This is a genomic window from Paenibacillus sp. cl123, assembly GCF_900101595.1.
Taxonomy (GTDB): domain Bacteria; phylum Bacillota; class Bacilli; order Paenibacillales; family NBRC-103111; genus Paenibacillus_G.
Genome location: NZ_FMYY01000029.1, coordinates 1 through 57,671 on the forward strand (window position 1 = coordinate 1; position 57,671 = coordinate 57,671).

A 57,671-nucleotide genomic window follows, 5' to 3' on the forward strand; every position below is an offset into this window, starting at 1 on the left:
TCGGTTGGTGGCTCGGTTGGTGGCTCGGTTGGTGGCTCGGTTGGTGGCTCGGTTGGTGGCTCGGTTGGTGGCTAGCGATTCTGTTGAAGCTTCTGTCGATTTTCCGGCTGATTCTGCCGTCGATTTTCTAACCCGTCCTCCAGGCGCTTCTGCCGATGCCTATCCCTTAACCGCCCCCATCACGATACCCTTGACGAAGTGCTTCTGCAGAAACGGATAGACCAGTACGATCGGGATCGTGGCGAAAATGATTGCCGCCGCCTGTACGTTGGCAGGTTCAATTTTCAAGCTCTCCGTTTCCGCCCCGGCCAGCGTCGTAAAATTGCCGTCGAACACGATGGCCTTCAACAGCACTTGAAGCGGCCATTTGCGGGAATCCGTGATGTAGAAAATACCCTTGAAAAATTCATTCCAGTGGCCGACGCCGTAAAATAAACCGATGGTCGCAATCGCCGGCAGCGAGAGCGGAATAAGAATTTTGAGAATGATCGCAAATTCCTTGCACCCGTCAATCCTCGCCGATTCCTCGATTTCCTCCGGCAGATCCATGAAGAAATTGCGCATCAAAATCAGGTTGAAGGCGCTGACTAGCCCGGGAATGATCATCGCCCAGATGCTGTTCAGCAGACCGAGGCTCTTCACGTTCAAGTAGCCCGGGATCAGTCCCGCGTGAAAGTTCATGACGATAATAATCAGGATCATAAAATACCGCAGTCCCGGCAACTGCCGCTTGGACAACGCATAGGCCGCGCTGACGGTGAATACCAGGTTCAGAAACGTGCCTACGACCGTAATGGTTACCGTAATCAGAAACGCCCGAATCAACGCCGGCGTAGCGAAAATATACTCGTAAGCGCCGAAGGTCAGCTGCTTCGGATACAGCATAATCGTCGAGGTATGGATCGCTGTCGGATCGCTGAGCGACGAAGAGAGCACATGCAGGACGGGCAGCAGCGTTATGACACAGCTGAGCGTCAGGATGAAGTAGATGACAGCGTCCGTTTTCGTAAATCGGTTAACCATGGATACTCCTCCTTCTACCAGATAGACCGTTGATCCAGCTTGCGCAGCAAAGCGTTCGCGCTGACGATCAGCACGAAGCCGATCACGCCCTTGAACAGACCCACCGCCGTCGCCAGGCTGAACTGTCCGCGCTCCAATCCCATGCGGTACACGTACGTGTCGATAATATCTCCGACCTCATAAACGGTAGGATTCATCAGCACGAAGATTTGCTCGAAGCCCGCATCGAGAATATGGCTCAAATTCATGATGAGCATCAGCGAGATCGTCGGCAGGATGCCGGGCAGCGTCACGCTCCACATTTGCTGCAAGCGGTTCGCCCCATCCACCTTGGCCGCTTGATACAGCTCCTGATTTACGCCGGCCAGCGCAGCGAGATAGATGATCGCGCTCCAGCCGAAATCCTTCAGAATCGCCGTGACGACGAGCATCGGGCGGAAGAAGTCCTTGTCGATCAGAAAGTTGATCGGGGCCATGTCGAATGCCTTCAGCACCCCATTGACGACGCCGCTCGGTGTAAGAAATGTAACGACAATGCCGCCATACACCACCCAGGACAAGAAATGCGGGAAATAAGTGATCGTCTGTACGGACCGCTTGAACAGCGTGTGCCTGACTTCATTGAGCAGCAGCGCGAAAATAATCGGCACCGGAAACCCGAAGATCAGCTTGTACATGTGGATCAGCACCGTATTGGACAGCAGCCGGTAAAAGTCCGGATTGACGAAGATACGCTCAAAATGCTTCAAACCGACCCACTTGCTGTCCGCTATTCCGATAAACGGCGAGAAATCCTTGAACGCGATGCTCAGCCCGTAATAGGGAACAATATTAAAGACAAAGAAGTAAAGGATGGACGGGAACAGCAGCACATAGAGCAGACCGTGCCGCTTTACCTTTCTCCATCTTCGGCTCCTTTCGGTTGCGTGGCCGGGCAGGCGCACCGCTGCTTGCTGTTGTTTGAACATGACAGGCCTCCTTGGCGATAGTAGCCTCATCTTACCGAATACGGCGCCTCGTGAGCAGAGGACTGAATTAAAGTTTCACAGGGTTTAGATAGGGTGGTGATGGCGGGCTTGCGCGCATTCGCCGGACCGTTTTTCCGCGACATTCGGACATTCATACACGCCAGGCCCCCCATGTTCCTGCACGTCAAAAAAGTCTGCCTCTTAGCCGAATTTCCGACTAAAGAGCAGACTTTCTCCTCAAACAAGCTTCCGGCTCTTCCGCCAACGTCCCCGTCCCGCCCGGCCGGAACGGACTGCGAGCATCGCTCACAGCCACTTCTCCGTGATATATTTGCCCAGCAAATAGTACTTGCGATCCGGGTACCACAGCACCGTCCGGCCTTCCCACTCCGTCAAGGACGGGTACGTCGCGATCTCATTCGTACCCTTCGGTCCGATCGTCAGACCGTCCGTATCTGCGAACTGCTTCGGCGGTGCGAAGCGGATCGGCTGGCGCGACTGCGGCGCGTATGTGCCTGCGCTGAGATACGCCGGCCTGCGGTTATACAGCGCATGCTGCGGGCCGTAAGGGCCTATATGTCCGTCATTGTTGTGGAAAACCAGCACGAACCGGCCGTCCGCCAGCGGATAAAGCGGGCAGGACGCGATCGGCTGCTTGACCGGCTCCCCTCCATCCTCGTACAGAAGCGGTTCGGGCTTGGTCCAAGTCGCCCCGTCGTCCGCCGACAGCGAATACCAGATGCAGCCGGTATAGGTGCGCATCACGCAGAACAGCCGGCCGTCCGGCAGAAGCGCCAGACTCGGCTCCTGAGCCACCGACAGCTCCGGTTGGCCCGGATACGGAACTTCCAGCCCGTCGCCGACCTCGGGCAGCCATGTGATCGCAAGCTGCGAAGGGTCCGGCCCTTCGTCAATATTTTCGAAGCGCATGAAAAGCGACCGCGAATCCTTGCTGTACCAGCCGGCGGGAGGCCCCGCGTAGGTCGCCAGGCTGCTCCACTGCGTATAGCCGGTCAGCCATCGCCCCTTGCTGTCGCGGATCGGCTTCTGCCAAGCTATCCAGCTGCGCGGAACGTGCGGATCGGGGTGATCGTACCTGTTGCGCGGCATCGGGATATCCGCTTCGGAGGCGGTCCAGGAGAAGCCGTCATCGTCCGAGTAGATACAGCCCATCGTCCCGGTCGTCTGCGAGTCCACATCGTAGATGCCGATATCCTTCGTGTAGAAAATATAGATACGCCCGCTGTCCGCAACGACAGGAAAACCCCAGCTTGCCTGCTTGCCCTTCTCGCCGGGCTTCGAGCCGATAAGGTACGCGGGCTCCGACCAATTCAGCTGATCCCGGCTGCGCGCCAGCACCAGATGGTTGTCGCCATGGCCCTCCACCGAGCTCTGCGTCCATAGCGCCAGCCATTCTCCCTTCGGGCTTTGAAAAACCAGAAAATGCTCGTTATCTCCCGTATATATATCCTGCTTCGGCAAATACACTTGAATATCCGGCTCGCTCCGCTTCCATTCCTCCGTTAACGATCGGGCGGTTTCCATGCTTGGCTGCCTCTCCTTTTTGTCCGGCCCAGCTAAGGCTTGCTCATATACGAATAGCTGGGCTGCGATTTGTCTTGCTGCAGGCGGTTGATCTCGGCGGTCACCTCGTCGCCGCCCTGCCGGCTCCATTTGGCGGCAAGCGCAGCGAAGGCTTGATCCGGATCGGTCCGCGCATCCAGCAGCATACTGATGAGCCCATCCTCAAGCAGTTGGTTCAGCTGCGTCCATTTCTCCTGATACACAGGCAGCGCGACATCCGGACGCAAATAGTCGTATAAAATATGCCGCTCATAAACATCCAGCTTCCCCATCATATACTCGGCCATCGGCCTCGGTACAAATTTCGTGTACTTCTCCGGATCACGGAACAGCCATTCCGGCTGCACCAGCTCCAATCCTACATTCGTGTTGTAGCGCGGGTCCTTGTCCGCTTGCGGAAACGGAATTTTGACGCCCTCCTGGATGCGATACGTTTTACCTTCCATGCCGTACTGAATGTAATCATAGCCTTCGGTCACCTGGTACTCCAGATAACGCAAGGCGGCTCGCGGATCGTTCGTTTGGCTGGATATTTGGTTGGTGCGGCTGATCGGCGTCGCGGGCTGAAGCAGACTCCAATAATGTCCTTCATGCACAATCGGATCGAGCAGCTCCGCCTTCAAGTCGGGCCGTACCGCTATCTGCCGGAAATCGTTGATGTTCATCATCAGCACCCCGACCTTGCCCGACAAAAACTTGTCCACCCCAAGCGTCTTGCCGACGAACAAATCCGGGTCCAGTAACCCCTGCAGCCGGTATGTCCGTAGCAGCTTCAGCGCATCCTTGGCGCCGGGCTGCACCCAGCCATACTCCAGGCGTCCCCCGTCATTCCCCGGATGCCAGCCCGGATTGACTCCGAATAAGGTCAGGACCGATGAGATATTCCAGATCTGATGGTCCTTGAAGGTGAGCGGGATCGTATCCTTCAGCCCATTGCCGTCCGGGTCCCGGTCGCGGAAAGCAATCAGAGTCTGCGTCAGCTCCTCCAGCGTCTTCGGCGGCTTCAGACCAAGACGCTCCAGCCAGTCGCTGCGGATAATGATGCCTTGCCCCCCGCGGTCGCGCATCCAGGGCACTCCGTAAATTTTCCCGTCCTTCCGACTTCGCATGTAATTCCAGGTCGCTTCGCTGAACGATTGCCGCAGCTTCGGAAATTCGGGCAACAGATCGTCAAGCGCCAGGAATACTCCTTGATCAATCAGCGCGTTATGCTCGGGATCATGCGGACTGTACGTATTCACGATATCCGGAATTTCGCCGCCGGCGATGCGCAGCGCAAGCTTTGCCCGGTATTCGTTGAACAGCGGCGTCTCATACACCGCCTCTACGCCGGTAGCCGCCTCCACCAGCTTCTCCAGCTCCGAGTCGGGATAATAGATATGACCCGGAAACAGCGGCTTCATAATCTTCAAGACAGCTCTCTGCGCTTCTCCCTCCTTCCCGATCGCAGCCGCCGGTCCGGGAGCTTCATCGCAGCCGCTCAGCACTGATAGCAGCGCGGCAGCCGACAGCCAGATGCCAGCTTTAAGCTTTCCCATCGGATGAACCTCCCATCTTCATAATAAGGTCCGGTTCGTCGCCGCCGGAACAGGACTCCTTTAAGCTTTCACCATGTTTTGTTAAGGCGGGCGAGTTCTTCAGCCGAGGACATGTCATGATCCAGCACCGGGTGAAGCAGCCTGGCCCGGCAGCCCCCTTCGTCCCGGCGTTCCAGCGTAATGCCGTAAGCGGGACCGAATCTCAGCTTCAGCCGCCGGTCCACGTTGTACAACCCGACGCCGCCGGATGCTCCCCCGCCTCCCTGCTGCTCCAGAGCGGCGAAATGCGCGCGCAGGTCAATATCCGCCCCCGGCCCGTTGTCCTCTACGCTGCAGACGATTCCTTCGCCGGTGCGGGACAAGGAAATGAGCATCTTGCCCGAAGCTTCGCCCGGCAGCTTTTTCATCGCATGCTTGACGGCATTTTCCACCATCGGCTGGAGGGTCAGCTTCATGAAAGGAAGCTGCAGCAGATTCGGCTGCACCTGTACGAAAACGGAGAAAGAATCCTGATGGCGCATCTGCTCGATGCTCAGATAGCTGCGGACATGCTCCAGCTCACGCTCCACGGTCGTCAGCTCCTCGCCGTTATTGATGCTGAAGCGCAGCAGATTGGATAAAGCCGTCACCATAGCGACAATAGCGGGTACGCCTGCCCGGTCGGCCTTCCACTTGATCGTATCCATCGTGTTATACAGAAAATGAGGATTGATCTGATGAATAAGCGTCCGCATCTCCAGGCGGCTTTTCTCCTCCTCGAATTGTCGCGTGCGTTCCAGATGCTCGATCATCCCGGTAATCATCGTATTGTAGCCGCGGACGAGCTGGCCGATCTCATCGTTTCGCCGCTCGTAGCCTTGGAAATAAGCCAGTTCACCGAGTAAAATTTTCCGCATATGCCGCACCAGCAGCTTGATCGGCACCGTCACCTTGCGGACGATCAGCAGCAGCAGCAGACTCATCACGGCAAGCCCAGAGACAACCAGCAGCCACGTAAATTCCTTGATGCTGCGCACCGGCCCCATCAGCTCGGCTGCCGGCACAGCGGCCGCCAGCCGCCAGCCTCGAATCGCAAGCGGTTGATCCGCTTCGTAGCAGCCGGCCCCGTCAGCCGACAAACGACTGGCCGAGCGGCCGTCTGTCTGTCCGCGAAGGAGCGGACATGCGGCTCTGTCGCCGTTGGCCTTGGAGGCGATGATCCCGCCTGTCTCATGGATCAGACTGAATCCCAGCTTGTCCACACGCTCGGGAATCATCAGCTCCTGCGTGAACAAGTAGCCGGGCGCCCGCAGCGTAAGCACCCCCAGCGGCTGCAGCAGCGGAAAGTCGCGAATAGCCCGGACATACAGCACCTCGGACGGCTTGCCGTCCGCCGTCTCCGGCTCGAGCAGCTTCCAGAAGCCTCGGCCCTCCATAACCAGCGCCTGCCGGAACCAGTCCTCGTCCCCCTTGACCGCTTCCGCATAATTCGGATAGCGAAGCGGCTCCTTCGGATAAATTTGAAGCTCGTATTCGCCGCTGAGCTGACTGACAAGCGGATTGATCTGACGGATAAAATCGAACTCGCTAAGCAGGCCGTCGGGCGGCGGGGATTTGAGCAGCAGCTTCAGCTCATCGGATTGAAGCACCTTCTCCGACTGCAGCTGGATATCCGACATGAGCGCATCGATCCGCAGCGCGTTATGCCGGAGATTATCCGCCAGGAAAGCTTCCGTCACCGTCTGAATCTGCTCGCTCGACTTGAAGAACGACAAGTAGCCGAGGAAGACGGTCGGCACCGAGACGGCGGCCAGCAGCAGCAAACTGATGCGGGCGTACAGATTGAGCCTCAGCCTGTTTTTCATTTGCAGCAGCATGGTCAGCTTCCTCCCGTCATTTGCCATACCGATATTCCTTGGGCGACAAGCCCGTTCGTTTCTTGAATAGCTTGCCGAAATATTGCAGGTCTTGATAGCCAATCATGGAAGCGATTTCATAAATTTTATAAGGCGTTTCACGCAGCAAAGCCTTGGATTTCTCGATGCGCAGATCGATCATATAGTCGGAGAAGGTTTGCCCTGTTTCTTTCTTGAACAAATGGCTCAACCAGACCGGATGAATCGCCAGCTTCGCCGCCAGCTCCTGCTGGGTGATGTCGAAGCGGTCTCCGTCCGCGATCAAGGCCTTCGCCTGCTCGATAATGGCGTTGCCCATTCCCGGCGCCTGTGAAGATATTTGCGCCGACAGCGCCTTGAAAAATTCGTATAAATCCCGCTTGACCGAATCGATCGTCTCGTACCGCTCCAGCCGCTCCCAGAGCGACAGCGGGATATGGTCCAGTTGAAGGCCGGTCTTGGCATGCACCACCGTTTGTACGGAAGTGATCCAATCGAGACAGCTCTGGGCCAACAGCTTTCGCTGAGGCAGATGCGTAAACCGGACAAGCCCGTCCACCTTGTGCCCGATCACCTCCCGCAGATGATCCGGATCGCCGCCGATCAGCGCCGCCGCGCACTGCTCGTCCAGATTGCGGGCGTCGGCCTCCTGCCCCAGCTCGGCGAGATCGCTGTAGCACAACTGCTCCAACCGGTTGACCGCCGCCCAGCGCAGCGCCTGATTGGCCTGCTCATAAGCCTCCGACAGCGACTGAAAGGCATGCATCCGCTCACTGACGCCGCAGTTCAGCTCCAGCCGCTGATAGCGCCGCACATTGTCGCGGATCGCCTCCAGCAGCCGGTCGGCATCCGGGTAAGCGGAGATGACGATCCAGCGGTTGTGCACATTTTTCAGCAAATACGAAGGTGCAAAGTCCCCCAGCGTCTCCTCGGCAATATTGCCGACGGTGAACACCTGAAGCTCCGCCTCCTTGTCCCGCTCGGGCAGATCCCCGACGCAAAAAGCCATCAGCCGGTAAGGAGCCGTCGTCAGCCAGGTGAGTCCCCATAGCTGCAGGCGATGGTAGATATGCTCCTGCAGCTGCGTCTTCTTCGTGCAGAAGCCGAGCAGCTGCTGATCCATCATCAGCTTCGCGCCGACCGAGGCATGCTCGCTTCGCAGTCTCAGCTCCGAGCTGATCCGTTCCTCTTCCCGGATCATGGCGATGATGTTCTCCAGCTTGCGGTTCAGCTCCGAGCTGTCGAACGGCTTGAGCACATAATCAAGCGCCCCCAGCCTCAAGCTCTGCTGCGCATAAGCAAAGTCGTTATGGCAGCTGATGACGATCACCTTGGGCGAATAACCCGGCAGCCGCATGACCTCCTCCAGCAGCTCCAGTCCGGACTGCCGGGGCAGCACAATATCTGTGACGATCACCTTCGGCAGCTTCGCGCGGATCATTTCGCGAGCGTCCTCCGCATTGCCCAGCGAATAAATGCTGCCAAGCTGCGGCTCAAGCAGCTTCAGCGAAGCGCGGATTCCCTCCAGCACATCCGCCTCATCCTCAATAATTAACAGATCGATGGCCGTCCCCATGTCTGGATACCTCCCTCTATAGCCCAGCACTCGGCAATGTAAGGCAAGTGTATAGCACGAGCCAGCCGTCTGGCAACCGGATATAGCGAATTGTCGGTCAATGCTTTGGGGCCAAATTTGCCTCGCGGGGATTGACTCGGATGATGATTCATAGCGTTCATCGTTTATGCCGCTGAACATTTACGATCTTTATGGTTGATCATGTTGAAAGTTTATGCGTCAAATGCCAAAAAAGCCGACAGCAAATGCCGTCAGCCCGATAAACTATAACTACGATTCCTTCTTCGAGAAAATACAAACCGTGAACAAGCTTGAAATCCGGGCATACCGCGGGCCCGTGGCCTTCGGAAGAGCGAGAAGGGCAGCCCGGCCCTCCGGACCATCGGCTGAGAGCCGCCCAGAACCCGATGAATCCGCCCGGTATCAGCCCATGCCTCTATCTTTGTCCCGCCTTTGCTCCCCCGCTGTCCGCACTTCGTCCAGATACTTCGTAAACTTGGAATCCCCGCTGTAGGACAAACTAAGCCACTCCAGCGCCCGCGTCATCCCGATATAAAACAAGGACACCTCGCGCTCCTCGTTCTCTTCAAGGGCAAATGGCATGCTCTCGATATTCACGATAAATACCGCGCGGAAGTCCAGCCCCTTGGCGCTGTCGATGGTCGAGATTTTGACGGTCTCTTCCTGGCGGCTGAAGCTGCGCTTCGCTTCCGGACTTTCCGTCATCCAGGTGTGCGGGATGCCCGACTTGCGCAGCTGGCCCTGGATGTCGTCGATGAACGACTGCATATGATTGTTTTTCACTCGGTACAGGATCAGCATCTCTTCATATGGCATGTGGCGCTCCCGGTGCAGCAGCTCGATCTGCATGGCCACATCCTGCATCTCCTCCACGAAGGAACGGCAGCGGATGATGCGCGGCTCCGGTCCGCGGCGGCGTGTGCTTTGAGGCGGGATAATCTCGACGCCCTCGGCCGTGCCCAGCTTGACCTTGTTCTGCAGCTGTGAATGCTTGCGGTAAAAGTCCCACGCGAATTGCACAATTTGCGCCGTATTGCGGTAATTGATCGTTAATATTTTGGACCGTCCGCGGAAGTCGAGTCCGGTGTCCTGCGCCAGGCTGTTCTTGCGCTTGAAGATGGATTGCGCCCGGTCCTCCACCAGCAGCAGCGACTGCGTGACCGGATTCAGCACTTGCCCGAGCAGCCTGAGCCAACTTGATTCGAAGTCCTGCCCTTCATCGATCAGAATTGCGTCATACGTAGGGAGAATTGCTTCCTTCCGCTCCAGCTTGTCCAGCAGCGCCGGAATATGCTCTTCCTTCGTATGCAGCTTGTTCCGCAGCCATTCGTGAAAGTTGTATACCTCGATCCGGCTTCCGAGCGGCGTGCTTGTTTCTTCCCGCGCCCGGATCAGGTCGAATAAATCGTCCGGCTCCTCCAGCATCTGGTCGATCATCTGCCGCAGTCTGCGCGACAACGGAATCCCGTAGCAGAGCACGAGGATGTTCCAGTCTGGATACAGCTTGGCCAGCATCTTGGCGCGGCTGGCCAGCACGATCGTTTTCCCGCTGCCGGCAACGCCCCGGATCAGCCGGTGGCGGTCGCCGAGCTGCTTGGCGAGATTCTCCTGATGCAGGTCCATCGTCTTGATATTATGCAGGGACAGCAGCAGCTGGTCCTGGTAATACGCCGGTTGAACGCTTCCCGCGCCGATGCGCACCTCCGGGAACAGATGATACCGGATCGCCTTGATATCCTCGCGGGTCAGCCTGTACGACCGGCGGCTCCATACCGTGAACATACCGAGCAGCTTCTCGACGAGATTCTCCTGAGAGAAGCCTTCCTCCTCCGGATCGACTTCGTCCCGGCACAGCACGAACTCCGGCGGGATGACCTGGTACAGATCGTAGCGGACGAACTCCTCCTGCTTCATCCGGGTGAACACAGCGCCGAAGCCGTACGGAAACTTCAGATGCCCCGTGTATTTCCCTTCCAGCTGAATCAGATTTTTGTCCTTCTTCAGCTGCTCGGCTAAGTGCCGCACATTGTCCCGTGCTTGCTTGAGCGGATTTTTCACCACCGCCAGTTCACCCTTCGACGTATGCAGCGTCCACTCATCCTGGTTGATCTCGTGAAGCGTATTGCGCGTATAGTCCTTGACCTCCAGCACGACCAGACCGAGATCAGGTCCGATCACGACAAAATCCGGCCGTCTCCCCTGAATTTCGGGTTCATAATAAACGATATAGTCGCTTGGCAAATAATCTCGCAAGGTTTGAAATAAAATCCGCTCGCCCGCTGTCGCGAGACGCGGAATCGTGTCGGGAACCATATAGGCCATAGCATGTATCTCCTAGTCCGTATTTCCTATACCCAGTATACAACGGAATGGAGATAGATGGAATCCGTCGGAAGTGGGGATTAGCGACCTTATCTGCTGCTCAGAAGCGACTTTTGTCAAGAAAAGCCAGCAGATTCATTCCGTCCTGGACGCCCTTGAGATAAAGCCATTCCTTCTGGAGAGCGGACTTGGAGGTATGCAGATCATGCCAGTCGCGATACAGGGATTTCCGCTCGCGCGGCAGAGCTTCGAGCAGCAATTCTTCCGCAGCCTGCAGCTGGCGCTCCAAGGTCCGGGCCTCGTCCAGCCTCTCCGCTTGAATGGCCAGCTCGTCGAAGCGGCGCAGCCAGATTTCTTGAAGCCATTTCGGATCGAGCATGAGTTGGGCCTCCTTTGTAAATCTTATTGTATACGCATATACGTACCAGTCTTTCCTTTATTATATGGTACGTTTTTGCGTATAGCAATAGTTTGGAAAGGAGCGCTCTTTCATGACCAAGAAAGTTGCTGTGCAGCTGTCAGCCTTAATCAAATCAAGAGGTATCTCCTTGCGCGAGTTGTCGAGATTGGCCGATGTAAGACACGCAGCACTCAGTGAGCTGGCTAATGGAAAGCGAACAAGCATCAATTTCAGTCATATTGAAAAAATTGCCGAAGCCCTTGATATCGAGGATATCCGGGAGATTCTGACTTTGGTAGAAAATTCCGAGGAGTGACTGGGGGTCCCTTCCTATCCTATGTGATCAACATCCATGTCACGACGGTGGCGCGTGCAAGACCGCGAGCGGTCTTACAACCAAATTTACTGCTTCGTGGAACAATTTTCAGCGGATGCCCTTCTTGATTATGCTGAAGCAAGCTAATATCTTTCCGGTTGCATGCATACTTCCAGCGGCGTATAATAAAACTAATAAAGGAGCCGTGCGTCAACACGACTCCCCAGCACATAGCCGCTTTTAAGGGCGGTCAGCTTCATAGGTGTTCGATCAGAAATAGACCGCATTCCTTTGTCCAGGGGCGGTCTATTTCTTGTGGTTCTGGGTAAGCGCAATAACGATCGTTACGATTAGCGACAGCAGCCCGACGAGCAGCAAACTAAAGCTTATCATTAACGTCAAAGCGTCTTTAACCTCCACTGGCATCACCTCCCTTCCGGGAGACTAGCCGACCGCCCTTGCAAGCCTTTTCTATTGTGCTTTATTTTAGTATATCAGGTTTGGTTAAAGTGACAAGCTTTTCCATGTCGAACCTCGCCGTTATTGGGCTGAAGCTCCCCGTTCACTTAAACCAGCCTTTCTCCTTGAATCTCATGATCGCTTCGATCCGGCTGCTGACGTCCAGCTTATCCAGAATCGTCGAGATATAGTTCCGCACCGTGCCGGTCGTCAGGTACAGCTCGCTGGCGATCTCCTTGGTGTTCTTGCCGTCGGCGATCATCGAGAGCACTTCCTTCTCCCGCTCCGTGAGCGGACTCTCTTCCGCATAAGCTCCGTCGACCAGCTCCGGGGCATAGAGACGGCGGCCCGCCATGATGCTGCGGATAGCGCCGGCCAGCTCCTCGCTGGGGCTGTCCTTGAGCAGATAGGCGCCCGCGCCGGCCTTGACGGCGCGCTCGAAGTAACCGGGCCGGGCAAAGGTCGTGAGGATCATCACCTTGCAGCCCGATCCCTTCAGCTCCTCCGCGGCATCCAGCCCGCTCATGCCGGGCATCTCGATATCCATGATCACGACATCCGGCTCCAACTCACGCACCAGCTTGACGGCCTCCTCGCCGTTGGCTGCCCGCCCTACGACCTTCATATCCTCTTCCAGATCAAGCAGGGAAGCCAGTGCGCCGAGCAGCATCCGCTGGTCCTCCGCGATGACGATTCGAATCATATCTCCGCCTCCTTCTCCATGGGCCTGAAGACGTTCGGTACTTTCATCACCAAAGTCATGCCGGGCCGGCAGCTGATATCCAGGCTGCCGTTGACGAATTCGAGCCGCTCCTTCATGCCCCGCAGACCGTTTCCGCGGAAGCAGGCTCCTTCGCTCGCGGCGCTGACGCCGACGCCGTTGTCCTGCACCCGGACGACGAGCTCGGTCGGGGTCGGATCGATCGCGATGGTACAGGCAGTCGCCCCGCTGTGCTTCACCACATTGGTCACCGCCTCCTTCAGACACATGCTAAGCACATTCTCTGTCATCAGTGAGGTGGCGGTCAGCTTCGGGTCGCCCTCCAGATGGAAGTCGATCTGCGCCGCCCGGCATATTTGCTCGATCCGGAATATCTCATCCTCGAGCTTGGTGCCGCGCATCTGCGTGACCATCTCCCGTACTTCCTTCAGGGCGCTGCGGGCCGTCTGGCGCACCTCGTCAATCTCGGTCAGCGCGCGCTCGGGATTGCTCGCGATCAGCTTGCCGGCCAGATCGCTTTTCAAACCGATCAAGGACAGCTTTTGCCCAAGCGTATCGTGCAGGTCGCGGGCGATCCGCTGGCGCTCCTCCAGCTTGACCAGCTCCGAGATCCGCTTGTTCGCATCCTCCAGCTGCACCTGCAGCTTATCCCGCTTGTTGCGGTTGTAGGTCGTAACCGGCAGCAGGATGACGGCGATCAGACTGACCACGACAAACGGAAGCTGGGTAATGAAAACCGGATTGGCCTTCTGGGTTATAAATCCGACATTTACAGCCACGATGGTCGTTACCAGATGAATCGAATAGAGCGTAAAAAAACCGACCCTATGCTGAATATTCCCGATGAAGAATGCCAGAAACAAGGCAAAATAAACGTATCCGAACAACAAAGTCATTGCGATCGAGATGACGACCTGCACACCCGTCCAAAAATACATCTGCCAGCCCTTCGTCAGAAAGGACAATACGTAGCAGCCGAAAAATGCGAGAATCATAACAATTCCGCTCACTACCTCGTAGGTGGAGGAGGAGCGGAAGATAAAGTAAAAGGGAAGGATATAAAACACGACCCATACGTACGGGCTCAATCCGGTGCTGCGGTGAAAGATATGGTACCACTTCTGCATGGCTGCCCACCCTTTATGCGATGACGCTGCTTGTACTTGTAGTTTACCATACAGATGCGGCAGCGGGCTATTCATCTATTCGCCCTGCAAGCCCGGCTTGGTCAGCTTCAGGCCGCCCGACACGGGTTCCTTCTTGGCCAGCGCCCGCCGTACGTCGCGGAAGCCGATGAATCGCTTGCCTTCCTCATCCCACAGGTGAAACCGGAGCGATTTCAAGCTGGTGCGCAGCGTAATGGTAGTCGCCATCTGCAAGGGAGGCGTCGCATCATGCGCCTTCTCCAGATTATAATTCGGAACCTTGGGGCTCAGATGATGCACATGGTGGAACCCGATATTGCCGGTGATCCACTGGAGAAGCTTCGGAAGCTTGTAATACGAGCTGCCCTCCACGGCAGCTTGCACATAACTCCATTCCTCTTCATTTTCAAAGTAGGAATCTTCGAACTGATGCTGTACATAAAACAGCCAGATGCCGAGCAAGCCCGATACGAATACGATCGGCAGCTGCACCATCAGGAACGCCTGCCAGCCGACTGCCCAGATCAGCAGCGAGTACACCAGCACCAGCAGCGCATTGGTCAAATAGTTGCCCAGACGCTCTTTGCGGCGCGCCCCCTTGCGGTTGAAGCGGTATTGAAACACGAATACGAAGATCGGGCCGAGACCGAACATGACGACAGGGTTACGGTAAATCCGGTAAGCAGCGCGTCTCCAGAAGGACGACGCCACGTATTCATTCACGGTCAATATCCAAATATCGCCCACCCCGCGCTTGTCGAGGTTGCTGCTGGTAGCGTGATGGATGGAGTGCGCATTTTTCCATTGCTCATAAGGACACAGTGTCATGACGCCTGTGATAGTGCCGACGATATCGTTGGCCAGCCGGTTTCGGAAAAACGACTGGTGGCAGCAATCATGAAATATAATAAATGTCCGGATTACGAATCCGGCCGCGACAACAGCGATCGGAAGCGTCAGCCAGTAGGATACGGACAAGTTGAGATAAGCTCCGTACCAGAGCAGAACCAGCGGAACGATGGTGTTGATCAGCTGACGGATGCTCGCTTTCATATCTGTTTTCTCATAGGGAGCGACAGTCTTTTTCAATTGAGCTATGCTGGGTTGATGCATCTGCAGGCTTCCTCCTCTGATGGGCCGCGCGGCGCGGCCGGACTTAACCGGTCGACGGACGCAGGTTTTCTCTTATCATCAGTATAGGCAAACCATGCATAGTCTTGAAGTCATAAACGTCATAACGCAAAGTATGACAAATGTCATGTCCCCGCTCGTAATCGCCATCAGCGGCGAAGCTTCAATGGGGCGAGCCACCGCCCGGCAGCTTCTCGCATGGAGCAAGTGCCAGATGCAGCAGAGGGAACGGGCGCCCCGACCCATCCAGCTCCGAGCGCCCGGTCTGGACGAAGCCGTATCGCTTGTAGAAAGCGAGCGCCGCCTCATTCTGCTCGTTCACATCGACGCTGAGCCCCCGGCCCTTCAGCTCGGCGGCATGATCGAGCAGCCGTCTGCCGATTCCCCGCCCATGACGTTCCGGGTCGACGAACAGCATCTCCACCTTGGCTCCGTCCAGACCGATGAAGCCCGCCGGCTTGCCGTCCTCTCCCAGCGCCGTCCACAGCTCGACCGCCTGCAGCGCTTCATCCCGGACCAGCCGGTGGTAGAAAGCGATGTCCTCCTCGGACAGAAAGTGATGCGTTTGCCGTACGGCTCTCAGCCAAATATCGGTCAAGGCGTCATGATCCTCGATCCGGTAGGAAATAATCTTCATGTCGGTTCCCCCTTAGTTTAACCGGCGGATCGGTGCGCCCGCCAAATAAGCCGCTATATCCTCAACCGCTTCCTCGAAGTATACGCGGTAATTGCCCTCGGTCACATAGCCGATATGCGGCGTGGCCAGTACATTCTTCAGCTTCCGCAACGCGTGGTCCTCCGGCAAAGGCTCCGGGTCAAAGACATCGAGACCCGCTCCCGCAATCCGGCCTTCCTGCAGCGCCGCTATAAGGGCCGATTGATCCACGATTGGCGCGCGCGACGTATTGATCAGATAAGCCGACGGCTTCATGCACGCCAGCTCGGCGGCTCCAATCAGCCCTCTTGTCCGTTCGCTCAGCACAAGATGAACGGACAGGAAGTCGCTGGCCGCGAGCAGTTCCTCCTTGGAAGCTGCGAGCCGCGCCCCGGATGCCTCCGCCTGCTCGCGGGTCAGATTCTGGCTCCACGCGATCGTCTCCATGCCGAAGGCTTGCCCGATCCTCGCCATCCGGCTGCCCAGCTTGCCCAAGCCAAGCAGACCGAGCGTGCTGCCGTGCAGATCCGCTCCGAGGGTCGACTGCCACGGGCCGCTTTCGCGGAAGGCGTTATTCTCCTGGACGACATGGCGGGCCAGTCCCAAAATCAGCGCCCAGGCGAGCTCAACGGGCGGCTCGGAGCGGGTCCCTGTCCCGCAGACGACGATCCCTTGCTCCCGGGCGGCCGCCAGGTCGATCGAAGCATTGCGCATGCCTGTTGTAATGAGCAGCTTCAGCTTGGGCAGCCTGACTAGCAGCGAAGCCGGGAACGGGGTGCGCTCCCGCATCGCCACGATAATATCGCAGTCGCCGATGGCCTGCACCAGTTCCTCCTCCTGACCGATATGATCGCGAATCGTCCGGAGCTCTACTTGGCCTGTGACGGCCGACCAATCCGCAAGCCGCAGCGCGGCGTCCTGATAATCGTCGAGAATAGCGCATGTCAGTTTCATTGGAATCAATCCTCCATAAAATGGGGTATGCCGGCTTGCGCCGACAGGGAAGCGCTTGTGCCTGTATCTTAGCACAGAGATCGCAGGTTGGCCCAGAGGCGGCGTGAATATTTGGATATGGCATCAGCAGATTGGCAAAAAGAGGCATGCTTCTGCATCCCTCTTCCTAATCGGCGATATATGAAATTGAGAAACCGGGTTTTCCTCCGTCCGATCATGCTTTTTCCCCGCTTCCAACCGTGCACGACCGTCCCTCAAAAATCAGGGAGAATTCCAGCCGCGCTGAAGGCGAGATAGCCGCGCTTGGTATGCAAATGCATGAGCGTCCACTTCGGCGTACTATGCGTATGAATCCATCGCCTATTCACTTTCACCCAAAAGCCGGTTTCATCCGCATTCCGCACATCGGAGGATGCAATCTGCTTGGCAATGAAGGCGGGCAAGCCTAACAACGGAGCGCCGCAAGAAAGCCAGGGAGTGCCTTGCCTCCCTGGCCTTTTTACGTTCTTTTGCAGCGGCTGTCTCTCCTCAGCTCCGCCTTTGAGCTGCCTAGGGAGTTGGCTTCCCTGCATACCATGCGTTCGAAGTAATCTTCATTGGACCATGTTTAGTTAGACGGAGCTGCAAACCTGACGGGTTTGTACAGAGCCGGATTTTTGGTCGAGCCGATTCCGGCCCCCCACTCGATCCAGCCTTTGCGTCCTCCGCCATCGGCATCGTTGACCAGCAGGGAGAAGCCGTAAAGCCCCTGATCCGGACTGATTCCCGGCATATGACTCCAAGGAAGAGCAAACTCATAGGTGGTCGCTTTCTGAGCCTCATTCCGAACAATCGCCAGCTGATAGTTGGTGATCAGTCCCGGGACAGAGTCCTGCGGGTCCAGCGCGCGGTAAGCCTTCGCTCCCGAAGGCGGCAAAGATATCATAAACTCATACCCTTTGAGGCTTTCGCCGGGAACCCCGCTGCTGATGCCGAACTGCAGGCTGTCCCCCTTCCATGCATTGGCTACAGTCTCGTTCTGATCAAAACTATTATCCGTCATGCGAGCCGACACATACAGATTCTGCGCATCCCAGGCTACCTTAACATCGCCGCTCAGATCGGATTCGCCACCGTAGCTGCTTATCTTGACGGTCCCGTCCTGCGGCAGACGAACAGGCGCCAATGCCGCCCAATCGGACAGATCCCCGTCAATAACAGGAGAAAGCTCAGGGATAGCATAGATGGAGTTGCCGCTTATCAGGACAGACTTCCCGCTGTAGATCACGTCCGGCAGCTGCTGCGCCTTGACCGACACCGTTACCGGCAGCTCGGATGGGGCTTGCGGACTGGACAGCGGAATTGTCGTCGTATACGTGCCCCCTCCTGCCAGCGCCATCTGCAGATTGAGGGTTTGGCTCTGTGTCCCAACGGTCCAGGCGAGCTGCTGTACAGAAACGCTTTGGCTGGACACATTGTTGACCGTCACACCGAGCGAGTCGGCGCCGCCGGTCCAATTATGCTGGACCTTCAGCTCGAGCGGATGCAAAGTCTTAAGCGGAGTCGACAGCTTGCCGGACATTTGCCCGTTGATCTGCAGGCTGCTCTCGATGAGAGACGTTCCCGGATCATGGACGGGAGGCAACAGCACGTGGGTCTGTGCAATCTCGCCAGCCGCTGCCGTCAGCGGGTAAGCTTGCCCCTTGATCTCGAAGGTCGTGGTCACAGACGCTGTATTACCTGTATTGTCATGCCGAAGAGTTACCGGAACAGGCTCTCCCGAGAAGCCCTGCGATGCCGTTATGGAGTAGCGGGAGCCGGATTCGATGCTCGAAACCGCGCCGCTCACATACACCGGAGATTCGCTTGACGTCAGATAGACGCGCCCCTGATCCGGCGTGTAGATAAGGGAATTGCCCATAATATCCGTGATGACCAACGGCTGGGTCGCATGGAGCGTAATCGGCTGCTGAGTGGAGGACCAGAGCACACGGCGGTCCTGCTGTCCATTCGAGAAGCGGATGCTGTAGACCGATCCGCTCACGGTGTCGGTATCAGCGTAGGTGTAACCGTTCAGCATCCGGGTCATAGCCCCATACGCCGCATAACCCGGTTTGGGCGCGTACGCTCCCAGCGGGTCGTTCATGTTGCGGATTAAGCCAAAGCGGTCCTCATGGTAGGTTTCGTCCATACCCTTGTCCATCAGATCATACCACCAGAACTTCTCTACCCCGTTAGCCAGACTGAGCGCGATGAGGCGGACGAGATATTGCGCCTGCATCTCCTCGGAAACTCCCCTCGGTCCGACATGGGTTGGCCAGGAGGCTTCCGTCGTCCAGACAGGCTTCGTTTGACCGTTGTTGTATTGGCGTATCAAGTCGTGAAGAGCATACATCTGCTGATTGGTCACTTCCGGAGACTCCGGAAATTTATACGGATGTATGGAAAATTTTTCCATATAATTCAGGCCGCCCAGCTTAAATAAATCCTCCAGCCACTTGAGATTGACCTCGGAAGGCGTAGGTCCCATGACGGTAATGGAAGGATCAGTCGCCTTGATGGTTTCATACGTCTTCTTCAGCAGCGGGTAATAGTAATCCGGCCGCGAATCCGCCGGACCGTCGCCGCGGTCCCCGAACCCGATATTGAACTCGTTGTACACCTCGACCCACTTGATGATATGCGGGTATTGTTCAATGAATGCCTTGACATAATTGGCGAATCCTTCCCGGCCTTCATCGGTATAAGGGGTCGCATTATTATCGTAGAACGGATTATTAAAGCCGGTGACTAACAGCATGTTGATATGCGCGTTTTTGACGCTGTTCATGAGATTGTCGTAGCTGGGTGAGAAGGTATATACGCCCTTTTCCTTCTCGACGCCATGCCATTCCAAGCCGTCGCGGATATATTTTGTACCCAGCCGCTTGATCGGTTCGATCAGGTGAGTTCCCCAGCCTTGATAGCTCCGGTGGAGATGAGTCACGACGCCGAATGGCGATTCATCCCCTACGGCCGACAGGTCGAAGGGCTCCATCACCGCGAATGTTGCGGCTAGCGTCTTGGGCGCCCTTCCCGCCAGCTCGGCCTGCACGTCCAGCCGATAATAGCCGTAGCCCGGCGGGGTCAGTGTAATCGTCGTTTGTCCTCCGGTTACGCTCCCCGCGCCCTGCCCAACCTGGTTGCCCCAGTAATCGTAAACCGACCACGTGACCGAGCTGCGGGGTGTAGAGATGACAAAGGCGACAGGCTCGGTACTCAGGAAGATGTTGCCCAGCTTCGTTTGCTGGATTTCCGTACCCGGAATTTGCACCGTCTGGTAGGGACCGTCCGAGCTCCATTCCCCTGCCCCGGTGGCAGCCTCCACCTTGAACGTATACGGCTTGCCAGCCTCCAGCGATGTAGCCAGATACGAGCGATCGCCCCCGCCGTAGACCTCATCCAGGACCGTGCCGTTCTGGTAAATCCTGTATTTCGCCACCCCATCAGGATGGACGGCGGCGGGCCACTGCAGCCGGACGCTCGCTTCGTCAATATCCGAGAACGTAACTCCGGCTCCCGCCGGCCAAGCCGGGGAGGAAGGATTCGAGCGCACCGGAGACAGTGCCAGATACGGCTTGTTGGCCGCGCTCTCCTTGCTGTTGAAATCGAGTGATGTGCCGTTCGCGCCAGGCTGAATCAAGGCGATGCTGGCGATCCCATCGCCTGCCGCCTGCGCTCTGACGAAGCTGGTGACATCAATCTCATGCCACTTCCAAGCAGGCCCCACCTGGATCTCGGTCAGCGTATGCAGGGCGGGCGGCTTCGTATTCCAGTTGATGGCCGCTTCGCTCCAGCTGTCGTCGTCCACGCCGAACGCCTGCATGCCTTCTGTCGTGGCGCCGACCAGATGGCCATACACATACAGCTTGGCCGATCCGATGTCTCCCGTATAAGAGCTGAGATCGAACTTCAGATAAGCATGACGGGTTAAATCGAGCTCATTGGTTTTCACGCTCAATTGGGTGCTGCTTCCATAATTCTGACTGGCATACGAGCCTGCCCGGACGAACGCATCGTCCGTAGGCCGCAATTGGACAGGCGTTGCAGCATTGGCATACGCATTCCCATACCCAAGCGGAAGTGGAAGCAGTAAGGCGGCGGCGAGCACATGTACCGCAGTCATCCATTTTTTCCTCATCATCCTCATACCTGGTCTCCCTTCATTGTTAACTTCTCCCTGGCTGGTTAGGCCAATCTCCAGCATGCACTTCCGCTTCCCTACTTCTGCAGCTGCTTGTGCTTCAACTCGCGGGCATCCCCCCTCTCCAGCCCGGCAGGAGCCGGATGGTCTGCGTACTCCAGAACGTACGTCCCCTTCCCGGGAAGCGCTACCCTGATGCCGGCTGCCTTCCCCTCAAGGAGCTCAACTTCCGTTTCCACCGCATTTACAAACAAACGCGGTGTACGTACCGCGAGCTCATGTGCCGTTACAGCTGCCGGATGCACACGAACCTCCAGAATCAGCGGACCCTCCGCCTGACAGATTCCGCGCCAGGTCCCGTCGGCCTCCAGGGCCAGCTCTGCTGCGCCGTCCGCTCCCTCCGGGATTCGCAGGCCGAGCGGTCCATAGCTGATTTCCCTGCCCTGCACGAGTGCTGCGGTCACTCGACCGTCCTGCTTCCGGGCCCAGCCTGCCGTACCCTCGAATACGAGGTCCGGCTCCTCCCACCGGAACGTGTGCTGACGGCGGAAGATCAGGTCTGTACAATCCCCGGCTGAGACTGTGAAGCCGTAAGGCGTTGGCTGGGGAGCCAGATGCGCGCCCGGTGTGACCAGCGTCATGAAATCGCCGGTACCGTCCAGCCAGATGCCTTTCACATCATCGGTCGACAGCTCCGTTCGTTTGGTCACGTCCCCGTAGACCGGATGAATGTGGGGAAGCTCTTCATCCCGGTGCGCAAACCAGGAAAATCTCCGGTAAACGGACGAATTGAACACCGCATCATAAACGACGATGTAGCCGGTGCCGACCATCATCACGCTCCGGCTGACATAGTCAGGCCAGGCATAAGCCGCCTCCCCCGGCGCAGAGACGAGCTCCGCAAAGGAAACGGTCCCCAGAACGACCAGCGGACGATGGAGCGCATTCGGACCGATACAACGGTACGTCCCTTGCTTGAACACGCCGAAATTCGTGCAAAGATCGGTATCCGCCAAGCGGTGATCCCCAACATCCTCATGACCGTTGTGGCTGAAAGCCCGGCCGGCGGCATAATAGTAGATCACACCGCAGCCTCCCTGCCCGCTGACGCCCCAGCGGTAATTAAATCCCTGGTCCAGCTGCTGGAGCAGGACGAAGCTCTCCCCGGCCTTGCCCCCGTCCGCTCTCAGAGCGATCCCGTAGCCGGTGTGCTTGCTGCTGGTCCAGGGAGGCTCGGTTCCCGGATGGTCCGGATAACGTTTGCGCATGAAATCCCAGGCGGAGACCGGCGCCGCTTCGAAATCCGGATCGTCCGCAGCGGTCACGGCCAGAATCGCCTCCGCTGTCTCCGGGTCGAACTCCAGCAGCTCGTAACCAAGCTGGCGGAAGCTCCATGGCGGAAGCTTGCGCTTCGCATGGGCGCCTTGCGGCAGCAGCATCCGTCTCCGAGCCGGCATGTCCGGGCCCAGGAACGGACTCGTCAGACTGCCCAGAATCCAGCGCGCGAGCTTCGGCAGCGCGGCATGACGGAGATGATTTTGCCCGTCATAATGATACTTGAGCATGTAGGCGGTCTTCATCACAGGCTTCAGGAATGCCCAGACATAGCATCCGAGATTCTCGGTCCACCGGCCGCCGACCGCTCCGTATTCCTCGTGATCGGGTCTTACGTGATAGCGGAGGTTCAACTCCAGCGAACGGTCGAACAGCCGCACCCACTCCTCCGCGCACGGATGCTCTGGAAACAGCACGGCCATCAAAGCGGGAACTCCCTTGACATCCGCAAGAAAGTTCGGATGACCGGCCAGCATATGCTTCATCGGCATATAGTCCTCAGAGGCGTGCATATACGCCATCAGCAGGTATAGTCCTGTGATCCGCCTCCGCTGTGCCGGAGTCATCCGTTCCCGGAGGCGGTGGAACGCATCCGCCCAGTTCGCATAGACCGCGCGGCTCGGCACCGGAGAGAAGCCCTGATCCTGACAAGGACCATATAGCGCGAGACCGCAAACCAGCTCGCTCGATAACAGCATCTCCTCCAGCTCAGGCACGGAGCGGATCAGCCCGCTCTCGAAGATAGGACCCGGATACGTCAGGTCTTCCGGATAAGTAAGCGTCCATCCCTTCACCTTATCCAGACTGAGCAGGTCGTACCACTGCTGCAGCCATAGCGTATATGAAACCGGTCCGCGTGTGAAGCCGCGTCCCTGCTCTGTGGCCTCCTGCCAGAGCCGCTCCAGCCTCTCGACCTCCGCGATGTCCTTACGATGGTCATAACAGCAGACGGCAGTCGATCGGCTGCCGTCGCGAAGCGGATGCTTCCAGCTGAAACGGCCATCCCGGTAATAATAGCGGACAGCAAGGCGGCGGTCCGATCTCCAGATGCTGTAAAGTCCATCGTTCCAGTTCTCCGGCTGGCGGATATAGATGCCTACGCTATCCATGCTGCCGCTGTCCCAGAAGGTTGCCAGATTCAAGCGCTCGAACGCCTGCCAAGGCTCGTAGGGCAGCAGACAGAAGGGCAGCTCCGAATCGGGTGAAGCATGAAGCTTCACCTCCATATGCGTGTCCGTCACCTGTCTGTCGATCACCTCGAAGGGATACCGGTCAAACCCGGTTCTGCCCTCCATGGCCTTGTAAGGACGGTTCGGAGCGTACCGGTGGGTCGGCCGGAAATTCGTCCATACCGTCTCAACTGCGACCTCCGCCTCCGCCGTCTCGCCGAAGCCGCTCATCTCCTCATCGATTTCGACAAACTCCATGCCCCTTGTGAGCGTGAAGGCAACCCGGTATACCGCCTCCGCTGCCATACAGCACAGCCGGACGATGAGCAAGAGCGGCCCCGCCTCTGCGACCTCGGCCCGGATGCAGGCAGGACGATCGCTGCGCAGATGGACCTCCCCAAGCCAGCCTCCATGCCGGCCGATCCGGTAGAGCGGCCCCGAAGAGGACAGGCTCCCTTGCCCGGTGAACGCAGCTTCCGGGAACGCGAGTCGCAGACAACCGTTGCCGATGATCCGCTCTGCGCCTTCCTGCGACATGAAGATCCTCCCCTCCTCCGCCTCCCCTTCTGCAGGCAAGGCTTCGCAGAGCGGATCAGCCTCCAGCCGGTAAGCTCTTCGGCCCCCGGAGGGCAGCTCTGTGAAGAAACGCAGGATGCCTTCCTGCCGCCCGTCAGCGGCCGTCTCGACAACAGACAGCTGGAAGCTGGTATTCCGGCCGCTCCCCTCCTCCGTCAGCCGGAAGCTTGGCAGCCCAGCCAGGACGGCGGCCTCATACGTCAGCCTGTAGCTGACGAGCGTGAGCGGCCATTCATAATAAGGATGGTCCAATACATCCTCCAGCACAATGACAAGCGGTTTCCCTTCATAATGAAGCGTTTGCAAATTCTGCATCGGTCCATCCCCTTTTTCCGCGCAGGGGGACAGGAGGATACGTCCCCCCTATTCCCCGTCTCCGTCATGGCGGGCGACTATTTGAACGTGTACCAGTCCGTTACCTTGACCAAGCGCTGCTTGTTATCCTTGAACCAAGTCGCATAATACTGATCCACCTTGTCCCCGCCTGATTTTTTCCACATGCTCTGCGAATCGGCCAGCGCCTGATCCATGGAATAGCCGGGGGTCACAATCGATTTCACCCAAAGATCCTTGATGCCGGTTTCCGTGTTTTGCTTAATGACAAACAAGTCCTGGGGCAATGTAGGAACGACATTTTTGTCCACGGAATACGGAGGAGGCGAGTTCACGTCGAGGTACAGCTTGCGCGCCTCTTCGGTAATCTGATCGAACTCCTTCTCCAGCTCGGTCATAGTTGGCTTTTTCTCCTTCTGGCATTTATCGAAATATTTGGAGGTCAGCACGAAATAATCGCGGTTCCACGACACCTCCTGCTTGTATTTCGCTTCGTCGATAATTTGCGGGCAGCCGTTCTCTCCAGCCTTCCAGTGCACGCCTTCCAGTCCGTAGTACAGGGTTTTCCCCGTCTCCGGCGAGCTGATGAAGTCGATAAACTTCATCACGGCATCGGGATGCTTGGCGTCACGGTTGATCAGGCCGATCGGGGACATCGGGCTGCCGAGCTCCGGCGCATATTGGCCGAACTGCGTTTTCGGAAGCGCCATCGGAACCGGCTCCGCCGTCGGAACCGAGGTTTTCAGACTGGTCAGCTTCTTAACGTCGAAGTTGCCGCCCCAGATGCCCAGCTTCCCGGCCAGAAAGTCCTGCTCCGCCTTCTTGCCTGTCGTGTCGGTCAGGAAATCTTTATCGACGGCTCCGGCTTCGTACAGCTTCTTTTTGAGCTCGTTCGACGCCTTCACCTGCTCCCAGGGATTCACATATTCCAGATTTTTGTCCAGTACCGGATAGGTCGTCTGGTACATGTAGGTGAGAATGTTCTCGCTGGTTCCCGACAAGGCGATGCCGTACGTATCCTTCTTGCCGTTGCCGTCCGGGTCCTGGTCGGCAAATGCCTTGGCGACGGCCAGCAGCTCTTCCGGCGTTTTCGGTACCTGCAGATTCAGCTTCTTGAGCCAGTCGTTGCGGATCAGCACATAATGATTAATATCCAGGCCGTCGATGCGCCCGACCATATAATTTTTGCCGTCTTCCTTCGCGCTCAGCTTGGCCAAGGCCGGATGTTTCTTAATCAGGTCCTTGTAGTAGACGCTGTGCTTCTCGATAATCTCGTCAAGCGGCATAACCAGCTTCTGGGTAACCAGATCATTGCGGATGGCCGGATCGAAGTCGAGAATCAGATCGGGCGCGCTGCCGGAGGCGAACATCGTGTTCAGCTTATCCCGTACGGCGCCGCGAGGAACCGGGACGAAGGACACCTGCACATCCTTCGGACCGTTCTCGTTGATCCACTCGGTCCAGCGGTTTTTCTCATACGTACCCTCGCCCTGAGGCAAATTGTTGCGGTCGTACACCATGACCGAAATTTTCTTCTTCTCAACAGGCTTGGGAGAATCTCCCGAGCCTTCTCCCGTACCCGCCTCCGGCTTCCCGGCTGTTTGGCTGCATGCGGCCAATGAACAAGCGAGCGCGGCTAACAAAGCTGCATGTCTGAGTTTTTTCATTCGAGCAACCTCCCTTTTTTTGTAAACCCCTGTCCTCTGCCGATTATAATGCACTCATCCTTTGATGGAGCCGATCATAACCCCCTTCACGAAATATTTCTGGATAAAGGGATACACGACGAGCATCGGAATGATCAGAATCATAATAGCGGCCGCTTTCAGGCCTTCGGGCGTCGTCAACTGTTCCATTTCATCCTTCCTGAGCGTTATAGTATCCTCCAGCATCTGACTGCTGATCATCTGCTGGACCATAACGGTCAGATTTATTTTATGGCTGTCATTGATATAGATCAGCACATTCATGAACGAGTTCCAGAAGCCGACGCCATAAAACAAGGTCAGCGTAGCCAGCACCGGGCCGGACAACGGCAGCACGATGCGGGTCAGCAGTCTGAGCTCGCCGCAGCCGTCCATCCGGGAAGCCTCAATCAGTTCCTCCGGCAGACCCTCGAAGAACGTTTTGAGAATCAGCATATTGTACGCGCTTACCAAAGCCGGCAGCCATAAAGCCCCGTAGCTGTTTACAAGCCCGATCGATTTGATCACCAGGTAAGTAGGGATCAGGCCGCCGCTGAACACCATCGTGAACACGATAGCCAGCGTCAGTGTCCTGCGTCCCAGAAAGTAGCGCTTGGACAAGGGATACGCAGCCAGCACCGTAAAGAGCATGCAAAGCAATGTTCCGACGACGGCAATGACCAGGCTGTTTTGGAAAGCCTTGACCACATTCGTCCCCTTGATGAGCTGTTCATATGAATCCCATTGCACCCGGATCGGAAATACCGTAACCTGGCCCGCCATTACTGCGCTTGGATCGCTCAGGCTTAGCGCCAGCACATTGAGCAAGGGAAACAGGCAGGTAAGCGCCGCAAGCGTAAGCAGCGCGTAGTTGATGGCATAGAAAATTCGGTCTCCCGTTGATTCCCGCATAAGCTCACCTCCTCTCCTCACATCTACCATAAAGACAACTTGTCATAACGACATCTACCATAGCGACTGATCGAATTTCTTCGCGATCTGATTGGACAGCACGATAAGGATCAGACCGACCAGCGAAGAGAACAGGCCCATGGCCGTCGTCAGGCTGAATTGTCCGCCCTGGATGCCCATCCGGTACATATAAGTGGGAATCACATCCGCCACATTGTTGACCACCCGGTTCTGCAGCATGTAAATCTGATCGAAGCCCAGGTCCATGACCCCTTCCATGGACAGGATCAGCAGGATGATGATCGTCGGCCGGATCCCCGGCAGCGTGATATGCCACATCTGCTTCCACTTGTTGGCTCCATCCAGACTGGCGGATTCATACAATCCCGGGTCAATTGACGTAATCGCAGCCAGGTATATGATCGCGCTGAACCCGACCTCCTTCCAGATGCCCGAGCCCAGATACACACCGATCCACGACAGCTCGTTGTACAAGAAGGCGTACCGGTAGCCGAGCAAAGCCTCCAGCCATTGGTTGATCAGTCCCGATTCCAAGGAAAACAGGGTGATGACCATGCCGCCGACGATGACCCAATTCAAGAAATGCGGCAAATAAACGAGGGTCTGGGCAAGCTTTTTGAACCACATCCGTTTGACTTCGTTAAGCAGGACTGCCATGATAATCGGAAACGGAAACCCGACTATAATTTTCAGCAGCGATAAGATCAGCGTATTCCGGATAATATTGAGCATCTGCGGGTTGGAGAATAACAACCGGAAATTGCTGAACCCCGCCCAGGGGCTGGCCCATATGCCCTCAGCCAGGCTGTAATGCTTGAAGGCAATCACAAGTCCGAACATCGGCGCATATTTGAAAACCATAAAATATACGGCAACCGGAACAAACATCAGCATGAGCGGTACGTTCATCTTCAGCAGCCGCTTGTGCTTCCCTAGGCCCGATGCTGTCTGAGCCGTCTCCCACCTCGTGTTCATCCTCCCGTCCGTGATCTGTTTCATCGTCCTTCACTCCTCGGCAACTTCGGTTTTCAAGCTTCAGCGCAGGGATTGCCGGGCTGCTCCGGCCCATCTGCTGGCTGCCCACTAAGCGTACATAAATGCCCAGCTACCTGTAAATAAACACTATTTCATCCATACACATTCCGTAAAAAAAGAGAAGAACCCTTTGCCAGCAAGGGGTTCTTCTCTTTCGGATGCACGGATTATTTTATCGATAAACCGATTGTAAGCGTACACATTATTTTGAAGAATGCTGCTCTTTACGATAGTCCCCCGGAGTAACCCCGACCATTCGCTTGAACATGCGGATGAAGGAGAATGAATGGGAATAGCCGACGCGCGCAGCGATCTCCTGGACAGAATCTTCCGTTTCCTGCAGCAATGTTTTGGCCTTCTCGATACGGACCCGCGCCAAATATTCGGAAAACTTCTCCCCGATCTCGTCCTTGAAAAACTGGCTCACGTATTTAATGCCAAACCGGTCGGTGATCTGGACAAGCGAAATGTCCGGATCGTTATAATGCTGTTCGATATAGGCCTTCACCTCCCGGATCAGTTCCTTGTTGGAGTGATTCTCACGGTGAGCGGCGACATGAGCGGCCAAGTCGTCCATGAAGGCAAAGGCTCCCTGCTTCAGATCGTCCAGCACATCGTATGTGGCAAGCAGCTTCTCGATCCGCAAGCTACCGCTCGCATAAGGCTCGGACCATATTTCCCCCGGGAGATGGCCCAATTCGCGGTGCAGTTGAAAGGACATATAGTTCATCAGGCTGCCAATTTCATCCCGGTTCAGTCTAGCCTGCACGATCTCCTCGAATAACAGGTCTAGTTCGCTTCTCCAGCCTTCTTCTCCATTTTTCATACCAAGGATCATCGATTTGATCAGCCGGGTGTTATAAAATAAATCTGACTTGGGCAGCTGCTCCAGCTCGCATGAACGGATCACCCGGTTGCTCCCAAGCGTTGTCTTATACTTCAGGGCTTCCGAAGCCGCTTCATAGGCCACGGGCAGTTGTTCGTAGTCTTCGGCAAGCGAACTGATGCCCAGCGTCACGGAAAAATCCAGATGCGTTTGCACCCAGGAGCGAATGGACTCGCACAGTTCTTCGGCTCCCTGACCTTCGGTAGAATTCGCGGTGGCGGGCAACTGAAACAGAACGCCCAGTTGGTCCGCGGACATCCATTCCTTCCACACGCTAATCCTGTATTGGCCAGCCATCTCCTTCACCATGCTGGTCAGCACGAATTTCAACAGATTCTGATCCTCGCGAGAATATTTCGTTTCGAATTCAGAGTATCTGTCGATCTCCATCACGGCGATCGTGAAGCGCTTGTAAGGAGGCCGCATGTCCAGCGCGGCGGCCGTCTGCTCCCATTCCTCCCGGCCGAACGGGGTCATGCCGTACATCAAATCGAAGAACCGCTGACGATACTCGTACACGAGCCCCTCAGCATACTGCTTCTGAAAACCATTGGATTGCTGCACCAGGTCATCCAATGCCGACTGAATAAACCGGAATTCATCCCGCTTTCCCCCGATCAGATGCCGGGTCTTGCTCAGGGAATAGGCGTCGATGCTCTTCATAATACTCTCGAGCGGCTTATAGTTCCTTCGCGTCAGCACAATGATCCAGCCGATGCCGAGCAGAACAATCAGCAGCGTCATCCAACCGACATAGGAGAACATCGAGGAAGCGGCCAAGGCCGCTCCCCCATGCAGCCCGCTTTCGTAATGCCAGCCGGTATAGGCAGAGTCCGGACTCGTGAGCGGGAGGCGGACTCTGTTCACGAATACCTCGTCTCCATGCGACGCATTTCCTGCGATTAGCTCATAATGGCGGTCCGTAATGGCGTAATAGCTCTTATTGTCGCCGAAAACCTTGGTCACGAACCGCTGGATCGAATCCGTATTGATATTGATCACCAACAGTCCGTGAGTTCCGGTTAGCAGCGGTACCTTTCGTACGAGCGATACGACCTTCTCGTACTTTTCCAAACCTTCGAAGGAGCGGTAGGACCGTACATCCGACCACCAATAATTCAGAAAATCGGCTTGCCGAATTTGGTCGATGAAGGCCTGGTCTCCAAAGCCCGTACGGGGCTTGAGCATATCATAGCTCAACACGATATCGTCCTGCATCCGGTACAAGTACATCGAATCGATGAAGTCGGAGCGCAAGACAATGCGGTGCATATCCGTCGAGATTTGATAGGCCAGCATCTGGTCATTCTGCTTCTCAGGGTTGTAATAGAAATCATTGATGGCGGCTTTATTCAGGAAATCGACGGCAAGCTCGTCCACATTCGTCAGGGAAGCGTCCAGGCTTTGCTTCAAGAACGTAATGAACGCATCGTTCGCCTTGAGGGCTTCCTGCTTGGAATATCGGCTCAGTTGGACGAAAACAATCAGAATGACGGCCACGATCATCACTAAAAACACAGGCAGGTACGACAGCAAAAGGCGATAAAACCAGTTTTTCTTCAACCGACACCCCTCCTGAGACTGGAATCTCTTTCTACTTGCAAAGTTCCAAGTCCATATCTGTTCCTCCTGATTGAGTTTTTTTGTAAGCGCGTTTATGTACTTCCTGATTATACCATGAGGGCCTTTCCGCTCAAGCTATATTGACGCCGGCAGGCTCAGTGAAGATACCCGGCCAGCTGTAAGCCTGGAGACCGATTCGAGACGAGTTCCTTCGCGCAGGCAGCGCTTATCCCCACATACTAAGGCTGTGGTCAGCAAAAAACGGCCTGCGTCCGCAAAGACGCAAGCCGCCGTCCGGCTGGAGACAGAAACAACTGCAGTTAACCAACCAACTGCAGCGCCTTATCCAGAACCCCTGAAGCTCCGAAGCCGTCATGATAGTCAATTTTCTTGCCCTTCTTCTCCGCCAGTTCCCGAACAGCCCACATCGAGGTGTGCTTGATGGCTCCCCGCAGGATAATGATAGCATCCGCCTTGTTGATGATGCTCAGAAAATAATTTTCAATAGGACCGCCGCCGGTTTTCCCGTCATGATGCTCGACACTTAGCCCGCGCTTCTCCCCTAATTTCTTAAACGTATTCGTCTGGCTGCCTCCGATAATCGCTATCTTGATCATAGCCATCTCCCTCTCCCTCCGTAAGTTAGTGTGATCGCTCGTATATGCTGTTATCCCTATCATAACCAAATAATAATAAATGTCAATAGGTTTAGTCGGATTAAATAAAATAAAGTCCCTTTCTGGGACTTTGACGTTGGAGCCGGAGACGACCGGCTTGCCGTCGCGGGGCAGTATGGCGACCCGCCTTTGAGCCGGCGGCGTGCCGGATACATCCCCTACAAACTCGGAGGAATCCGACCGGTTCATGCCGAATTGAAATTCCTGCAGAATACCGGTCACAATCCCAACATCGAAGTTGATTGGGAGAAAGGTCCCCAGGCAGCCGCTGCATGTGACATCCTAACCCCAACACTGAGCCCTCCCTCCAGCGTACGGCCCGCAAACTTTCACTCCGTCGCCTCGAACATCACGCGCCTTCCTTGCCAAACTGTGCTACTATTAAGAGAAAGGGATTCCTTGGGGTGCGCTTGTTCCGCTGCACAGTTAATCCCAAAACAGCAAACACGAAAGGGGAAGTCGTGTTCATGCACAATCGTATTGCGTACAAGGAAAGCCTCCTGACCGCCGGCGCGATAATCATCGGCGTGCTGCTCGTTTCTATCGGCCTGGAGATGTTCTTAACCCCGCACAAACTTATTCCCGGAGGCGTAAAGGGCATCGCCATCCTGCTGTCTCATGTGACGGAAATGAAGATGGGGCTTTTTCTGTTGTTTATAAACCTGCCGTTCGTCCTGTTCAATCGAAAAAAGCCCGTGCAGATGCTATCCGCCCTTATCTCCCTAATCATCATTACCTTGCTCGCCATCTATATGCATCCATTCCCGCCGCTGCTGGAAAATCCGCTGCCTGCCGCCGTATGCGGAGGCCTCATGCTGGGCGTGGGCCTGGGTCTCATCATTCGATACGGCTGGTATCCCGACGGTCTGACTGTGGTCGCTGTCTATTTGAACCGAAACATCCGGCTGTCCATCGGCGAGCTTGTGATGCTCCTGAACCTGCTGGTGCTCGCGTGCGGGGGGTTCCTGTTCGGCTGGGATCAGGCCATCCATTCGGTCATCGCTTATTTTGCCGCCTTCAAGGCGATCCAGTTCACCTTAGAGTTCAGAAATAAAAAGCTGATCTGGATTTCCTGCGAGGGGCCCCGTGACAGACTCATCAAGCTGCTGACCGAATCCTTTGGTCCCGAAGTTGAAATTCTGAAACAGGACAGCAGCAGCGGGCCTGCTGACGGCCGCCAGGGACCGGGCTTGTTTCTGGTCCTGCCAAGCAAGCATATCAAGCGGCTGATCGGCCTTGTCCGCGAGCGTTCTCCCTCCTCCCAGGTTGTCGTCTCTTACGGAGCCCAAGACCTTGCCGGAGCCGAGCCGTATTTGCGGAAATAGCTCGCGCGCGGGGGAAAGGCATTTATCGGAATGGCTTGGATACAAGCATGATCTACTCTGCGAATCAACAAACAACGCACGCCGAAAATACAACGAACCGGAGCAGGCGATGCTTGCTCCGGTTGTCGTTTCGGCAGCTTGCCTGCCGACTTCTTCAAGATAAATAATTTCGTCCCCTTGCCCCTTGAAATAAGTCTTGTTCTACAGCAACTCCCGAACATACGCTTCGATCTTGGCCGGCTCCTCGGTAGGAGCAAACCGCTTGACAACGCGGCCGTCGCGGTCGACGAGAAATTTCGTAAAATTCCATTTGATCGATTTGGTGCCCAGCACTCCTCTGGCTTCGTCCGTAAGAAGCTTGAACAACGGATGAGCGTCTCTGCCCTTGACGTCAATACGGGAATACAGCGGAAAACTAACGCCGAAGTTTAGCTCGCAAGCCTCTGCAATCTCGGCATCGTCGTCCTTCTCCTGACGGGCGAACTGCGCGCACGGGAAGCCCAGCACCGCGAAGCCCTTGTCCGCGTAATCGTCGTGCAGCTTTTGCAGCCCTTTGAATTGCGGCGCGAAGCCGCAGCCCGTCGCCGTATTGACGATAAGCATGACGTCGCCTTGGTAGGGGGCAAGCGTCGCTTGCTCTCCTTTGATCGTTTTGACGGGGATATCGTAAATAGACATGATGGCACGCTCCATTTTATATTTTATTTAATTAAATTTTATACAATCAAATAACGAAAGTCAAGCGCCTCCTCCTATTGACCTTAAATCGCCTGCCATCCTATACTAATGATTAGCTGACTAACTAATTACATAAAGGAGAGAACCGCCTATGGATATTCGCCGGTCGGAATCGATTTTCCATCTCATGTCCCACCTCATGCGGCTGCATCGCCACCATATTCATCTGCATGTGCAGGAGCTGGATGTGTACCCCGGCCAGCCACCGCTGCTCTTCCGGCTCGCAGAGCGGGACGGCCAGAGCCAGCGCGAGCTGGCGGAGCAGCTCCGGGTCAAGCCCGCGACGCTAACGGTCATGATCACGCGCATGCAGAAAAACGGCTTGCTGGAGCGGCGCCCCGATGCGGATGATCAGAGGGTGACGCGGGTGTATCTGACCCCCAAGGGAGAAGAAACGACACGCAGACTTAAGGAGACGCTGCAGACGCTGGAGGCGCGAAACCTGGAATCGTTCCTGCCCGAGGAGCGACTGCTGCTGCGCCGATTGCTGCTGCAGCTGTACGACAATCTGGCGGAGTACGAGCCAAGCGCAGACACTTTCGCCCCGCCCAATAGTTAGTCGACTACACAATAACGAGGAGCTCGCTGCAAGATGTGGAAACTAAAACGATATCTGCGCCCCTATTGGGTCGCGACCTTGCTTGCCCCTCTGCTCATGATCCTGGAGGTGTACATGGATCTGCTGCAGCCCAAGCTGATGGCGAGCATCGTCAATGACGGCATTATGCAGGGCAATCTGCCTCATATTCAATCGACCGGAGCGATGATGCTTGGCATCGCCCTGATCGGACTGATCGGCGGGGCGGGCTGCACCTTGTTTTCCAGCATCGCGGCCCAAAACTTCGGAGCCGATGTGCGAAAGGATCTGTTTGCCAAGGTGCAGACGTTCTCATTTCGCAACCTGGATCGCTTCTCCACCGGCTCGCTCGTCACCCGGCTCACACAGGATATCGTTCAGATCCAGCTGCTGGTCCAGATGACGCTGCGCATTCTGGTGCGGGCTCCGCTGCTGATCGTCGGCAGCTTCGTGATGGCGATGCTGATCAGCCCCCGCCTCGGACTGATTTTGATCGTCGCCATTCCCCTGCTGTCGCTGACGCTTTACACGCTGATCCGGCTGTCGTTCCCTCTCTTTGCCAAGGTGCAAGCGAAGCTGGACGGCGTCAATACCGTGCTGCAGGAAAATTTGTCCGGCATCCGGGTCGTCAAAGCCTTCGTGCGCTCCGCCTATGAGCAGTCCCGATTCGGGCGGGCCAACCGCGACTATACGGATATGGCGCTCAAGGCGGCTCGAGTCGTCGCCTTCAATATGCCGATCATGACGCTGATCCTTAATCTCAGCATCGTGGCCGTTCTTTGGTTCGGAGGCGCTCAGAATTGGGAAGGAAGCCTGTCGATCGGCGAGCTGGCCGCCTTTATCAACTATGTGATGCAGCTGCTGTCATCGCTGATGATGGTGGGGATGATGCTCGTGAACGTCTCCCGGGCCAAAGTGTCCGCAGACCGGATTAATGAAGTATTCGCCGTGCAGCCGGATATCGCCGACGCGCCCGATGCCAGAAGGGATTGCATCCGGTCCGGACAGGTCGTCTTCGACCGCGTATCCTTCAGCTACGGCAGCGACGGGGAGAAAACGAAGCTCGTGCTGGAGGATATCTCCTTTACCGCCGAAGCCGGACAGACGGTAGCGATTCTCGGCGCGATCGGCTCCGGCAAAACCTCTCTCGTCAGCCTGATCCCTCGGCTCTATGAGCCGGATAGCGGCAGAGTGCTGATCGACGGCGCCGATGTCAGCAAGCTACCGCTCGACGAGCTGCGCAGCCATATCGGGATGGTGCTTCAGCAGTCGATCCTGTTCACCGGTCCGATCCGGGACAACATCCGATTCGGCAAACCCGACGCCACCCTGGAGGAGGTCGAGGCGGCAGCCAAGGCGGCGCAAGCTCACGATTTTATTATGGAGCTGCCGGACGGTTACGACACGGTGCTCGGCCAGCGGGGCGTGAATTTGTCCGGCGGGCAAAAACAGCGGATTGCCATTGCGCGCGCGCTGGTGCTGCGGCCGGCCATCCTCATTCTCGACGACAGCACCAGCGCAGTCGACCTGCGAACTGAGGCGCTCATCCAACAGGCGCTCGGCGAGCTGATGGAGAGAAGCACCTGCTTCGTGATCGCGCAGCGGATCAGCTCCGTCCGGCAAGCCGACCTGATTCTCGTGCTGGAGGACGGGCGAATCACGGCCCAGGGCACCCATGACGAGCTGATCCGCAGCAGTGCGGTGTATCAGGATATTTACCGATCCCAACAGACGAAGGAGGATGCGCTCCATGGCTGAACCAGGCTCATCCGGTAAACAATCGCAGACGTCACCGCATGCCGGGCCGCCTCTGATGGGAGGGATGGGCCCCGGAGGAGGTCCCGGCCGAGGTCCCGTACCCAAGGTGCGGGCCAAACATACATGGGCAACCGTCCGCCGTCTGTGGGGCTATCTCAGCCGTCAGCGCGGGGGTTTGATCACAGTTTTCCTGCTGACCCTGTTCAGCTCGGGACTTGCCCTAGCCGGCCCCTACCTGATCGGCAGAGCCATCGATGAGTTTATTCTGGCGCAGGACCGCACCGGGCTGCTGTGGCTGTGCGCCGGACTGCTGACGGTCTACGCGCTGAGCAGCGTCATGTCCTGGCTGCAAGCCTATGTGATGGCGGGGGTCACCCAGCAGACGGTGATGACGCTGCGCCGCGACCTGTTCGAGCGATTTCAGCAGTTGCCTCTGCAGTTCTTCGACAGCAGAACCCATGGCGAGCTGATGAGCCGGGCGACTAACGATATCGAGAATGTATCGGGGACGCTCAATCAGAGCGTAACGCAGCTGGTCACCAGCCTCGTGACGATCGTCGGCTCTCTGATCCTCATGCTGAGCCTCAATCTCACACTGACGCTGGTCAGCCTTGTCAGCATTCCGCTGGTCATTCTGCTCACGGGACAGATCACAAAGCGGACCCGCAAGCTGTTCAAGAGCCAGCAGACGCATCTGGGAGAGCTGAACGGATTTATTGAAGAGACGATGACCGGCCAAAAGGTCGTCAAGGCTTATCGGCGCGAGAAGCCGTCCATCCGCCGGTTCGGCGAACTGAACGACCAGTTGAACCAGGTCGGCAAACGAGCGCAAATCGTCTCGGGGATGATGGGACCGGTCATGAACGTCGTGAACAACACCAGCTTCGCATTGATCGCGACCGTCGGCGGCTGGATGGCGCTCGGCGGCATGACGACGATCGGCGTCATCGTCAGCTTCCTGAATTATTCCAAGCAATTCAGCCGGCCGATCAACGAGCTGGCCAATCAATACAACCTGCTGCAATCGGCGATAGCGGGCGCGGAGCGCGTGTTTGAAATTCTCGACATGCCGTCGGAATTTCAGGAGATGGGCAAAGCCGGACAGATCGATAAGGTGCGCGGAGAAGTCGTGTTCGACCGCGTATCGTTCCGCTATCAGGAGTCGAACCCGATTTTGTCGGACATTTCATTTACCGCGAAGCCTGGGGATACGATCGCCCTAGTCGGCCCTACGGGAGCCGGGAAGACGACGATCGTCAATCTGCTGACCCGCTTCTACGAAATTCAGGAGGGCACGATTACGGTAGACGGACGCAATATCCGCGAGCTGGACAAGAGCAGCTTGCGGAGCAAGCTGGGGATCGTGCTGCAGGATGCGTATCTCTTCTCCGATACGATCATTGAAAATATCCGCTACGGCAAGCCGGGCGCCTCGCTGGAGGAAGTCAAGGCAGCGGCCAAGCTGGCCAACGCCGACAGCTTTATCGTCAAGCTGCCGCACGGCTATGACACGAAGCTCATGGCAGAAGGCGGCAATCTTAGCCACGGGCAGCGCCAATTGCTGACGATAGCCCGGGCGATTCTGGCGAATCCGTCCATTCTGATCCTCGACGAAGCGACGAGCAGCGTCGATACGCGAACCGAGATGCACATCCAGGACGCGATGAAAACGTTGATGAAGGGCCGCACCAGCTTCGTCATCGCCCACCGGCTCAGTACGATCCGCGAGGCCGATCTGATTCTTGTGCTGCGCGGAGGCCGGATTATCGAGCGGGGCACTCATCAGGAGCTGCTGGACAGCCGCGGCTTCTACCATGATTTGTACACCGGCCAGTTCCAGCAGGCGAACTGACCTTAGGCTCGAACAAACAAGGACCCCATCTTCCGCTTGATTCGCGGAGTTTGAGGTCCTTTTTGTCTACACCCGGGGGTGCTCTTGTATCCTGCCGAACACGGTCGGACATGGGTGGACATCGGTGAATAGCCTCATCCCCGGCTTGGCGCCATCCTACTTCAGCACATACTCGGCCAGCACGCTCTGCAGCTCATAAATGTTCAGGCTCTTATTGAACCTCTTCTCAATAGGCGCCGCTGTGCCGGATATCCAGATCTTCAGCTCGGCGTCCAGATCAAACGTGCCCGCCGTTTCAATGCTGAAGTGCGTGATGCTTTTATAGGGGATCGAATGAAATTCCGTCTTCTTTCCCGTGACGCCCTGTTTGTCGATCAGAATCAGCCGGCTGTTGGTGAAAACAAACAGATCGCGGATCAGCTTATACGCCTTCTCCACCCTCTCCGTTCTGGCAAGCACATGCGCAAACTCCTGCTGAACATCCTCCAGCTTCAATTCCGAGGCGTTGCCCATCAAAGCGTCAAATAATCCCATGCGATCTCTCCTATTCGGTCAGGATAGCCATCACTTACCATTATATTGGAGAAATCGTACTCCTGCACAGAAAATCAGCTAATAAATTTTCACATTATCGATGTGGCCCTTGCCCTGTTTGAGCGCTTCAGCGACGTTAAACTTCCTTTCCGCCTCATGCAGACTCGGGCACGAGCGCCTCCAGCACCCGGCCGATGCTGTCGTTGATCAAATAATCGGCTCTCCCGTCAAATGGCGTCGGCGTCCGATTGATCAAAATCAGCTTGTCTCCCGGGTACTCGGCGACGAGTCCGGCTGCCGGATTCACCGTCAGCGATGTGCCTCCGACGATCAGCACATCCGCGCTGCGCACGTAGTCCCGCGCCCGGAACAGCAGCTCCATATCGAGGCTTTCCTCATACAACACCACGTCCGGCTTGATGATGCCGCCGCACCGGCTGCAGCGCGGCACCGCTTCCCGGCTGCCCGCCACATCGGCCAATCCGTAACTCGTGCCGCAGTCCATGCAGGCATTGCGATGAACGGAGCCGTGCAGCTCCAGCACGTTGTGGCTGCCGCCAAGCTGATGCAGCCCGTCGATATTTTGCGTGATGACGGCTTGCAAACGTCCCTGCCGCTCCAGCTCGGCCAGCGCCAGATGGGCTTTATTCGGCCGGGCATCCTCGTGAATCATCTTCGTGCGGTAGAAATCGAAAAAGTCATCCGTATGCTCCATAAAGAAGCTGCGGCTGAGGATGCGTTCAGGCGGGTAGGCCCCCGCTTGAAACTTGGTCTGATAAAGTCCGTTCTCCGACCGAAAATCCGGGATACTGCTTTCCGTCGACACGCCGGCACCTCCGAAAAACACGATATTCGAGCTGGCCGCGACCATCTGCCGCAGTTGGGCAAAATTCATAAAGCTCCCTCCTCTTCTCCCTTCATCGTATCAAATCAAGGCCTGACTTTCTAACTTCGCAGGCCATAGCCGCCGAAACGAATAACCCGGCAGCCTGCCGCTCCTTCCACACCGGCCAACGCCAATAAAACCAGTCCCCAAACTGCCGGGACTGGTTTTATGGCACGACAGCTGCGCCGCCGAGCGGATGAACGCGCGTAAGCGCTCGCATGTTTGGCTGCAGCCTGGGGCTGCGGCGCAGGCTCGACTGATTTACCCGGGGAGCGCGTTTTCCTAGCGCTTCATCCGGTTCAAGGATAACAGCACACGATAACGGGCTTTGCCGGGAAACAGGCTGAACCATGGAGATAGGCAGGCTTGTCTATCTCACGGAGCACGCCTAGGTGTCATGCGCGCTGTTCGTTTTGTAAACCACCAGAATCGTGCTTCTCTGGTGGGACGTGCCGGTAACGGTAGGCTTGACTACCGAACCGTAGCAAACTTGAACGAGCTGGTCGTCCTTCAAACCGGCCAGAAACTCATTGGCCTTGTTTTCAGCGTATGAATTGTCCGTATCCACAAATTCCTTGACCTGAATCATGAGCAGCATCTCCTTCTGGGCTTCTAGGGGAAAAGGCATCCCGCAGAACTGATACGGAATGCCTTTGAGCTTAGATTAGCATCGCTGGAACCCCTTGTCAAACAGGAAGACCGGCCCCGGGATTCGTCGATCTTTGTTCATCTTTTATTCCGCTCACTTATGATACGATTAGGGGTGAGAAAATGCCTGAAAGGAGCTCCTCCTTTGACTACGCCCATGCTGATCACCTTATGTTTGCTGGCCGGCGCGGCTATTTTGTTTATGAGCGGGAAGGTCCGCTCCGATCTGGTGGCGATCTGCTCGCTCATTCTGCTCGTGCTCTTCGGCATTCTCTCTCCGGCCGAAGCGCTGTCCGGCTTCGCCAATCCCGTCGTCATTATGATGATGGGACTGTTCGTAGTAGGCGGAGGGATATTCCACACGGGACTGGCCAGGATGGCCAGCAGCCGCATGCTGAGGCTTGCAGGCGCCAATGAGACCCGGCTGCTGATCACGGTCATGCTGGCCACCTCCGCTATCGGTGCTTTCGTCAGCAATACGGGAACGGTCGCCGTCATGCTGCCTATCGTGGTCAGCCTGGCAGCAAGCGCCCAGATCAGCCCCGGCCGTCTGCTGATGCCGCTGGCTTTCGCCAGCAGTCTCGGCGGCACCTTGACGCTTATCGGCACGCCGCCCAATCTTGTCATCAGCGAAACGCTGACAGAAGCCGGCTTCCCGGGCCTATCCTTCTTCTCGTTCACGCCTATCGGCCTCGTCTGTCTGATCGTAGGCACCCTATTGACGGTCCTGCTCAGCCGGCTGCTGCTGCCCAAGGCGTCCGATGAAGCCGGCCGCAAACGGCGGAGCCGGTCGCTCGACGATCTCGCCAAGCAGTACCAGCTCGCGCAAAATTTGTTCCGCGTTCAGGTCAGACGGCATTCGCCGGTCATGTCAAAGCCGCTGCGCGAGCTGGATATCCCGGAGCAGTATAAAGTGAACATCATCGAGATTCGCCGGAGAAGCTCGGCCAAAAATCCTTTCTTCAAGACGCTTCAGCAGGAAATCGCCGGACCGGCGACGGTTATTCACGAGGAGGATATTTTGTATGTGTACGGGGGCTTCGAGCAGGTGAAGACTTTCGCCGCCGCCAATGGATTGGAGTTGCTGGATCATCAGACGGCAGAGAAATCGGCGGAGCTGCAGACCGAGCGCTTCGCCTCGCATCAGACCGGAATCGCCGAGGTGCTGCTGACGCCGAACTCCAGGCTGATCAACCTGCTGGTGAAGCATACAGGCTTCCGAGAACGGTACCAGATCAATATATTAGGCATCCAGCGCAAGGGCGAATACCTGCTGCACCAGCTGAAGGAAGAGCGAATCCGTTTCGGCGACGCTTTGCTCATCCAGGGGACATGGAGCAACATCGCCCGTCTGGCGCAGGAAACATACGACGTTGTCGTCGTCGGTCAGCCGCTGGATACGGCTGCCTCGGTCCCGATGAACCATAAGGCGCCAATAGCCGCCGGCATTATGCTGCTGATGGTTGCTCTGATGATTCTGGAGGTGTTTCCGGCCGTTGTGTCCGTGATGATCGCAGCCGTACTCATGGTCGTCACCGGCTGTCTTCGCAGCATGGAGGAGGCTTACAAAACGATCAACTGGGAAAGCATCGTGCTCATCGGAGGGATGATTCCCATGTCTGCGGCCATCGAGAAGACCGGGGCGGCGGCATTATTGTCCGAGCAGCTTGTCTCCGTGCTGGGAGGCTTCGACCCCATCGTGCTGCTGGCAGGCATTTATTTCACCACGTCGCTGCTGACGCTGTTCATCAGCAATACCGCCTGCGCCGTCCTGTTCGCTCCGATCGCCCTGTCGGCTGCCGTCCATATCGGAGTGAGCCCGCTTCCTTACCTGTTCGCCGTTTCGATCGCGGCCAGCATGTGCTTCGCCGTGCCGTTCTCCACCCCGCCCAACGCCCTGGTCATGTCGGCGGGCCGGTATACGTTTATGGACTATGTCAAGGTAGGACTGCCGCTCCAGCTGCTGCTCGGCGCCGCCATGGTCGCCTTGCTGCCGGTGTTTTTCCCGCTGTGACCCTGACTCCCGCACAGCGCAAAACCGCCCGGAGCGCTGCTCCGGACGGTCCGCCTCGGCCTTTTCCTGTTTCCCGTACAGTCATGCTCAGGAGGAAGGCCGCTTCCTCTACCAGCATCTTGAGTCAGTCGAAAGCCGCTTTCAGCCGCCCCTCCTCATATAGCGAAACCAGCGAGTCGACGACGTCCGCGTCGAACTGCTTTCCCTTCTGCTCGGCGAGATAGCGGACTGCCTGCTCCAACGGCCATTTTTCCTTATACGGACGCTTGGTGACCAACGCATCGAGCACATCAACGACGCTGACCAGTCTGGCCTCCAGCGGAATCTGTAAGCCGCCAAGCTTGTGCGGGTAACCCGAGCCGTCCCACCGCTCATGGTGATGCAAAATGATATTTTTCGCCGTCGACAGCTCGCTCTCGAACAGGTCATCATCCAGCTCCCGGAAAATTTTATCGACAATGTCCACCCCGATAAGCGTATGCATCTGGATAATTTTCCGTTCATAATCGGCGAGCGGCCCTGGCTTGTACAAAATGCCCTCGGGGATGGCCGACTTCCCGATATCGTGCAAAATGCTCGCCCCTATGATGTCAGACTGCTTTTTCGCCGAAAGGCTTAATCCGCATCGCTCCACATGGCGGGCTACGAGCAGCTCGGTCAGCTTCTGGACGCTGGTCAGATGAGCCTCGATGCCAGGGTCGCGAATCTCGCAGGAGATCGCCAGCACCTTCAGCAGGGAGCCCTGTACGCGCCCCATTCGTCCCTCGTCCAAGTAATGTCCGCTCTCGAGCCGTTCCAGCTCCCGGAATATGCCTACCAGGTAAGTGTCGCCCTCAATCACGAACGGCGTAATTGTAATGGAAGAATGCCAGAGACCGCCGGTCCGCTTGCTGTTCGTGAATACGCCGGACCAGGGGGAGCCGTTCTGAATGGCTTCGTGCATGCTGGCATAAGTCTGAAGAGGGGTATGAGGAGTCCGCAGAATTCCCGCCTTTCTGCCGACAATTTCATCCTGAGCGTAGCCTGTAATTTTCTCGTATGCCGGGTTTACCGCCAAAATGCGATGCGAGATGTCTGTAATAATCACGGCGTCGCCCAAAGCCAGTAAAACCTCTAGAGTACTGTGTAAGTTGTTCATTCGTCGCTCCATCATCGTTCGTCTTGATCGCTCTAAGGTGCTGCTCCTGCCGGTACTGGCGCTGCGGCGACCGAGGCCGGGACAGAACCGTCAGAACCGGAAGCGCATGTATATCTCAATAACTTCCACGTCGCAGCGGCGATTCCTTTTTTTCCGAATCGATTGTGATCGATTGTCACGAAAGCTTCAAGACTTGTCTTCAGACGGCCTCTAGGGACATCCCTTCCTGCAGGCATCGGACATTTCCGCTTCAGCATGCCTTACCCCGACTCGATCACTGCTCGCGTCCCCCTAATTTCCACAGCGCCGGACATGGCCTTTTTCCTCATGCTGCGGCGGCTCGCGCAACTGCAAACAGGCATCTTCAGCAGCCGCAGCTGCCGGAGATGCCTGAATCGTTTTCTCTGCTATGCGCAAGGTAAGCCGTATGTTCTTCCCGCAAGCCGAACCGGTCCGTCCGCTTAGCCGGCACCGCCCGCCGATGGAGCGTCCAGCGCCTCCTGCGGAACTTTAATTTCCTTCACTTCGTTATAACGGGAAAACATGCTGTCCATCTTCATATCCATCGAAAGCTTCTGACCCTGCTGCTCCATATCCATCTGCATATCCACATTCATGCTGACGGGTAAATAACCGTCCTTCTTCACTTTGTACTGCAGATTCATGCTTTGAATCTTCATCTGCTCCACCATAGCCTGAATCTGCGGGTTCGCGCCCCCCGTCCCTTGTCCGGCTACGATGCTCTTGACCAGATCCTTCACGCTGTCACCTGAAACAGCCGCACTCAGCACATAATGCTCGCCTTCCTCCGTCACCTTCGTATCCTTCACGATAGAGCTGAACTGCTCCAGCTGCTTCTGCGGATTGGATTGAGCCTGGACGGCCTGCATCAGCTGTTCCTTCATTTCGGGAGGCATTTTCATCCATTGTCCCTGCGTCTGCATATAGATGCCATCCTGGGTGATAAATTGCTTGATCTGCTGCGGGCCCTCCATTCCCGAAACATTCATGGTTATCTCCTGAACCATCGCGAGCGGCTCGTTGATTATATCGGTTTTCATCGTCGTCTTGACCGTCTGATCCTGCTTTTGTTCATTCTGGGTCATCGTTATTTTCTGATCCACCTGACTGTCCATCGAATAGCTCTTTAGACTTTTGCTCGCTTCCGATGTTTTCTGAATCAGCTCTTCTGCGGTCGGCACGCCCTGTGCTGCTGGCGCCGCCGGTGTGGATGCAGCTGGTGTGGATTGAGCCGGGCTTGTCGATCCGCTCGCAGCCGGTGCCGTGTCATCGGTCGAAGCCTTGCTGCCGCAAGCGGTCAACGAGGCTGCCAAGGCGGGAACCAGCATCATAACTACTGTCCATTTCTTCAATTCGTATTCCTCCCTGATTCTGACTCGTTAAGTGTACGTCCACCTCCCCCTATTACCACATTCCGGGATTTCGAATCGCTGCAGGATGAACGCGGCAAGCAGCAACAGGGCGAAGGAAGCGTCATTTAGCTCCTCCAGCCCTGCCGTGCAAGCCTTACCGCAACCGCCAAAGTCGGGCCGTCCCGGGCTGCAGCTCGGCCTTGAGGAGGCCGTCTGCTCCGCTTGCGGTCGTCTCCCCGCTCGCCAGCTCACGGCCCTCGCTTCCTTCGAAATGCACGGCTGCCGCCACCTCGCCGAAATTGGCCGCCAGCACGTACAGCTCCCCGTCCGCTCCGCGTATGCGAACTGACCGACAGGTTCCGTCAGATCCGGCGTCAGCCGTCAGCAGCTGTTCCGACCCTGCATAGGCGGCTGTCCCCTCGTTCCTCTCCCCCGCTTGCAAGACATAACCGGCATCCGCGATGACCTGATGAGGCTCGAACACCTGCAAACCCAGACGGATAGGGCCGCAAATTTCATCCGCATAAAGCATTCCTTCCATGCCGATGTTATTCGGTTTCTCCTTGAGCCCGATCTGCCTCTTCACAGGCCGGTAAACGGACAGCTCATCGGTCCCGTAAACGGCGATAACCCCCAGCCGATCGTCTGCATTCAGCCAACGGGAACCTGTGCGCCAAGCATCTCCGTCCCCTTGGCTGCCTTGAGCAGAAATCGCCCCCTTCCCGTGGACGTATGTCCGTTTGCTTCCATTGAATAAGTCGTTGGGGATAAGCAAATGCAGACCCTTGACCTCGCGCATATACGTCCGGCGCTCAAGAGCCGTCGCATATTGAAGCACGAGCATATGCTTACCGTCCGGCAATGCCGCGCATACCAGTTGGCTTCGGGCAACGTCGTAGTCGGCCTGGCCTTCCGCCAGCAGACCTTCCGTATGGACGAGCAAGCTCCCCCAGGTGAGGAAGCCGCCTGGAAATCGGACCCCGTCATGCCGCTCCAGCCTCTGACTGGTGATCCGGCCAAGTCCGCTCAGCCGGACGGACAAATTTTCGCGCCATTCCGCCATATCGCTGGCATGCGCCGGAATACACAGCCCCTGGGGCTTCTCTGCCGCCTCCCACACCCAGGAGGCGATCCGGTTCGCATCCCTGTGCAGATAAGCGCCATGATAGGCATCATGCCAGGAGCAGGCTCCGCCCTCCTCCTGTCGGATAGCCGGTACGGATGCGCGAGCTTCTTCCTTGTCCTCGTTCTTGTCCTCCTCGGGCTGCGCTGCAGCTTCGCCCCGCCCTATCCATGACCTCCAGACAAGGCCCATCGACAGGGCCGCTGCGCGGTCCGACTCGAGACGCGTGTAGTACAGCGGGGAGCTTTGGGCAAGCGGGCCGCAGCGGGCGGACAGGAAAGTATCGTCGCCGTTCGCGTCCATTTCCAACCGGATTTGCTCCAACCAGCCTGCCTCGAAACGATCGCAATCCGGCTCATTCAGCGCATCCTTCACCATATGCCACACCGGGATGACGTAATCCTGACAGTAGGTGTACCGCACCCGGGTATCACCCCCGATCCGCAGCAGCCTTCCGTCCGGAAAAGTGCACAGCTTAACGACCTCCCACAGCCCGCGCATCCGGTGGTACAGCGCCTCGGGCGGTTTGCTGCCTCTCTGCTTGAAAGCGAAATGCAGCATCGCCATATTCGACAAACAAATGACCATATATCCAACGTTCAGGTATCCATGATGATGAAGGGCATACGACTCGAAAAAATTCGCGCCTACAAACCAGTCCGCCACCTTCCTCCCGTCCTTCACCGTCTCATTCCATTCATCTGACGGGACGGATACGGCATTCATCAGGAAAATCGTTCCCTTCTCCCGGTAGCAGGCGGCATGCGGGCTGTCCGGGTACATATCCGCTGTGCGGTGCAGCAGCGCGCCGTTCCACAGATTGCTCTCCGGCTTGTTGCGGCCCTCATGGTTGTACAAGCCTGCCACGACCTCGTAATGCTCCAGCAGCCAGTCGCATTCCGAAAGCAGCACCCGGCGAAGCAGCAAGCGGTCAGCTTCGGTGAGCCCGGGCCAAAGCGCCTCCACCCCATGCATCATCCGCTCAATGCCCAGCGCGCTGATCCAGGTATGCCCCCATGACGTTCCGTCCGTACAATGATAGTCCCCTTCGAGATGAGATTGCAGCGAGAAACGCAGCAGCCGCAAGGCCAAACTTTTTAACTCCTCCCTCGAGCTTCCCGCCTCCGCCGGGTTCAGGCCGGCATTGGCTGACAGTACGGCTATAGCGGCCAATGCCTTCTGATTCGTCTGTACGCCCCAGCCGTTCTCCCCGCTGCCGTAGCAAGCCAGCTCCGGCCGATCCTGACAATTGTGAATATAACGAGGGGCGCTTCTCATCCAGCGCTGGAGCAGGTTCAAGTAAACGGATGCGATATCTTCCATTATGAGATTCCTCCCGGTTTCCTTTTTACAGAAATCCGGTGAACGATGCGGCCTATGGCCTCTTGTTCGCCGGACTTCCAAGTAGCATGATAATTGGTATCTTGCTATTCATCGTATCAGCTTGAGGCAAGGAAACCTATGGATGATCCTTTTGTTCACTTGGATAATATTTCGGTTTATACTGGAGAGGCTTCAATCTTGCAGAAAGCGGAAGGGAATGCTGCCGTATGCCTATAAGCAATGTGATCCGACTCGAATACCCCGAGCAATGGGGAGGGTACAAGACCGTTTATCATACGCCTTATCACTTGCTGATGCTGATGGATCAAGGCTCTTGCGCATACTGGATCGACGGAGCTCGTTACGAGGCAAAACCGGGCGAAGTGTTATATATGAGAGCCGCTGCTCCCCGGGCGGCTGAGCCGTCAGCGTCCGCACACAGGAAATATTCCGTGCACTGGACCGGAGACGCGATGGATGAGCATTTCCCTCCATTCAAGCAGCTCGCCGTGCTGTTCCGCTCCGCCCCTCTGGCATCCTACCTGAGGCTGGCCTATCAGCAGCTCTATCAGCTGTGGACGCGCAAGGACCCTTACTACCGCGCTTCATGCGAAGCGCTGCTGCTGGAGATTGCCGTCAGGCTACATCAGGAGCAGGCCGCCGATCCTCGCTCCGGCAAGCAGGCCCGGATTGTCCGGCAGGTGAAGGACTATATTCTCGACTATTATTGCGAGCCTCTATCCATTGAAGAACTGGCCGAGCTGGTCGGACGCAATCCCAGTCATCTCATTACCAGCTTCAAGAAGCATTACGGGATGGCTCCGATCGAATTCATGCACCGGACGCGAATCGCGCGGGCCGAGGAGCTACTGCTGACGACCGATGCGACGATAGAGGCAATAGCCGATCAGCTCGGCTACTGCGACGCCTCTTACCTCAGCCGCATCTTCAAGAAGTGGACCGGCACGACGCTGTCCGCTTACCGCAGGCAGCGGTGGGATTAATGGCAGCGCCGCTGCCCGCAGGACTTTTGAATTAACGGGGAAAATAGAAAAGACGACAGCTGTTCAGTATGTTGAACAACTGTCGTCGGAGCTTGTTACTTGTCACATTTTTTATTCAATGTGTAGGTATTGAACCTCCACACGCCTGAAGGCGTGGGATTCTTAGCTAGTTTACTGGTCGCATCCGTTTCCGCTGCTTCCGCTGCTAAGTTAAGAGCTAGTTCAATAGCCGTCCTGAATCAAAGCATATAGCTATTCAGGCTGACAGACTATTCCCCCACAGCTTTCCCAGAAAGCCTGGGGCGAACGCCATCTGCCACAGGTTGACGCATGATGTTGATCGCACCGACACGATCTCGATGTGCTGCATATCCGCAAAAACACTGGTACATTCGATCTTTTGCCTGATTACGCTCACCGCAGGATGGGCATGTTTGTGACGTGTACGCTGGATTAACTTCCATGACTTTGATCCCAACTAATGCCGATTTGTATGCAATGAACTGTTGCAATTGATAGAACGACCAGCTATGCAGATTCTTGGCGTTTTTACGACTTGTTCTTGTCGTTTTGCGAATATCAGAGAGCTTTTCCAGTTTTATGACCGATACGTTCTCTCGCTGCGCCATAGTAACGATCTGGCGACTGATTTTGTGGTTTTGGTCTTTGATATACCTGCTCTCCTTGTCACGTTGTTTTCGGATGGCAGAGAGCTTCTTTAGTTTTCCAAGTTTACGCCGTCTGGAATTGTACTTACGGCGAATGAATTTATTTTTGCGTCCATTGCCGAAGAACTTCGTCTTTCCGTTTGATGTCACGACAACTGCGGGAACTTTCAAGCCAAGATCAATACCCATTTCTGCAGTTCCTGCCGCTTGCCCGGTCGGTTTTTCAACGGATACCTGAACGAACCACTTGTTCGACTTCTGAACGACTCGAAGAAGTCCTTGCTTGCTGTTAGCAAGCCTATTTCTCTCACGTTCGGCAATGTACGCAGGAACAACAAGACGTTGCACTTTGCCATCTATGCAGGCAGGAAAAGAAACGCTATCGTCGCCAATCGTATAGTTCTGATTGTTGACGTAGTACACTCGCTTTTTTAGAATGGGACGCTTCTTGTTCTTCCTGGACTTCTGGAAGATGCTTCTTGCATCTCGAATGAGTTGATTCTTTACGGCAGAGGACAAATTCGCATCGATGGTCTTTAAGGTTAGCTTCGGAAACGTGCCAGATGCTTCGGCTTGCTCCATTAAAAGATTAACCGTTCGAATGTATTCAATGCCCATATTCACCTGTACAGAAGAATGGGGATGGAAAAATGCGGAGTTGAACAGTGACCGTCTGCATGTCTTCACCCCCTCGTCTTTTGTTCTTCCACATATCTTTTGATGGTTTCGCTTGAAACGATTCCTGCCGTACTGACAAAGTAGGAACGTGTCCAAATAGAAGGCAGATGCTTCAGGTGCTGGAACGTTTCACGCAGACGAGAGAAGTTATTCCTTTCAATTTCGCCATGATTTCAGCGGGAGAATCAGTTGGCAGGACATTCAGAAAAATATGCACATGGTCCGGCATCACTTCCATTGCGATAAGTACCCAATCGTTTTCAGCGCAATATTTCCTGAGCAAGCTGTTTGAACTGAATCTCTACCGGATTGACTAGCACTTTACGCCTGTGTCTCGGACAAAACACAAAAAACGATTCATCTCGGATTTATATCCATTTTTTGTAATTTTTGTGGTAATCAGGAAAATAATAAACACTTTTTTCTAGTCCATCAGTCCTATCTCTCGTTCGCCTCTTTCCTTCCGATGATGCTTCAGCAGCCTTTTGACCGTAATCTGCAACCGCTCCGCTGTAGGCGGCTTGGCCACAAAGTCCAGCACCTGCAGTTCAAAGGCGCGGAGCGCATATTCCACATAGCCGCTGACGCAAATGATCTCGATTGCCGGATCACGTTCCCGTATACGCCGGATAAGCTCCACCCCGGACATAAGCGGCATACGAATGTCCACAAAGGCCGCATCCGGCCTCAGCTGGCTCATCTTGTCCAACGCTTCCTGCGCTTTCGTAAAGCAGCCCACCACCTGGATGCTGCCATTCTCTGTAAGCAAACGATTAAGCCATTCTCCGGCTGGCTGTTCATGGTCCACTATAATCGCCCTCAGCATGCCGTTCCTCCTATTCACGCAATCCTCTGGCTACTCTAGCCTAACCGATCCGTCTGGACAATTTCTGGACGTAAATTGGGATGCAGGATGGCTCGCGGGGAAGAGGTTGTCAATTGTTCGTTTTGTCGAACTCTGCTAAAATATGAATGTATTTCTCATAGACTTTTCGGTTAAACGAGAGTTATATCCCCCCGCCTATTTGCAGGCGTTCCCGACGATTCGCAGTCTGCAAGAAGCAGCCGATGCGAGATGGCGATAAATGGTTATCTATACTTTAGATGCTCCTCTGATCAGACAGCTGACCCGGCTGTATTTGCAGAAAGGTGAGAAGACGCACATGACATTTGCCTTGCTGGCAGAAAGCTTTTCGCTTGATACCGCACTTGTACATCTATACGGCCCGGAACTGGATACTGGATTCAAGAGTAGTCCTGAAACTTCTGTTCCCTTGCATTTCCCATTTATCATGGAGGAGGCAACGTGATGAGAGTTCTGATCGTGGATGATGAGCAGCCTGCCCTGGATGTGATGGAGCTTCTGTTAGGGGAGGACGAGAGAGTTCGGGTCGTCGGAGCATTTAGCTACCCCAATGAAGCATTGGCCGCTGCCGCCGATCTGAAGCCGGATGCCGTCTTCGTCGACATTCAGATGCCGGGGACGGACGGATTGGCGCTGGCCGAGCAGTTGAAGGAGCTGGATGAGGAGATGGAGATCATCTTCGTAACCGCCTACCAAAACCATGCGCTGGAAGCGTTCCAACTTAATGCCCTGGATTATATCTTAAAACCCGTTCATCCGTCTCTGCTTTCGAAAACTATCGACCGCCTGCTCAAGCGAAAAGGCATCTCTTCTCCAAAGCAGCCTGAGAGCAAAGAAGACAATAGAGGCCGGTCCTTAACCGCAGCGTCTATTGATCCAAGCATCGGGGAGGCAGCTCCAGAGAACGCGGATGCCGACTCACTCCCGCGTATTTCCTGCCTGGGAGGCTTCAGGATGTATAGCCCTGGGATTCCAGCCAAACCTATTAAGTGGCGGACTTCCAAGACGGAGGAGCTGATGGCTTATCTGTTTCTCAAAAAAGGGCATAACATCCCCAAGTGGGAGATTATCGATAAGATTTGGCCCGACTCGACGGAAGAGCAGGCTCATTCTCATCTGCATACCACGCTCTATAAGGTGCGGCGGACCTTGAAGGATGCGGGCATCGAAGCGCATATTGCCTTTATCAACAGCTGCTATAAGCTGAGCCTTCAGCCGGTGGTCTGCGATCTGGACTTATTGGAGCAGCAGGCCAAAACCGCAGCGTTGACAGATGATAGAAGCGCGGCGGAGCATGAACGTTTTTTGGCTTCCCATCAAGGGGATCTGTTCGAAGGACTCGACTATGCCTGGAGCGAGTCTTTCCGGGAATATTACCGCGGACTTTTCACCGATATGTCGAGACGACTCGCATCGTATTGGATCGAACGAGAAAATTACACCGCCGCCGCCTCAGCCATCAATCGGGCGCTGAGCAAATCGACGCTGGACGAAAACTCCCATGAGCTGCAGCTTCAGATCCACTTCCTGCGCAAGGACCGTACGGCGCTGGTCAAGCAATATAATAAGCTGACGGAGCTGCTTCGCACTGAGCTTGGGCTGGCTCCGCGAGAATCTACACGCAGACTGTACGAGAAGATGCTCGAGCAGCTGTAAGCGGGCGAAAATAGTCCATAAATTCCCGCATCCCTTACCGTCCTGACCAATCGACTCTCTGTGCTGAGAAAACCTCTCGGCACACTTCGCCCTGAATCGGACTGAGAGGCTTTTAGGGTAGAGAGGCTGCCGCTACTCTCGTCCATCCGCCTCGGCTGCGGACATGTCCAATTTATCCCTGCCGCTTACACTTCCGCCATTCCTCTATGCTTCCTTGCTCAGCAAAAGCCGGATGCATTTCAGCTCCGTTCCCCACCGGCTGCTCGCTACCGCATCTTGGGGAATACTGAAGTCCCAGCCTCCATGAAACTTCAGGCGGGTAACATACATAAGCTTCATGAATCTTTCAATCTGGACGTTCGGATAGTCGACAGTCAGTATGATCAATCCCTCGTCCTTCAAAACTCTCGCGAATTCGATCAAAGCTTGAAGCTGGACCGTATCCTCCAAATGCTCCAGCACGGAGATGCAAAAGATTTTATCAAACTGCTTATCGCTGTAAGGCAATTGAGTCAGATCGGCGCGGCTCAGATGAAGACCGTTCAGCAGCGAAGAGTCGAATTCGCGGCGACTCCGCTCGCCGGCATGCTCTCTTATGTCCTCCAGTATCGCCTCGCGAGACGTTATCCGGGGATCGAGATCGCAGGCGAACGTCTGCTTCGCGGCTTTGTTCAAATAAAATTTCAGCGGGTGGCACACCCCCGAAGCCGCATCCAGCACCACATCTTCAGCTCTTGCAAACTGGGCCGCCCAAGCGTATTCATAGCCGCGGCTCCACCACGCTTCCGGCAGCTCATATACGAAGTGTCCGACCTTGGCGTCGCCGGCTGAAATAAACCGCGAAACATAAGCTTCCTCAGGTATCTCCCCCGCGGGCAGGATGGTTGCCTGCGACTCGCTCGTCTCGGCCAGCCGCCTCAGAAGATAATCACGGTTCATCAGGAAGCTCTGATGATCCGGCTCAAGCTCCAGACCCAGCTCATTATGCTTCATGGCGAGCTTGTACTGCCCAAGTTGATCGTAGCATACGCACAGCTGCAGGTGAGGCTGCCAGGTCCAGGCGCCGGGTTCGGGAGATTCCGCGATATCAGCGCCCGGACGACTTTTAAGCGCCAGCTTGTACCATACGATCGCTTCCTCCCATTCAGCATTTTGCATGCACAGAAAGCCCAGCCGGCAAAACAGCTCGGGTCGCGGAAACTCGCTCAAGTAATTATGCAGCAGCTCCTTCTCCCGCGCCGGGTCGCTCAGGAGCTCGAAGCAGACGGCAGCCTGCACGCATGCTCTCAGACGCTGTGCGGAAGTCCCTTCGGCAGAGTCCAGAAATCGCACATAATAGACTGCAGCAGCCTCCTCGTAGCCGTACGCCCACATCGCTTCGGCAGTCTCATACCACCGGTTTGGCTCCATGGAGTCCATGGCAACCGGGGCCCTCCTGTCAGCATGCAGCTCGCGGCAGCTCCACTTAAATGCCTCGACTCCGGCCAGATCGGCACTGCGGTATATATGGTAAGCCGGAAATACCGTGTCTACATACAGGTCAAAGCCCAGCGCTTGCGCGCGGATGCAGAAGTGACGATCCTCCCCCCAGAAGGAAACGTTTTTGATCTCCTTGAAGCTGACGCCTGCCTCTAAAGCGCGCGAGCTAACAAGCGTGCAGGCGCCCAGCCCTCCCACTTCATAGAGACCGGGTATTCGAAGCTGAGCATAAAATTGCTTCACTCTTCGCTGTTTTTCAGCGGATTCGATGATTTCCTTCCGCTCCAGCCGGTGCTGCGTGTATTCGTCCTGGAGCCATACCTGGGGCATCTCCATCGTATCCGGCTCCCACTGCGTCCAATAAATGCAGGAGACGATGTCCTTATCTGTCTCGACAAGCCGCATGAGCGTTGACGGATGCAGCACCAGGTCTGAGTCTATGAGGAATATATGCTCATACTTCCCCTCTCTGGCATATCCGATCAGTTCATCCTTAAGTGCCGCTACTTTCCAGACCTGGCTTTCCTTCCAGTAGTGAGTCCGCTCATCCCGATCATAGCTCTGCTCCTCCTGACGGGTTCGGCGATCCACTATGACTGCACGGCCGTGGGATTCCGCGAACCGGGCAAGCAGCTCCGATGATTCATCCTCCAGGTTATCGTCGGAGAAGATATAATCGACCTGTATATTCCCATGCTCCAGCTCGGAGAGCGAAGCGAGGAATTCACGAAGTATGGACGGTGTTTGACGGATCGGACTGGCGATCAATATGCGGTGTGTAAACAAGAACGTAGCCTCCTAGCCGGGATGAAGACTCCTTGCCCAAGGAGTCGTTGCTTGACAAGCCTAACATCTGACTCTGGACAATCGCTGGACATACGCGATGTCCAGTAATTGTCCAGAATCGGTTGATAAGATGAGATCGTTACTGCATGTTCACAAGCATAAGCACGAAAGGAACAGATGTTCATGCTCGAAACTTGGCTGAAAAGACTGGGACGACGTCAAACCAAGCCGGCCCCTTCCTCGACCTCCCCTGCGGTCCTGACGCCTTCCCCACCGGAAGCGCCTCTTCTCCGCACTAAACGAAAAGCAAGGCTGACCTTGTCCATGGTCGTAAAAAATGAAAGCGGCCGGTACTTGCAGCATGCGCTTGCCAAACACCGGGACTATATTGACGACGCTGTTATTATAGATGACGGCAGTACGGACGATACGGCCGACGAATGTCTGCGGCTGCTCGACGGCTTGCCTGTCAGACTTATTCGCAACAAGGTCTCCAAATTCAGCAATGAGGTGATGCTGCGACAGCAGCAATGGGAGGAAACCTTGAGCGTGAAGCCCGATTGGATTCTGAATCTGGATGCGGATGAATGGTTCGAGGACCGATTTGCCGGTGAAGTGGACAGCCTGCTGGAGCAGCAGGAATTCAGCCTGTACAGCTTCAGGCTCTTCGACTTCTGGACGGCTACGGCCTACAGGGACGATGCTTGCTGGCAGGCCCATAATTATTACCGGCCTTTTCTATTGAAATATACCCCAGACTTTACATACGAGTGGAAGGAAACGCCCCAGCATTGCGGAAGATATCCTTATAACATTTTCCAACTGCCCAATAGCATATCTCCGCTCCGACTTAAGCATATGGGCTGGATCGACGAACAGAACAGGCTGGATAAGCTCAGGCGTTATCTGGCTCTTGACCCCAAGATGCAATACGGCTCCAAGGAACAGTATTTATCCATCGTTGACCCTAATCCGCATTTGGTCGAATGGGTGGAATAGCGGCAGCCGGCTGCTTTATGGCTGGAATAAGCCCGGTGCGCTTGCACGACCGGGCTTGTTGCCTAAGGCGCCGCCAATCCGCCGGATGGCGTACTTAAGCCCATTCATTGCCGCGTTTTTGCCGGCGAGGAGGCGGCAGAGAAGCGGCTCGCCTAGCGCTCCAGACTATGCTTCCTTATCTCTGCGATCCCGCCGAAAGTCTCGCGCTCAAATAAGCGCGGTTGGCCAGGATACGCTCGTCATCCGGGATATACGCAGCCGCTAGTTCATTATGCTCGCTTGCGAGCGCATGCTGCCCCATCCGGTCATAACAGACGCATAGCTGCAAATGAGGGAGCCACGTCCAGCAAGCGTGCTGCAGTGGCGCATGCGTATCCGGCATGACTAGCGTCGTCGCCAGTTTGTACCACCACGCAGCTTCCACATAGCTGCCCTCCTGCAGATAAAACATGCCTAACCGGCAGCAATTCTCTGCTCGCGGCAGCGCATATGAAAACGACTGCAAGGCCTTTTGCCTGGCTTTGTGCATATCATTGAGATGGCTGTAGCACTCCGCGGCGCGCCCGCAAGCGGCTATTTTATCCTCCACCCAGCCTTCCGCCAGTTCCAGAAACTTCTCATAATGTGCTGCCGCCCGTTTCCATTGCCCGTGATCGAACAGCTCGTTGGAGAAATAAAACAGGTCCCGAGGCGTAAACGTCTCTCCTGATGCCTGACGCTGCTCGTAGATGTGAAGATTACGCGAAGAGTTCGTATGCTGGCGGTCATGCGTCACGCACACATCGCTGTGCTCGATTTGCCCGAATACCTCCAAATATTCGTGAACAACTCCGATCCACTTGAACCCCCGGCTTCGGCGCACCAGCCTGTTCCTCCGTAAGCTGACCGTAACATTACCTCGGGCGTCATGAGCCAGATGGTACGGCATCGAGACAGCATCCGTATTCCAAGGCAGCGACTGCGTAAGCTCGCGGAACCGCTGGCGATCGTCGGACTTCAAAATATCGTCGGCATCAAGCCATAGGATATATTCCTGTGTAGCCAGCTCAAACGCCCGGTTTCGCGCCCTGGCAAAGTCGTTGACCCAGACGAAATCGTATACCTTAGCGCCGAACTGCCGAGCTATTTCCTTAGTGCGGTCGGTCGACCCGGTATCCAATATGATGATTTCATCCACCAGATCACGGACGCTGGAGAGGCAGCGGCTGAGCACCGCCTCTTCATTTTTCACAATCATGCAAAGACTGACGGTTACCTTGCGCCTCCATGCATAAAGAGCGGCAGTCAGATCCTCTCCCCATTTCTCGGCAGCCAGCCTGCGGTTATGCTCCATCTGGCGCGTAAGCCAATCCGGATCGGTGGGAAACAGCGACGGCGGCTGCATGTAGCTGGCGAAGCAGTCCTGAGCTACATGCAGAGTATACCCCGCCTTAAGCGCACGGTAGCACAGGTCGTCATCCTCGAACGTTTCGAGTCCGAAGCGCTCATCGAAGCCGCCCAGCTTCTGAAAAATATTTTTATCAACCATTAGAAGAATACTCAACAGCCGTGTAACTGCCAGCGAAGGCTGACGGTTTGCAGCCTGCTGCCATCTTGCCCGCCGGTCTGCCGTCTGCATATACGCTGCCGGCTTCATTGATCGTTGCCAGCCGCTGACATCATTGCTCACCGGACCAACAAGCCCTGCGTCCGGATGAGCGTCCAGACAATCGCTTAACGCCTCCAGCCAATGGGCCGAGACGATCATATGATCGCGGATCAGCACAAGCCGTTCGCCTGCTGCGGCAGCGGCTCCCCGGTTGTACCCCGCCGCTACTCCGGAAAGCCCCGGAAGGCCGATGACGCGGCAATTCGGAGCGTTCTTCAGCTCGGGGAGCCCGGTGATCGAGGATTGCTCTCCGTCATTGACAACAATCAGCTCATAAGGATGCGGTGTATGCTTGATGATTGCTGCCAGACATTGCTTGACCAGATGCGCATGCTGGGCCAGTATCACGATGCTGATCTTCTTCATGGTACGATTTCTTCCTTTCTTGCACTAGATGTTGGGGAAGGCAGCAATGCTGGTGTCCATAGAGATCGCTAACGAACTTTAGCTCATACGTGCCGCCGACAATATACTCTGTCTCTTTTCTATAAATAATAGCCTATTGCGATTTGTTCCGCCCAACCGGTACTCGACTAGTCATCAGGCAATGGCGGCAACAACAGACAAGCGAAGGGACCACAATCCGGACGCCTGCGCTAATCTGTTGAAGCCATCACAGCGGTTTGACCGGCCGGTCCCCCTAATCTGCAGTTCGGACGCTGAAGGTTTGCAGCGGCATTGGCTCCATTATTGCTTCCCACTTTCGCTTACCGGGGCGGGATGTCGGCAGGTCCCCCCATCTATACAGCAGGCCGTTTGTTTGAATGGCCGCGCTGCTGTTTGCATTCGCCTGGATATACAGAATATCCTGCAAGTCTTCAATACGGGCAGGGCTTGTCTGATCCCCCACCTGTCCCAAACCAAGCTGGCCTTTGTTATTATTGCCCCAGCTCCATACTTCCCCTTCGACTGTGAGTGCCAGACTTTGTCCGTTCCCCGCTGCCAGCATGCTGATCCCGCTCAGACCCGGCACAGCAGCCGGGAGTAGACGGCCTGCCGTCGTTCCGTCTCCTAGCTGCCCATACGAGTTATCTCCCCAAGCCTGGACGGTGCCATCGCTCATTAGAGCTAACATATGGTTCGATCCCAAAGCCGCGCTGTATACGGCGGTAAGCACATTGGTCGGAGTCGACCGGTCTGCCATTGTGCCCTCGCCCAGTTGTCCTGCATTGTTAGCCCCCCAAGTAAACAGCGAGCCATCCTCCAGAATAGCCGCGCTGCTGAAATCCTGCGCAAAAACTTGACGGACGCCCGCCAGCCTTGGAACCTGTACAGGCATCCCTGCCTGCTCCGTTGTCCCTATCCCTAGCTGCCCGTAGGTATTATCTCCCCAGCTCCAGACCGTGCCGTCTTCTTTGAGTGCAACAGTATGGATGGCGCCGCTGGCGACCGCCTTTACCCCGCTCAGCACAGGAACAGGCGTCTCCTGTTCAGAGGAACCGTTCCCTACCTGGCCAAATTGGCTGTTTCCCCATCCCCATAATGTTCCGTCATCGGTCAAAGCCATGTTATGCGATTCTCCTCCCGCGATGGCGGACACATGCTCCAGACCGGGATA

At 56.0% G+C, this 57,671-nt stretch carries 43 protein-coding genes and 3 pseudogenes (1 of these 46 running past the window's edge); 10 read left to right on the plus strand and 36 right to left on the minus strand.

Annotated elements, in window-relative coordinates:
- From BLR08_RS32195 to BLR08_RS27485, 9 genes are all read right to left on the minus strand, one after another.
- A partial coding sequence (locus BLR08_RS32195) for a PT domain-containing protein (RefSeq protein WP_176835623.1) occupies positions 1 to 124 on the minus strand: 124 nt, incomplete at its 3' end.
- 35 nt (positions 125 to 159) lie between these two features.
- On the minus strand, positions 160 to 1,023 hold the full coding sequence (locus tag BLR08_RS27450) for a carbohydrate ABC transporter permease (protein WP_072337637.1): 864 nt from the start codon (positions 1,021 to 1,023) through the stop codon (positions 160 to 162).
- Between the two features lie 14 nt (positions 1,024 to 1,037).
- Positions 1,038 to 1,991 (minus strand): ABC transporter permease, encoded by a 954-nt coding sequence (locus BLR08_RS27455; protein ID WP_072337635.1) that lies wholly within the window; start codon positions 1,989 to 1,991, stop codon positions 1,038 to 1,040.
- A 306-nt stretch (positions 1,992 to 2,297) separates the two neighbouring features.
- Positions 2,298 to 3,536 carry a sialidase family protein gene (locus BLR08_RS27460; protein WP_072337633.1) on the minus strand — a complete coding sequence of 413 codons (1,239 nt, stop codon included), beginning with the start codon at positions 3,534 to 3,536 and terminating at the stop codon, positions 2,298 to 2,300.
- A 32-nt stretch (positions 3,537 to 3,568) separates the two neighbouring features.
- Positions 3,569 to 5,113, minus strand: coding sequence for an extracellular solute-binding protein (locus BLR08_RS27465; RefSeq protein WP_072337631.1), 1,545 nt, complete (start codon positions 5,111 to 5,113; stop codon positions 3,569 to 3,571).
- 68 nt (positions 5,114 to 5,181) lie between these two features.
- Positions 5,182 to 6,969, minus strand: a complete 1,788-nt coding sequence (locus BLR08_RS27470) for a sensor histidine kinase (RefSeq protein WP_072337628.1) — start codon at positions 6,967 to 6,969, stop codon at positions 5,182 to 5,184.
- 16 nt (positions 6,970 to 6,985) lie between these two features.
- Positions 6,986 to 8,563, minus strand: a complete 1,578-nt coding sequence (locus BLR08_RS27475; protein WP_072337626.1) for a response regulator — start codon at positions 8,561 to 8,563, stop codon at positions 6,986 to 6,988.
- Between the two features lie 423 nt (positions 8,564 to 8,986).
- Positions 8,987 to 10,906 carry a 3'-5' exonuclease gene (locus BLR08_RS27480; protein WP_072337624.1) on the minus strand — a complete coding sequence of 640 codons (1,920 nt, stop codon included), beginning with the start codon at positions 10,904 to 10,906 and terminating at the stop codon, positions 8,987 to 8,989.
- Positions 10,907 to 11,006: 100 nt separating this feature from the next.
- On the minus strand, positions 11,007 to 11,285 hold the full coding sequence (locus BLR08_RS27485; RefSeq protein ID WP_072337622.1) for a hypothetical protein: 279 nt from the start codon (positions 11,283 to 11,285) through the stop codon (positions 11,007 to 11,009).
- A gap of 112 nt (positions 11,286 to 11,397) precedes the next feature.
- Between BLR08_RS27485 and BLR08_RS27490 the strand changes: the two genes are divergently transcribed.
- The gene (locus BLR08_RS27490) at positions 11,398 to 11,622 is read left to right on the plus strand and encodes a helix-turn-helix domain-containing protein (protein ID WP_072337620.1); all 225 of its coding nucleotides are present in this window, start codon (positions 11,398 to 11,400) and stop codon (positions 11,620 to 11,622) included.
- A 306-nt stretch (positions 11,623 to 11,928) separates the two neighbouring features.
- Here the strand turns inward: BLR08_RS27490 and BLR08_RS31925 are convergent, their stop codons facing one another.
- The 14 genes and pseudogenes from BLR08_RS31925 to BLR08_RS27560 all read right to left on the minus strand — a co-directional run.
- Positions 11,929 to 12,042 (minus strand): putative holin-like toxin, encoded by a 114-nt coding sequence (locus BLR08_RS31925; protein ID WP_256257806.1) that lies wholly within the window; start codon positions 12,040 to 12,042, stop codon positions 11,929 to 11,931.
- Between the two features lie 142 nt (positions 12,043 to 12,184).
- The gene (locus BLR08_RS27495; RefSeq protein WP_072337618.1) at positions 12,185 to 12,784 is read right to left on the minus strand and encodes a response regulator transcription factor; all 600 of its coding nucleotides are present in this window, start codon (positions 12,782 to 12,784) and stop codon (positions 12,185 to 12,187) included.
- Positions 12,781 to 13,929, minus strand: a complete 1,149-nt coding sequence (locus BLR08_RS27500; protein ID WP_072337616.1) for a sensor histidine kinase — start codon at positions 13,927 to 13,929, stop codon at positions 12,781 to 12,783. Before BLR08_RS27500 ends, BLR08_RS27495 begins: the two co-directional genes overlap by 4 nt.
- Before the next feature lie 75 nt (positions 13,930 to 14,004).
- Positions 14,005 to 15,060 (minus strand): Delta(5) desaturase DesA, encoded by a 1,056-nt coding sequence (locus tag BLR08_RS27505; protein ID WP_072337614.1) that lies wholly within the window; start codon positions 15,058 to 15,060, stop codon positions 14,005 to 14,007.
- A 181-nt stretch (positions 15,061 to 15,241) separates the two neighbouring features.
- Positions 15,242 to 15,715 (minus strand): acetyltransferase, encoded by a 474-nt coding sequence (locus BLR08_RS27510; RefSeq protein ID WP_072337612.1) that lies wholly within the window; start codon positions 15,713 to 15,715, stop codon positions 15,242 to 15,244.
- Between the two features lie 12 nt (positions 15,716 to 15,727).
- Positions 15,728 to 16,687 (minus strand): D-2-hydroxyacid dehydrogenase family protein, encoded by a 960-nt coding sequence (locus BLR08_RS27515; protein WP_072337610.1) that lies wholly within the window; start codon positions 16,685 to 16,687, stop codon positions 15,728 to 15,730.
- 607 nt (positions 16,688 to 17,294) lie between these two features.
- Positions 17,295 to 20,849 (minus strand): CBM96 family carbohydrate-binding protein, encoded by a 3,555-nt coding sequence (locus tag BLR08_RS27525; protein ID WP_176835622.1) that lies wholly within the window; start codon positions 20,847 to 20,849, stop codon positions 17,295 to 17,297.
- Between the two features lie 77 nt (positions 20,850 to 20,926).
- Positions 20,927 to 24,244, minus strand: a complete 3,318-nt coding sequence (locus BLR08_RS27530; RefSeq protein WP_072337604.1) for a hypothetical protein — start codon at positions 24,242 to 24,244, stop codon at positions 20,927 to 20,929.
- Positions 24,245 to 24,321: 77 nt separating this feature from the next.
- Positions 24,322 to 25,929 (minus strand): extracellular solute-binding protein, encoded by a 1,608-nt coding sequence (locus tag BLR08_RS27535; RefSeq protein ID WP_072337602.1) that lies wholly within the window; start codon positions 25,927 to 25,929, stop codon positions 24,322 to 24,324.
- A gap of 54 nt (positions 25,930 to 25,983) precedes the next feature.
- Positions 25,984 to 26,859, minus strand: coding sequence for a carbohydrate ABC transporter permease (locus BLR08_RS27540; RefSeq protein ID WP_072337600.1), 876 nt, complete (start codon positions 26,857 to 26,859; stop codon positions 25,984 to 25,986).
- A gap of 54 nt (positions 26,860 to 26,913) precedes the next feature.
- Positions 26,914 to 27,879: an ABC transporter permease gene (locus BLR08_RS27545; RefSeq protein ID WP_072337598.1), complete on the minus strand. Its 966-nt coding sequence runs from the start codon at positions 27,877 to 27,879 to the stop codon at positions 26,914 to 26,916.
- A 238-nt stretch (positions 27,880 to 28,117) separates the two neighbouring features.
- Positions 28,118 to 30,364 carry a helix-turn-helix domain-containing protein gene (locus tag BLR08_RS27550; RefSeq protein WP_072337596.1) on the minus strand — a complete coding sequence of 749 codons (2,247 nt, stop codon included), beginning with the start codon at positions 30,362 to 30,364 and terminating at the stop codon, positions 28,118 to 28,120.
- 320 nt (positions 30,365 to 30,684) lie between these two features.
- Positions 30,685 to 31,044: a DUF2325 domain-containing protein gene (locus BLR08_RS27555; RefSeq protein WP_371117775.1), complete on the minus strand. Its 360-nt coding sequence runs from the start codon at positions 31,042 to 31,044 to the stop codon at positions 30,685 to 30,687.
- Between the two features lie 129 nt (positions 31,045 to 31,173).
- A pseudogene (locus tag BLR08_RS27560) lies at positions 31,174 to 31,299 on the minus strand (cytochrome ubiquinol oxidase subunit I); the annotation flags it as partial.
- A gap of 209 nt (positions 31,300 to 31,508) precedes the next feature.
- Here BLR08_RS27560 and BLR08_RS27565 point away from each other — a divergent pair.
- On the plus strand, positions 31,509 to 32,366 hold the full coding sequence (locus BLR08_RS27565; RefSeq protein ID WP_072337594.1) for a YitT family protein: 858 nt from the start codon (positions 31,509 to 31,511) through the stop codon (positions 32,364 to 32,366).
- Positions 32,367 to 32,567: 201 nt separating this feature from the next.
- Here the strand turns inward: BLR08_RS27565 and BLR08_RS27570 are convergent, their stop codons facing one another.
- Entirely contained in the window at positions 32,568 to 33,044 is a 477-nt protein-coding gene (locus tag BLR08_RS27570; RefSeq protein ID WP_072337592.1) for a glutathione peroxidase, read from the minus strand.
- Between the two features lie 151 nt (positions 33,045 to 33,195).
- On the opposite strand from BLR08_RS27570, the gene BLR08_RS27575 reads away from it, so the two are divergent.
- The 3 genes from BLR08_RS27575 to BLR08_RS27585 are packed head-to-tail and all read left to right on the plus strand — an operon-like array spanning position 33,196 to position 37,291.
- Positions 33,196 to 33,663, plus strand: a complete 468-nt coding sequence (locus BLR08_RS27575; protein ID WP_072337590.1) for a MarR family winged helix-turn-helix transcriptional regulator — start codon at positions 33,196 to 33,198, stop codon at positions 33,661 to 33,663.
- Positions 33,664 to 33,696: 33 nt separating this feature from the next.
- A complete protein-coding gene (locus BLR08_RS27580) occupies positions 33,697 to 35,439 on the plus strand; it encodes an ABC transporter ATP-binding protein (protein WP_072337587.1) in 1,743 nt (580 codons plus the stop codon).
- The gene (locus BLR08_RS27585) at positions 35,432 to 37,291 is read left to right on the plus strand and encodes an ABC transporter ATP-binding protein (RefSeq protein ID WP_072337585.1); all 1,860 of its coding nucleotides are present in this window, start codon (positions 35,432 to 35,434) and stop codon (positions 37,289 to 37,291) included. Before BLR08_RS27580 ends, BLR08_RS27585 begins: the two co-directional genes overlap by 8 nt.
- A gap of 156 nt (positions 37,292 to 37,447) precedes the next feature.
- Here BLR08_RS27585 and BLR08_RS27590 read toward each other — a convergent pair whose 3' ends face one another.
- From BLR08_RS27590 to BLR08_RS27600, 3 genes are all read right to left on the minus strand, one after another.
- Positions 37,448 to 37,825 carry a PH domain-containing protein gene (locus tag BLR08_RS27590; RefSeq protein ID WP_072337583.1) on the minus strand — a complete coding sequence of 126 codons (378 nt, stop codon included), beginning with the start codon at positions 37,823 to 37,825 and terminating at the stop codon, positions 37,448 to 37,450.
- A 154-nt stretch (positions 37,826 to 37,979) separates the two neighbouring features.
- Positions 37,980 to 38,720, minus strand: coding sequence for an NAD-dependent protein deacylase (locus BLR08_RS27595; protein WP_072337580.1), 741 nt, complete (start codon positions 38,718 to 38,720; stop codon positions 37,980 to 37,982).
- A 379-nt stretch (positions 38,721 to 39,099) separates the two neighbouring features.
- Entirely contained in the window at positions 39,100 to 39,300 is a 201-nt protein-coding gene (locus BLR08_RS27600) for a sporulation protein Cse60 (RefSeq protein ID WP_072337578.1), read from the minus strand.
- A gap of 204 nt (positions 39,301 to 39,504) precedes the next feature.
- Between BLR08_RS27600 and BLR08_RS27605 the strand changes: the two genes are divergently transcribed.
- Positions 39,505 to 41,373 carry an SLC13 family permease gene (locus BLR08_RS27605; RefSeq protein WP_090586565.1) on the plus strand — a complete coding sequence of 623 codons (1,869 nt, stop codon included), beginning with the start codon at positions 39,505 to 39,507 and terminating at the stop codon, positions 41,371 to 41,373.
- A 124-nt stretch (positions 41,374 to 41,497) separates the two neighbouring features.
- Here BLR08_RS27605 and BLR08_RS27610 read toward each other — a convergent pair whose 3' ends face one another.
- The 3 genes from BLR08_RS27610 to BLR08_RS27620 form a co-directional block, all read right to left on the minus strand.
- The gene (locus BLR08_RS27610; protein WP_072337575.1) at positions 41,498 to 42,511 is read right to left on the minus strand and encodes an HD domain-containing phosphohydrolase; all 1,014 of its coding nucleotides are present in this window, start codon (positions 42,509 to 42,511) and stop codon (positions 41,498 to 41,500) included.
- Between the two features lie 461 nt (positions 42,512 to 42,972).
- Entirely contained in the window at positions 42,973 to 43,884 is a 912-nt protein-coding gene (locus tag BLR08_RS27615) for a DUF6612 family protein (RefSeq protein WP_072337573.1), read from the minus strand.
- A 154-nt stretch (positions 43,885 to 44,038) separates the two neighbouring features.
- Positions 44,039 to 46,330, minus strand: coding sequence for a hypothetical protein (locus BLR08_RS27620; protein ID WP_072337571.1), 2,292 nt, complete (start codon positions 46,328 to 46,330; stop codon positions 44,039 to 44,041).
- 227 nt (positions 46,331 to 46,557) lie between these two features.
- Here BLR08_RS27620 and BLR08_RS27625 point away from each other — a divergent pair, with 227 nt between their 5' ends.
- The gene (locus tag BLR08_RS27625; protein ID WP_072337570.1) at positions 46,558 to 47,334 is read left to right on the plus strand and encodes an AraC family transcriptional regulator; all 777 of its coding nucleotides are present in this window, start codon (positions 46,558 to 46,560) and stop codon (positions 47,332 to 47,334) included.
- A gap of 269 nt (positions 47,335 to 47,603) precedes the next feature.
- Here the strand turns inward: BLR08_RS27625 and BLR08_RS27630 are convergent.
- The 3 genes and pseudogenes from BLR08_RS27630 to BLR08_RS27640 form a co-directional block, all read right to left on the minus strand.
- Positions 47,604 to 48,681 (minus strand): annotated as a pseudogene (locus tag BLR08_RS27630) (RNA-guided endonuclease InsQ/TnpB family protein).
- A gap of 4 nt (positions 48,682 to 48,685) precedes the next feature.
- A pseudogene (gene tnpA, locus BLR08_RS27635) lies at positions 48,686 to 49,048 on the minus strand (IS200/IS605 family transposase).
- A 56-nt stretch (positions 49,049 to 49,104) separates the two neighbouring features.
- Entirely contained in the window at positions 49,105 to 49,506 is a 402-nt protein-coding gene (locus BLR08_RS27640; protein ID WP_072337568.1) for a LytR/AlgR family response regulator transcription factor, read from the minus strand.
- Between the two features lie 259 nt (positions 49,507 to 49,765).
- On the opposite strand from BLR08_RS27640, the gene BLR08_RS27645 reads away from it, so the two are divergent.
- Together BLR08_RS27645 and BLR08_RS27650 are read left to right on the plus strand one after the other, a co-directional pair.
- The gene (locus BLR08_RS27645; protein ID WP_072337566.1) at positions 49,766 to 49,990 is read left to right on the plus strand and encodes a hypothetical protein; all 225 of its coding nucleotides are present in this window, start codon (positions 49,766 to 49,768) and stop codon (positions 49,988 to 49,990) included.
- On the plus strand, positions 49,990 to 51,201 hold the full coding sequence (locus tag BLR08_RS27650) for a response regulator (RefSeq protein ID WP_072337564.1): 1,212 nt from the start codon (positions 49,990 to 49,992) through the stop codon (positions 51,199 to 51,201). Before BLR08_RS27645 ends, BLR08_RS27650 begins: the two co-directional genes overlap by 1 nt.
- Positions 51,202 to 51,405: 204 nt before the next feature.
- On the opposite strand, the gene BLR08_RS27655 is transcribed toward BLR08_RS27650, so the two are convergent.
- Complete coding sequence (locus BLR08_RS27655) at positions 51,406 to 53,466, minus strand: methyltransferase domain-containing protein (protein WP_072337562.1); 2,061 nt, start codon at positions 53,464 to 53,466, stop codon at positions 51,406 to 51,408.
- 183 nt (positions 53,467 to 53,649) lie between these two features.
- Here BLR08_RS27655 and BLR08_RS27660 point away from each other — a divergent pair, with 183 nt between their 5' ends.
- Complete coding sequence (locus BLR08_RS27660; RefSeq protein ID WP_256257804.1) at positions 53,650 to 54,465, plus strand: glycosyltransferase; 816 nt, start codon at positions 53,650 to 53,652, stop codon at positions 54,463 to 54,465.
- Between the two features lie 175 nt (positions 54,466 to 54,640).
- Here the strand turns inward: BLR08_RS27660 and BLR08_RS27665 are convergent, their stop codons facing one another.
- Both BLR08_RS27665 and BLR08_RS27670 read right to left on the minus strand, forming a co-directional pair.
- Positions 54,641 to 56,479, minus strand: a complete 1,839-nt coding sequence (locus BLR08_RS27665; RefSeq protein WP_083537520.1) for a glycosyltransferase family 2 protein — start codon at positions 56,477 to 56,479, stop codon at positions 54,641 to 54,643.
- Between the two features lie 274 nt (positions 56,480 to 56,753).
- On the minus strand, positions 56,754 to 57,671 hold the 3' portion of the coding sequence (locus BLR08_RS27670) for an RCC1 domain-containing protein (protein ID WP_072337553.1). 438 nt of this gene lie beyond the right edge of the window; 918 of the gene's 1,356 nt are visible here — the last part of the coding sequence; its start codon lies off the right edge, out of view; it ends in the stop codon at positions 56,754 to 56,756.

What these genes read in the sequence shown, in the direction of transcription:
- BLR08_RS27450 (WP_072337637.1), bottom strand. Translation starts at nt 1,023, where the DNA reads ATGGTTAACCGATTTACGAAAACGGACGCTGTCATCTACTTCATCCTG.
- BLR08_RS27455 (WP_072337635.1), bottom strand. Translation starts at nt 1,991, where the DNA reads ATGTTCAAACAACAGCAAGCAGCGGTGCGCCTGCCCGGCCACGCAACC.
- BLR08_RS27460 (WP_072337633.1), bottom strand. Translation starts at nt 3,536, where the DNA reads ATGGAAACCGCCCGATCGTTAACGGAGGAATGGAAGCGGAGCGAGCCG.
- BLR08_RS27465 (WP_072337631.1), bottom strand. Translation starts at nt 5,113, where the DNA reads ATGGGAAAGCTTAAAGCTGGCATCTGGCTGTCGGCTGCCGCGCTGCTA.
- BLR08_RS27470 (WP_072337628.1), bottom strand. Translation starts at nt 6,969, where the DNA reads ATGCTGCTGCAAATGAAAAACAGGCTGAGGCTCAATCTGTACGCCCGC.
- BLR08_RS27475 (WP_072337626.1), bottom strand. Translation starts at nt 8,563, where the DNA reads ATGGGGACGGCCATCGATCTGTTAATTATTGAGGATGAGGCGGATGTG.
- BLR08_RS27480 (WP_072337624.1), bottom strand. Translation starts at nt 10,906, where the DNA reads ATGGCCTATATGGTTCCCGACACGATTCCGCGTCTCGCGACAGCGGGC.
- BLR08_RS27485 (WP_072337622.1), bottom strand. Translation starts at nt 11,285, where the DNA reads ATGCTCGATCCGAAATGGCTTCAAGAAATCTGGCTGCGCCGCTTCGAC.
- BLR08_RS27490 (WP_072337620.1), top strand. Translation starts at nt 11,398, where the DNA reads ATGACCAAGAAAGTTGCTGTGCAGCTGTCAGCCTTAATCAAATCAAGA.
- BLR08_RS27495 (WP_072337618.1), bottom strand. Translation starts at nt 12,784, where the DNA reads ATGATTCGAATCGTCATCGCGGAGGACCAGCGGATGCTGCTCGGCGCA.
- BLR08_RS27500 (WP_072337616.1), bottom strand. Translation starts at nt 13,929, where the DNA reads ATGCAGAAGTGGTACCATATCTTTCACCGCAGCACCGGATTGAGCCCG.
- BLR08_RS27505 (WP_072337614.1), bottom strand. Translation starts at nt 15,060, where the DNA reads ATGCATCAACCCAGCATAGCTCAATTGAAAAAGACTGTCGCTCCCTAT.
- BLR08_RS27510 (WP_072337612.1), bottom strand. Translation starts at nt 15,715, where the DNA reads ATGAAGATTATTTCCTACCGGATCGAGGATCATGACGCCTTGACCGAT.
- BLR08_RS27515 (WP_072337610.1), bottom strand. Translation starts at nt 16,687, where the DNA reads ATGAAACTGACATGCGCTATTCTCGACGATTATCAGGACGCCGCGCTG.
- BLR08_RS27525 (WP_176835622.1), bottom strand. Translation starts at nt 20,849, where the DNA reads ATGATGAGGAAAAAATGGATGACTGCGGTACATGTGCTCGCCGCCGCC.
- BLR08_RS27530 (WP_072337604.1), bottom strand. Translation starts at nt 24,244, where the DNA reads ATGCAGAATTTGCAAACGCTTCATTATGAAGGGAAACCGCTTGTCATT.
- BLR08_RS27535 (WP_072337602.1), bottom strand. Translation starts at nt 25,929, where the DNA reads ATGAAAAAACTCAGACATGCAGCTTTGTTAGCCGCGCTCGCTTGTTCA.
- BLR08_RS27540 (WP_072337600.1), bottom strand. Translation starts at nt 26,859, where the DNA reads ATGCGGGAATCAACGGGAGACCGAATTTTCTATGCCATCAACTACGCG.
- BLR08_RS27545 (WP_072337598.1), bottom strand. Translation starts at nt 27,879, where the DNA reads ATGAAACAGATCACGGACGGGAGGATGAACACGAGGTGGGAGACGGCT.
- BLR08_RS27555 (WP_371117775.1), bottom strand. Translation starts at nt 31,044, where the DNA reads ATGATAGGGATAACAGCATATACGAGCGATCACACTAACTTACGGAGG.
- BLR08_RS27565 (WP_072337594.1), top strand. Translation starts at nt 31,509, where the DNA reads ATGCACAATCGTATTGCGTACAAGGAAAGCCTCCTGACCGCCGGCGCG.
- BLR08_RS27570 (WP_072337592.1), bottom strand. Translation starts at nt 33,044, where the DNA reads ATGTCTATTTACGATATCCCCGTCAAAACGATCAAAGGAGAGCAAGCG.
- BLR08_RS27575 (WP_072337590.1), top strand. Translation starts at nt 33,196, where the DNA reads ATGGATATTCGCCGGTCGGAATCGATTTTCCATCTCATGTCCCACCTC.
- BLR08_RS27580 (WP_072337587.1), top strand. Translation starts at nt 33,697, where the DNA reads ATGTGGAAACTAAAACGATATCTGCGCCCCTATTGGGTCGCGACCTTG.
- BLR08_RS27585 (WP_072337585.1), top strand. Translation starts at nt 35,432, where the DNA reads ATGGCTGAACCAGGCTCATCCGGTAAACAATCGCAGACGTCACCGCAT.
- BLR08_RS27590 (WP_072337583.1), bottom strand. Translation starts at nt 37,825, where the DNA reads ATGGGATTATTTGACGCTTTGATGGGCAACGCCTCGGAATTGAAGCTG.
- BLR08_RS27595 (WP_072337580.1), bottom strand. Translation starts at nt 38,720, where the DNA reads ATGAATTTTGCCCAACTGCGGCAGATGGTCGCGGCCAGCTCGAATATC.
- BLR08_RS27600 (WP_072337578.1), bottom strand. Translation starts at nt 39,300, where the DNA reads ATGATTCAGGTCAAGGAATTTGTGGATACGGACAATTCATACGCTGAA.
- BLR08_RS27610 (WP_072337575.1), bottom strand. Translation starts at nt 42,511, where the DNA reads ATGAACAACTTACACAGTACTCTAGAGGTTTTACTGGCTTTGGGCGAC.
- BLR08_RS27620 (WP_072337571.1), bottom strand. Translation starts at nt 46,330, where the DNA reads ATGGAAGATATCGCATCCGTTTACTTGAACCTGCTCCAGCGCTGGATG.
- BLR08_RS27625 (WP_072337570.1), top strand. Translation starts at nt 46,558, where the DNA reads ATGCCTATAAGCAATGTGATCCGACTCGAATACCCCGAGCAATGGGGA.
- BLR08_RS27640 (WP_072337568.1), bottom strand. Translation starts at nt 49,506, where the DNA reads ATGCTGAGGGCGATTATAGTGGACCATGAACAGCCAGCCGGAGAATGG.
- BLR08_RS27645 (WP_072337566.1), top strand. Translation starts at nt 49,766, where the DNA reads ATGGTTATCTATACTTTAGATGCTCCTCTGATCAGACAGCTGACCCGG.
- BLR08_RS27650 (WP_072337564.1), top strand. Translation starts at nt 49,990, where the DNA reads ATGAGAGTTCTGATCGTGGATGATGAGCAGCCTGCCCTGGATGTGATG.
- BLR08_RS27660 (WP_256257804.1), top strand. Translation starts at nt 53,650, where the DNA reads ATGCTCGAAACTTGGCTGAAAAGACTGGGACGACGTCAAACCAAGCCG.
- BLR08_RS27665 (WP_083537520.1), bottom strand. Translation starts at nt 56,479, where the DNA reads ATGAAGAAGATCAGCATCGTGATACTGGCCCAGCATGCGCATCTGGTC.